Annotated in this window: 52 protein-coding genes and 1 tRNA gene (2 of these 53 running past the window's edge); 25 read left to right on the top strand and 28 right to left on the bottom strand. The window is 68.4% G+C overall.

Annotated features, from left to right (window positions below; all coding sequences use genetic code 11):
• Together WA675_RS24160 and WA675_RS24155 are read left to right on the top strand one after the other, a co-directional pair.
• Positions 1–853, top strand: partial view of a PQQ-dependent sugar dehydrogenase gene (locus WA675_RS24160; protein ID WP_336087427.1) — the 3' portion only. 245 nt of this gene lie to the left of the window's left edge; only the last 853 of its 1,098 coding nucleotides appear in the window; its start codon lies off the left edge, out of view; it ends in the stop codon at positions 851–853.
• A 44-nt stretch (positions 854–897) separates the two neighbouring features.
• A complete protein-coding gene (locus tag WA675_RS24155) occupies positions 898–1,539 on the top strand; it encodes a hypothetical protein (protein WP_336087424.1) in 642 nt (213 codons plus the stop codon).
• Here the strand turns inward: WA675_RS24155 and WA675_RS24150 are convergent.
• Complete coding sequence (locus tag WA675_RS24150; RefSeq protein ID WP_336087421.1) at positions 1,536–2,996, bottom strand: DoxX family protein; 1,461 nt, start codon at positions 2,994–2,996, stop codon at positions 1,536–1,538. The genes WA675_RS24155 and WA675_RS24150 overlap by 4 nt on opposite strands.
• 220 nt (positions 2,997–3,216) lie before the next feature.
• A complete protein-coding gene (gene gdhA / locus WA675_RS24145; protein WP_336087419.1) occupies positions 3,217–4,566 on the bottom strand; it encodes an NADP-specific glutamate dehydrogenase in 1,350 nt (449 codons plus the stop codon).
• A 454-nt stretch (positions 4,567–5,020) separates the two neighbouring features.
• Here gdhA and WA675_RS24140 point away from each other — a divergent pair, with 454 nt between their 5' ends.
• Positions 5,021–5,752 carry a CPBP family intramembrane glutamic endopeptidase gene (locus WA675_RS24140; protein ID WP_336087417.1) on the top strand — a complete coding sequence of 244 codons (732 nt, stop codon included), beginning with the start codon at positions 5,021–5,023 and terminating at the stop codon, positions 5,750–5,752.
• A 580-nt stretch (positions 5,753–6,332) separates the two neighbouring features.
• On the top strand, positions 6,333–8,102 hold the full coding sequence (locus WA675_RS24135; RefSeq protein ID WP_336087415.1) for an FAD-binding dehydrogenase: 1,770 nt from the start codon (positions 6,333–6,335) through the stop codon (positions 8,100–8,102).
• Between the two features lie 50 nt (positions 8,103–8,152).
• Here the strand turns inward: WA675_RS24135 and WA675_RS24130 are convergent, their stop codons facing one another.
• Both WA675_RS24130 and WA675_RS24125 read right to left on the bottom strand, forming a co-directional pair.
• Positions 8,153–8,827: a TetR/AcrR family transcriptional regulator gene (locus tag WA675_RS24130; RefSeq protein ID WP_336087413.1), complete on the bottom strand. Its 675-nt coding sequence runs from the start codon at positions 8,825–8,827 to the stop codon at positions 8,153–8,155.
• A 70-nt stretch (positions 8,828–8,897) separates the two neighbouring features.
• Positions 8,898–9,899 carry a DUF3068 domain-containing protein gene (locus WA675_RS24125; RefSeq protein ID WP_336087411.1) on the bottom strand — a complete coding sequence of 334 codons (1,002 nt, stop codon included), beginning with the start codon at positions 9,897–9,899 and terminating at the stop codon, positions 8,898–8,900.
• 188 nt (positions 9,900–10,087) lie between these two features.
• Between WA675_RS24125 and WA675_RS24120 the strand changes: the two genes are divergently transcribed.
• Both WA675_RS24120 and WA675_RS24115 read left to right on the top strand, forming a co-directional pair.
• A complete protein-coding gene (locus WA675_RS24120; protein WP_336087409.1) occupies positions 10,088–11,818 on the top strand; it encodes a GMC family oxidoreductase in 1,731 nt (576 codons plus the stop codon).
• A gap of 25 nt (positions 11,819–11,843) precedes the next feature.
• Positions 11,844–12,452, top strand: coding sequence for a TetR/AcrR family transcriptional regulator (locus WA675_RS24115; RefSeq protein ID WP_336087407.1), 609 nt, complete (start codon positions 11,844–11,846; stop codon positions 12,450–12,452).
• Positions 12,453–12,474: 22 nt separating this feature from the next.
• On the opposite strand, the gene WA675_RS24110 is transcribed toward WA675_RS24115, so the two are convergent.
• Positions 12,475–13,125, bottom strand: coding sequence for a TetR/AcrR family transcriptional regulator (locus WA675_RS24110; protein WP_336087405.1), 651 nt, complete (start codon positions 13,123–13,125; stop codon positions 12,475–12,477).
• Between the two features lie 140 nt (positions 13,126–13,265).
• Here WA675_RS24110 and WA675_RS24105 point away from each other — a divergent pair, with 140 nt between their 5' ends.
• Genes WA675_RS24105 through WA675_RS24080 form a run of 6 tightly spaced genes read left to right on the top strand, consistent with a single transcriptional unit; the run spans position 13,266 to position 18,458 of the window.
• On the top strand, positions 13,266–14,477 hold the full coding sequence (locus WA675_RS24105; protein WP_336087403.1) for a lipid-transfer protein: 1,212 nt from the start codon (positions 13,266–13,268) through the stop codon (positions 14,475–14,477).
• A 20-nt stretch (positions 14,478–14,497) separates the two neighbouring features.
• Positions 14,498–14,938 (top strand): type II toxin-antitoxin system Rv0910 family toxin, encoded by a 441-nt coding sequence (locus tag WA675_RS24100; RefSeq protein WP_336087401.1) that lies wholly within the window; start codon positions 14,498–14,500, stop codon positions 14,936–14,938.
• A gap of 6 nt (positions 14,939–14,944) precedes the next feature.
• Positions 14,945–15,802 carry a MaoC/PaaZ C-terminal domain-containing protein gene (locus WA675_RS24095; protein ID WP_336087399.1) on the top strand — a complete coding sequence of 286 codons (858 nt, stop codon included), beginning with the start codon at positions 14,945–14,947 and terminating at the stop codon, positions 15,800–15,802.
• A 43-nt stretch (positions 15,803–15,845) separates the two neighbouring features.
• Positions 15,846–16,724 (top strand): SDR family oxidoreductase, encoded by an 879-nt coding sequence (locus tag WA675_RS24090; protein WP_336087397.1) that lies wholly within the window; start codon positions 15,846–15,848, stop codon positions 16,722–16,724.
• A gap of 19 nt (positions 16,725–16,743) precedes the next feature.
• Positions 16,744–17,991, top strand: coding sequence for an acyl-CoA dehydrogenase family protein (locus WA675_RS24085; RefSeq protein WP_336087395.1), 1,248 nt, complete (start codon positions 16,744–16,746; stop codon positions 17,989–17,991).
• A complete protein-coding gene (locus WA675_RS24080; RefSeq protein WP_336087393.1) occupies positions 17,988–18,458 on the top strand; it encodes a YiiD C-terminal domain-containing protein in 471 nt (156 codons plus the stop codon). Before WA675_RS24085 ends, WA675_RS24080 begins: the two co-directional genes overlap by 4 nt.
• Before the next feature lie 57 nt (positions 18,459–18,515).
• Here WA675_RS24080 and WA675_RS24075 read toward each other — a convergent pair whose 3' ends face one another.
• On the bottom strand, positions 18,516–19,829 hold the full coding sequence (locus WA675_RS24075) for a DUF2236 domain-containing protein (protein WP_336087391.1): 1,314 nt from the start codon (positions 19,827–19,829) through the stop codon (positions 18,516–18,518).
• 100 nt (positions 19,830–19,929) lie between these two features.
• On the opposite strand from WA675_RS24075, the gene WA675_RS24070 reads away from it, so the two are divergent.
• Complete coding sequence (locus tag WA675_RS24070; RefSeq protein WP_336087389.1) at positions 19,930–20,838, top strand: LysR family transcriptional regulator; 909 nt, start codon at positions 19,930–19,932, stop codon at positions 20,836–20,838.
• A 10-nt stretch (positions 20,839–20,848) separates the two neighbouring features.
• Here WA675_RS24070 and WA675_RS24065 read toward each other — a convergent pair whose 3' ends face one another.
• Both WA675_RS24065 and WA675_RS24060 read right to left on the bottom strand, forming a co-directional pair.
• Complete coding sequence (locus WA675_RS24065; RefSeq protein ID WP_336087387.1) at positions 20,849–21,001, bottom strand: hypothetical protein; 153 nt, start codon at positions 20,999–21,001, stop codon at positions 20,849–20,851.
• Positions 21,002–21,031: 30 nt separating this feature from the next.
• Positions 21,032–22,075, bottom strand: a complete 1,044-nt coding sequence (locus WA675_RS24060; protein ID WP_442945709.1) for an alpha/beta hydrolase — start codon at positions 22,073–22,075, stop codon at positions 21,032–21,034.
• A gap of 369 nt (positions 22,076–22,444) precedes the next feature.
• On the opposite strand from WA675_RS24060, the gene WA675_RS24055 reads away from it, so the two are divergent.
• Positions 22,445–23,467: an AraC family transcriptional regulator gene (locus WA675_RS24055; RefSeq protein WP_336087385.1), complete on the top strand. Its 1,023-nt coding sequence runs from the start codon at positions 22,445–22,447 to the stop codon at positions 23,465–23,467.
• A gap of 62 nt (positions 23,468–23,529) precedes the next feature.
• On the opposite strand, the gene WA675_RS24050 is transcribed toward WA675_RS24055, so the two are convergent.
• The 3 genes from WA675_RS24050 to WA675_RS24040 form a co-directional block, all read right to left on the bottom strand.
• Complete coding sequence (locus WA675_RS24050; protein WP_336087383.1) at positions 23,530–24,513, bottom strand: NAD-dependent epimerase/dehydratase family protein; 984 nt, start codon at positions 24,511–24,513, stop codon at positions 23,530–23,532.
• Positions 24,510–25,877, bottom strand: a complete 1,368-nt coding sequence (locus WA675_RS24045) for a flavin-containing monooxygenase (protein ID WP_336087380.1) — start codon at positions 25,875–25,877, stop codon at positions 24,510–24,512. The genes WA675_RS24050 and WA675_RS24045 overlap by 4 nt, the downstream gene beginning before the upstream one ends.
• 106 nt (positions 25,878–25,983) lie before the next feature.
• Positions 25,984–27,948 carry a YhgE/Pip family protein gene (locus WA675_RS24040; protein ID WP_336087378.1) on the bottom strand — a complete coding sequence of 655 codons (1,965 nt, stop codon included), beginning with the start codon at positions 27,946–27,948 and terminating at the stop codon, positions 25,984–25,986.
• 275 nt (positions 27,949–28,223) lie between these two features.
• On the opposite strand from WA675_RS24040, the gene WA675_RS24035 reads away from it, so the two are divergent.
• Positions 28,224–29,627, top strand: coding sequence for a serine hydrolase domain-containing protein (locus tag WA675_RS24035; protein ID WP_336087376.1), 1,404 nt, complete (start codon positions 28,224–28,226; stop codon positions 29,625–29,627).
• A 52-nt stretch (positions 29,628–29,679) separates the two neighbouring features.
• Complete coding sequence (locus WA675_RS24030; protein ID WP_336087374.1) at positions 29,680–30,945, top strand: YncE family protein; 1,266 nt, start codon at positions 29,680–29,682, stop codon at positions 30,943–30,945.
• 96 nt (positions 30,946–31,041) lie between these two features.
• Here the strand turns inward: WA675_RS24030 and WA675_RS24025 are convergent, their stop codons facing one another.
• Together WA675_RS24025 and WA675_RS24020 are read right to left on the bottom strand one after the other, a co-directional pair.
• Positions 31,042–32,133, bottom strand: a complete 1,092-nt coding sequence (locus tag WA675_RS24025; protein WP_336087372.1) for an MCE family protein — start codon at positions 32,131–32,133, stop codon at positions 31,042–31,044.
• A 141-nt stretch (positions 32,134–32,274) separates the two neighbouring features.
• Positions 32,275–33,198, bottom strand: a complete 924-nt coding sequence (locus WA675_RS24020) for an SDR family NAD(P)-dependent oxidoreductase (RefSeq protein ID WP_336087370.1) — start codon at positions 33,196–33,198, stop codon at positions 32,275–32,277.
• A 144-nt stretch (positions 33,199–33,342) separates the two neighbouring features.
• Between WA675_RS24020 and WA675_RS24015 the strand changes: the two genes are divergently transcribed.
• From WA675_RS24015 to WA675_RS24005, 3 genes are all read left to right on the top strand, one after another.
• On the top strand, positions 33,343–34,134 hold the full coding sequence (locus WA675_RS24015) for a crotonase/enoyl-CoA hydratase family protein (RefSeq protein WP_336087368.1): 792 nt from the start codon (positions 33,343–33,345) through the stop codon (positions 34,132–34,134).
• 1 nt (position 34,135) lies between these two features.
• Positions 34,136–35,053 (top strand): SDR family NAD(P)-dependent oxidoreductase, encoded by a 918-nt coding sequence (locus tag WA675_RS24010; RefSeq protein ID WP_336087365.1) that lies wholly within the window; start codon positions 34,136–34,138, stop codon positions 35,051–35,053.
• A gap of 81 nt (positions 35,054–35,134) precedes the next feature.
• Entirely contained in the window at positions 35,135–35,821 is a 687-nt protein-coding gene (locus WA675_RS24005; protein ID WP_336087363.1) for a TetR/AcrR family transcriptional regulator, read from the top strand.
• Between the two features lie 14 nt (positions 35,822–35,835).
• Here WA675_RS24005 and WA675_RS24000 read toward each other — a convergent pair whose 3' ends face one another.
• From WA675_RS24000 to WA675_RS23990, 3 genes are all read right to left on the bottom strand, one after another.
• Positions 35,836–36,972, bottom strand: coding sequence for a thiolase family protein (locus WA675_RS24000; protein WP_336087361.1), 1,137 nt, complete (start codon positions 36,970–36,972; stop codon positions 35,836–35,838).
• The gene (locus tag WA675_RS23995) at positions 36,969–37,382 is read right to left on the bottom strand and encodes a hypothetical protein (RefSeq protein ID WP_336087359.1); all 414 of its coding nucleotides are present in this window, start codon (positions 37,380–37,382) and stop codon (positions 36,969–36,971) included. The genes WA675_RS24000 and WA675_RS23995 overlap by 4 nt, the downstream gene beginning before the upstream one ends.
• A 135-nt stretch (positions 37,383–37,517) precedes the next feature.
• Positions 37,518–38,330 carry an oxidoreductase gene (locus WA675_RS23990; protein WP_336087357.1) on the bottom strand — a complete coding sequence of 271 codons (813 nt, stop codon included), beginning with the start codon at positions 38,328–38,330 and terminating at the stop codon, positions 37,518–37,520.
• Between the two features lie 222 nt (positions 38,331–38,552).
• On the opposite strand from WA675_RS23990, the gene WA675_RS23985 reads away from it, so the two are divergent.
• Positions 38,553–40,100, top strand: coding sequence for a class I adenylate-forming enzyme family protein (locus WA675_RS23985; protein ID WP_336087354.1), 1,548 nt, complete (start codon positions 38,553–38,555; stop codon positions 40,098–40,100).
• A 174-nt stretch (positions 40,101–40,274) separates the two neighbouring features.
• Positions 40,275–41,402 carry an NADH:flavin oxidoreductase gene (locus tag WA675_RS23980; protein WP_336087352.1) on the top strand — a complete coding sequence of 376 codons (1,128 nt, stop codon included), beginning with the start codon at positions 40,275–40,277 and terminating at the stop codon, positions 41,400–41,402.
• Positions 41,403–41,505: 103 nt separating this feature from the next.
• On the opposite strand, the gene WA675_RS23975 is transcribed toward WA675_RS23980, so the two are convergent.
• The 4 genes from WA675_RS23975 to WA675_RS23960 all read right to left on the bottom strand — a co-directional run bounded on the left by WA675_RS23975 (position 41,506) and on the right by WA675_RS23960 (position 46,707).
• On the bottom strand, positions 41,506–42,627 hold the full coding sequence (locus WA675_RS23975) for an NAD(P)H-dependent flavin oxidoreductase (RefSeq protein ID WP_336087350.1): 1,122 nt from the start codon (positions 42,625–42,627) through the stop codon (positions 41,506–41,508).
• A 70-nt stretch (positions 42,628–42,697) separates the two neighbouring features.
• The gene (locus tag WA675_RS23970; RefSeq protein WP_336087348.1) at positions 42,698–45,034 is read right to left on the bottom strand and encodes a CaiB/BaiF CoA-transferase family protein; all 2,337 of its coding nucleotides are present in this window, start codon (positions 45,032–45,034) and stop codon (positions 42,698–42,700) included.
• Between the two features lie 52 nt (positions 45,035–45,086).
• Positions 45,087–45,509: a Zn-ribbon domain-containing OB-fold protein gene (locus WA675_RS23965; RefSeq protein WP_336087346.1), complete on the bottom strand. Its 423-nt coding sequence runs from the start codon at positions 45,507–45,509 to the stop codon at positions 45,087–45,089.
• A gap of 22 nt (positions 45,510–45,531) precedes the next feature.
• Positions 45,532–46,707, bottom strand: coding sequence for a thiolase family protein (locus tag WA675_RS23960; RefSeq protein ID WP_336087505.1), 1,176 nt, complete (start codon positions 46,705–46,707; stop codon positions 45,532–45,534).
• A 222-nt stretch (positions 46,708–46,929) separates the two neighbouring features.
• Between WA675_RS23960 and WA675_RS23955 the strand changes: the two genes are divergently transcribed.
• Complete coding sequence (locus tag WA675_RS23955) at positions 46,930–47,724, top strand: enoyl-CoA hydratase/isomerase family protein (RefSeq protein ID WP_336087344.1); 795 nt, start codon at positions 46,930–46,932, stop codon at positions 47,722–47,724.
• A 9-nt stretch (positions 47,725–47,733) separates the two neighbouring features.
• Here the strand turns inward: WA675_RS23955 and WA675_RS23950 are convergent, their stop codons facing one another.
• The 3 genes from WA675_RS23950 to WA675_RS23940 form a co-directional block, all read right to left on the bottom strand.
• On the bottom strand, positions 47,734–48,624 hold the full coding sequence (locus WA675_RS23950) for a DUF5995 family protein (protein WP_336087343.1): 891 nt from the start codon (positions 48,622–48,624) through the stop codon (positions 47,734–47,736).
• A 43-nt stretch (positions 48,625–48,667) separates the two neighbouring features.
• Positions 48,668–49,387 carry a hypothetical protein gene (locus WA675_RS23945; protein WP_336087341.1) on the bottom strand — a complete coding sequence of 240 codons (720 nt, stop codon included), beginning with the start codon at positions 49,385–49,387 and terminating at the stop codon, positions 48,668–48,670.
• Between the two features lie 243 nt (positions 49,388–49,630).
• Positions 49,631–50,842 carry an MFS transporter gene (locus tag WA675_RS23940; protein ID WP_336087339.1) on the bottom strand — a complete coding sequence of 404 codons (1,212 nt, stop codon included), beginning with the start codon at positions 50,840–50,842 and terminating at the stop codon, positions 49,631–49,633.
• A gap of 364 nt (positions 50,843–51,206) precedes the next feature.
• Here WA675_RS23940 and WA675_RS23935 point away from each other — a divergent pair, with 364 nt between their 5' ends.
• Both WA675_RS23935 and WA675_RS23930 read left to right on the top strand, forming a co-directional pair.
• Positions 51,207–52,490 carry an oxygenase MpaB family protein gene (locus tag WA675_RS23935; protein WP_336087337.1) on the top strand — a complete coding sequence of 428 codons (1,284 nt, stop codon included), beginning with the start codon at positions 51,207–51,209 and terminating at the stop codon, positions 52,488–52,490.
• Positions 52,491–52,507: 17 nt separating this feature from the next.
• Positions 52,508–53,272, top strand: coding sequence for a hypothetical protein (locus WA675_RS23930; protein WP_336087335.1), 765 nt, complete (start codon positions 52,508–52,510; stop codon positions 53,270–53,272).
• Between the two features lie 49 nt (positions 53,273–53,321).
• Here WA675_RS23930 and WA675_RS23925 read toward each other — a convergent pair whose 3' ends face one another.
• From WA675_RS23925 to WA675_RS23915, 3 genes are all read right to left on the bottom strand, one after another.
• Positions 53,322–53,948: a TetR/AcrR family transcriptional regulator gene (locus tag WA675_RS23925; protein WP_336087333.1), complete on the bottom strand. Its 627-nt coding sequence runs from the start codon at positions 53,946–53,948 to the stop codon at positions 53,322–53,324.
• Positions 53,949–54,211: 263 nt separating this feature from the next.
• Positions 54,212–54,288, bottom strand: a tRNA-Pro gene (locus WA675_RS23920).
• Between the two features lie 114 nt (positions 54,289–54,402).
• Positions 54,403–55,194, bottom strand: a complete 792-nt coding sequence (locus WA675_RS23915; RefSeq protein ID WP_336087331.1) for a GNAT family N-acetyltransferase — start codon at positions 55,192–55,194, stop codon at positions 54,403–54,405.
• Between the two features lie 44 nt (positions 55,195–55,238).
• Here WA675_RS23915 and WA675_RS23910 point away from each other — a divergent pair, with 44 nt between their 5' ends.
• Complete coding sequence (locus tag WA675_RS23910) at positions 55,239–55,427, top strand: hypothetical protein (protein ID WP_336087329.1); 189 nt, start codon at positions 55,239–55,241, stop codon at positions 55,425–55,427.
• Here the strand turns inward: WA675_RS23910 and WA675_RS23905 are convergent.
• Positions 55,424–56,875: a hypothetical protein gene (locus tag WA675_RS23905; protein WP_336087327.1), complete on the bottom strand. Its 1,452-nt coding sequence runs from the start codon at positions 56,873–56,875 to the stop codon at positions 55,424–55,426. The genes WA675_RS23910 and WA675_RS23905 overlap by 4 nt on opposite strands.
• Positions 56,868–57,164 carry the end of a hypothetical protein gene (locus tag WA675_RS23900; protein WP_336087325.1) on the bottom strand. The gene runs 714 nt beyond the window's last position, so the window shows 297 of its 1,011 coding nt (coding positions 715–1,011); its start codon lies beyond the right edge, outside the window; its stop codon occupies positions 56,868–56,870. Before WA675_RS23900 ends, WA675_RS23905 begins: the two co-directional genes overlap by 8 nt.

The following is a 57,164-nucleotide window of genomic DNA, read 5'->3' as shown; positions in this document are numbered from 1 at the left end:
CGGGCGGATTCTGCGGGTGCTGCCCGGGCGGGCGCCCGAACTCGTCCACGAACTGCCCGAGGTGGTCGCGCGCGGTGAGGGCGGTCTGCTCGGCCTGGCCGTCGCCCCCGGCGAATCCGCCGACGTCTACGCGTATCTCACCGCCGCCGAGGACAACCGGATCGTGCGGTTCCGTCCCGGCGGGCCGAATGAGGTGGTCTTCGCCGGAATCGCGAAGGCGGGCAACCACAACGGCGGCCGGATCGCCTTCGGCCCCGACGGCATGCTCTACGTGGGCACCGGCGACGCGGGGGACAGTGCCCTGGCGCAGGACCCGGCGAGCCCCAACGGCAAGATCCTGCGCCTGACCCCCGACGGCGACCCCGCACCCGGCAACCCGACCCCCGGCTCGCCCGTGCTGAGCCTGGGCCACCGCAATGTCCAGGGCCTCGCCTGGGACGGCGCGGGCCGCCTCTACGCCGCCGAATTCGGCCAGAACCGCCTCGACGAACTCAATCTCATCGAACCCGGCCGCAACTACGGCTGGCCCGCCGTCGAGGGCACCGGCGGCGCCGATCGCGGCTTCGCTGAGCCCTTGCTCACCTGGCCGACCTCGGCCGCGTCACCCTCCGGCATCGCCATCGCGGGCGACACCCTCTACCTCGCCGCCCTGCGCGGCGAACGCCTGTGGACCACCACCCTGGCCGACGGCACCGCGGCCGAACCGCGGGCCCACTTCACCGGCACCTACGGCAGGCTCCGCACCGTCACGGTGGCGCCCGACGGCGCCCTGTGGCTCACCACCTCCAATACCGACGGCCGCGGTGACCTGCGCTCCGGCGACGACCGCCTCCTGCGCTTCCCGGCACGCTGAGCGAGCTCCCCGGGCGTGTCGGTGCGCGCCGCTACTGTGCGGACATGGTCGATTCGGATTCGGCGGTGCGCCGACTGACCCGCGAGGCGGGAAACCTCCTGCAGCCCTACGGTTTCCACGGCGGTGACGGCCGCTGGGTCCATCTCGGCGAGGCCGGTGTCGCCACCATCCGCCGCACCCGCGTCCAGCGCACCTGGACCGACGGCCAGCAGGTCCTGCGCTTCGGCCTCGAACTCACCGCCACCCCGCGGGCCTGGTGGGAATTCCGCACCTGGCGCGACACCCGCCACGGACTCCCCGCCACCCCGCTCGACCTGGCCACCGGCCCCGGCCTCCTCGACACCCACGGCCTGCCCGCCGACTGCGCCACCCCCTGGACCCTGCGCGTCGACCCCACCCGCCCCGGCCGCCACGCCCACCCCGCCGACCTGGCCACCCTCCGCGCCGACCTCCCCCGCCGCCTCCACACCTACGCCCGCCGAGCCCTGCGCCTCCTCGACCCCCTCCACCACGCCCACGAACTCCACGCCACCCACCCCGAAGCGTGGGAACCCTTCCTCGTCCTCCTCGCCACCCAGGGCCCCACCCCCGAACTGGACGTCCATCTCGCCGCCGCGACCGACATCGTCGACGTGCTCGCCTACCTCGACGAGCGCTGTCCGCCGCGCGTTCCGGTCGTGCGCTAGTCGTCGTCGGTCTCGATCCAGTGGAATCGGTGATCGCGCAGGGGCAGGCTGTTCAGGTCCACGCGATCGAGGGTGAGTGTCACCGGGTAGCCGTCGACGGTGCCGTCGAGGTGCAGGCGGTCGGTGCCGTCGTGGCGGTAGGTGAAGGTGGCGAGCAGGGCGGAACGGGACAGTTCGAGGTGACGGGTCTCGGGGTCGATGGTGGCGTGGACGTCGACGAGGGTGTCGTCCATCCGCTGGTAGGTGGCCCAGGCGGGCTCGTCGAAAACCAGTCGGCGCCAACGGGTCCGGTCGGTGGTCAGCGGCGGGATGTCGATGCCGTCGCGGGTGAACTCCGTGACGGTCCAGATGCCGTGGACCGGTGACGCCGGGGGGTGCTGCTCGCGCCAGTAGTCGATGCTCAGGGGGAGGAACGCGGTGGACATCCAGACGCCGAGCAGGATCTGCGCGGTGGCCGCGATGCGCCGGGATCGGCGGGTGTGGAAGGGGTACGGGGCCGTGGAGGCGCCGGTGGGACGGTCTAGGAACAGGACATCCGCCAGCCGCCGCGCTTCCGGTGCCAGCAGGACCAGCGACATCAGCAGCAGATGCCCGGACAGGGTGCGCACGTGGACGCCGAAACACAGGTCCAGCACGAACACCATCGACATGTTCACCGCCACCAGCAGCGCACCGGCCATCCGGGTCCGCGGAACGAACAGCAGAATCCCCGCCAGCACCTCGGCCGCGCCGAGCATCACCTGGTAGGGCGGCGAGACGCCCACCTGATACCAGAGCACATCCAGCGGGGTGAAATCCCCGTACGGCGTGATCAGCGTGCTCAACGGCGGCGTGGGCATCTGGGTCGGAATCAGTTTCGCCAGACCGTAATTCATCATCGCCCCGGCGACACACAGCCGGATGAACAGGAAGAACCAGCCCGCGAGCTGCCGATACTCGCGCCGCCGGGCGAGCAGTGTCCACACCGCGGTCCCCACCAGACCGATCACCAGCAGGCAGAACAGCAGCACCCAGTAGATGAGCTGGTCCCGGCCGCCGGTGCGCACCAGCGGAACCTCGTCGGCGCCGAACACCCGCTGCCCCACCCACCGCAGCCAGGGTCGCAGCAGCTGCAGCTGCCAGGTCGACGGGTCCGGCAGCCAGGACCAGGTGGGCACCAGCCACCCCGCCAGATCGGTGAGCAACTGGGGATACAGCAGGCAGTACAGCCCGAAATACAGGAAACAGAACCGGAAAGCGATGCGGGTGAACGGATTCCACTGCGCGGGTGCGGTCTGGTCGGCGGCGTCACCGGGCGACGCGCCGGATCGGTGGACTTCGGAGATGTCGTCGTGATCGACCGCGATGCGGTGGTGGGACGCTCGGAGACGGCGACCTCCACATCCTCTGCGTCGGCTACCGGCACCGCCACGGCCACGGCTGACCGTGCTGTGATCGCGGTGCCGCGACCCCGACACCGGAGCCAGGCCCGCGGAACTGCGATCCCTGACCGTGCACCGGCGGCACGGCCGAGGGGCCGTAGCGCAGGCGCCCACCGCGGCTCTGCTCTCCGGAATCCGCCCTCGAACTGCTGCCACGGCAGCATTCGGCCGGTCGGATCCAGCGCGCGGCCGTCGCCGCCGCGCTCCTCAGCGGGCCCGCGCGTCGCGGCGTACTGCGGGCCCGGCGACGGACCGCTCAGATGACGCCCAGAGCCAGCATCGCGTCCGCGACCTGGATGAAGCCGCCGATATTGGCGCCTGCCACATAGTTGCCCGGCACGCCGTATTCGTCGGCGGTGGCCAGGCACCGGTCGTGGATGCCGCGCATGATCTCGGCCAGCCGCTCCTCGGTGTGCTCGAAGCTCCACGAATCGCGCGAGGCGTTCTGCTGCATCTCCAGCGCGCTGGTGGCCACCCCGCCCGCGTTGGCGGCCTTACCCGGCGCGAAGACCACCCCCGCCGCGCCGAACACCCGCACCGCCTCCGGCGTGCACGGCATATTGGCGCCCTCGGCGACGATCTGGCAGCCGTTGGCGACGAGCTTGCCCGCGGCGGCGCCGTCGAGTTCGTTCTGGGTCGCGCACGGCAGCGCGATATCGCAGGGCACCTCCCACAGCGACCCGTCCGGCACGAACCGCGCGGTCCCCGGCCGGGCCGCGGCGTACTCGGCGATCCGCCCGCGCCGGACCTCCTTGATCTCCTTGAGCACCTCGAGGTCGATGCCCTGTTCCTCGACCACGTATCCGCTCGAATCCGAGCACGCCACCACGGTGCCGCCGAGCTCCTGCACCTTCTCGATCGCGTATACGGCCACATTGCCCGAGCCCGACACCACCACCCGGCGGCCCTCCAGCGACCGGCCGGTCGCGGCCAGGATCTCCTTGACGAAGAACACCACCCCGTACCCGGTGGCCTCCCGGCGCACCTGCGACCCGCCCCAGGTCAGTCCCTTGCCGGTGAGGACACCGGACTCGTAGCGGTTGGTGATGCGCTTGTACTGGCCGAACAGGTAACCGATTTCGCGCCCGCCCACACCGGTGTCCCCGGCCGGGACGTCGGTGTGCTCGCCGAGATGCCGGTAGAGCTCGGTCATGAACGCCTGACAGAACCGCATCACCTCACCCTCGGAGCGGCCCTTCGGATCGAAATCCGAGCCGCCCTTCCCGCCGCCGATGGGCAGCCCGGTCAGCGAGTTCTTGAAGATCTGCTCGAACCCCAGGAACTTCACGATGCCCAGATACACCGAGGGATGGAACCGCAGCCCACCCTTGTACGGCCCGAGCGCGGAGTTGAACTCCACCCGGAACCCCCGATTGATCTGCACCGCCCCGGAATCGTCGACCCACGGCACCCGGAAGATGATCTGCCGCTCCGGCTCGCACAACCGGCGGATGACCGCCGCGTCGGCGTACTGCGGATGCTTGGCGACCACGGGCGCGAGACTGTCGAGCACCTCGTGCACCGCCTGGTGGAACTCGGTCTCGCCGGGGTTGCGCCGCAACACCTCGTCGTAGATGTCGCTCAGCTTCGCGTCCAGGACAGCCACCCGTGGACTCCTTGTCTCGTCGTCAGCCGCGGCCACCGTCACCGGCCGCACCTCACACGCTAGCCGCACCGGCTGTGAGGTCGAGCTCACACGGGGGCTTCGCGATCCCGCCGCGCACTCGCGGCAACACCCACTCGGCCGCCGACCTGCCCCGCCACGACCCGGATACATGACATCGCAGAACCCTCGTGCGGCGGCGATGTCGTGCCAGCCGGTGCCGGGCACAGGGGCTCGGCGTCGCCGGGCGGGGAGTCGGTGGGTGGCGTGGCGCGGGCGTCGGTAGGGGACTTCTCAGGGTGAATTTCCGGGTCTTTCCAGGATCCGGAGACCGAAACCGGATTGCTACGGTCCGTGCGTGAACCGTGCTCGTCGCAGTCCTTCCGGATCTCCGGTCACCGATGTCGCGTGGTTCTTCGCGATCGCCATCGCGCTGTGCTACGCGCTGTCGGTTCCGATGGTCTTCCGGCTCGTCTCCCCGGACTTCGACAACCTGATCGTTCCGATCCTGCAGCTGACCCCTTTGCTCGCCGCGATCATCATGTGGCTCGCCCGACGCCCCGGAACATTCCGGGCGACATTCGCCACCGGGTGGCGCGGCACACCCCGGTGGGCGGGTATCGGCATCGGCCTCATCACCGCGATCGCCGCCATCCAGGCGGTCATCGCTGTCGCAGCGGGGATCTGGCCGCTGAACCCGCTCGACCAGATCCTCGCGGCGGCGATCTGGATCGTTCCGGTCTTCTTCCTGCAGTCGGTCTTCGCGATCGGCGAGGAGTTCGGCTGGCGCGGCTGGCTGGCGACGCGCGCCGCGTCCTGGGGATTCTGGCCGCTGGCCCTGGTCAGCGGCGCGGTCTGGATCGTCTGGCACCTGCCGGTGCTCGCCGTCATCGGAGATCGCCCACCGTGGGACATCGTCATCTATTTCGCGGGCATGCTCCCGTGGGCGCCACTGCTCCTCGCCCTCCGCTGGCGCTCCGGAAGTGTCTGGCCCGCCGTCTTGACGCACGGAGCGATCAACAGCTTCCGGGTCTTCGTGCTGCAATCCGTCCCCGACGCGACAGATCATCTGCTCATCGAAGTGATCGGCTGGATCCTGACGCTCGCCGCAGCGCTGTGGCTGATGCGCGCGAGCCCGGTACCGGTCACCCAGGGATCCACCGCAGCTCACAGCCTGTCGCCCAGGTAGTCAGTCGCCGCTGCTGCCGCCGCAACCGCTGCTGCTGCCGCTACTGCTACTGCTACCGCCACTACCGCCGCCGCAACCCCCGCCGCAACCGCCACTACTGCTGTTCCCGCCACCGCGACCACCGGCGTTCCAGGCGCGTCGCCGGTAGGCGAGGCTCCGTTGATAGTCGAGGCCTCGTTGGTAGGCGGCTCTCTGTCGGCGCAGTGCTCGCTTGTGGGCGGCCATCTGGAACTGCCTCAGCCGCTGTTCAGGAGTTTGCCGTCGCTCGAGTTCGAACGCCGCCCACAACAGCAGGACGGCCACGGGCAAACTCACGAGACCCAGGAACGAGACTCCGCCGCATACACCGACCAAGACGATCAGCACCGCACCGGCCAACAGAAGGTTACGCATGGCCGGTACCATTGATACCCCCCGGATCGGCTGGGTGATGACGCCGATCCTACCGAAAGACGGCAATGAGGCACAGCGGGTTTCGTATGCCCGAAGCGGGCGAACTGATGCGTTCTTGTCCGGCTTTCCCCCCGATCGGACCGGAAGACCCCTACCGGTATCAGCGTTCGGCGGCTGGAATGCGGGGATGTCTTTCGAGAACAGTATTTCCCTCTCCCGCCGTGGCCTGTTCGCGCTCGGGGGTGCCGTCGCCGCATCCACCGCCGTGGGCGTGCCCAACGCATGGGCCGGGGCCGATGCGGATGTCATTGTCATCGGAGCGGGGCTGGCCGGGCTGGTCGCGACGTCCGAACTGGTCGCCGCCGGTCGACGGGTTCTGTTGCTCGATCAGGAACCGGAAGCCAGTGTGGGTGGGCAGGCGCACTGGTCGCTCGGTGGGCTGTTCTTCATCGACTCGATCGAACAGCGGGCGGCGGGGATCAAGGATTCGCTCGACTTGGCCCGGGGCGACTGGTTCCGCACCGCTGGTTGGGACCGGGGGCCCGACGACGCGCTCGGCGAGGATTATTGGGGCAAGCGGTGGGCAGAGGCCTATCTGGAATTCGCCGCCGGTGAGAAGCAAGCCTGGTTGCGGAGCCTCGGTGTGAACTGGGTGCCGGTGGTCGGCTGGGCCGAACGCGGTCAGGCCGACAACGGCATCGGGAATTCTGTGCCGCGATTCCACGTGACTCTCGGGACCGGTCCCGGTGTCGTCGAGCCGTTCGAGCGATTGGTCCGGGCGGCGGCCGGTCGTGGTGTCACCTTCAAGTTCCGTCATCGAGTCGACGAACTGGTCGTCACCAATGGCGCGGTCACCGGCGTGCGTGGCACGATCCTCGAGCCCAGCGCCGCGGTGCGGGGCACGCCCAGCTCGCGGGTCGCGGCCGGTGAGTTCGAGTTCTCCGCGGCCCAGGTGATCATCACCTCCGGCGGCATCGGTGGCAACCACGCACTCGTGCGGCGCTATTGGCCGCAGCGCCTGGGCAATCCGCCGACGCGCATGATCACCGGCGTCCCGGAACACGTCGACGGACGGATGCTCGACATCAGTGCGGCCGCCGGTGCGCGTCTGGTGAACCGCGACCGCATGTGGCACTACACCGAGGGCCTCGCCAATCACTCCCCGATCTGGCCGGGGCACGGGATTCGCGTGCTCGCCGCACCGTCCTCGATGTGGTTCGACGCCGAGGGCCACCGTTTCCCGCAGCCGGGCATCCCGAGCATCGACACCTTGGGGACACTGGAGCTGATCATGCGGACCGGCTACGACTACTCGTGGTTCGTCCTTAACAAGCGCATCGCCGGGAAGGAATTCGTCCTGTCCGGTTCCGAACAGAATCCCGAACTCACCCGCAAAGATCTCGCCGGATATCTGGCGATGCAGGCGGTTACCGACGTCCCGCCGCCCGTGCAGGCGTTCCTCGACCGCGGCGAGGACATCGTCGTCGCCGACAATCTGCCCGAACTTGTCGCCGGGATGAACCGGCTGGTGGGCAGCGACCGGATCCCGTTCGACCGGCTGCGCGACCAGATCGTCCACCGCGACAGCGAGATCGATGATCCCGCCAGCACCGACCCGGGAATCGTGGCCGTTCGCCGATCCTACGACTACATCGGTGACAAGCTCGTCCGCACCACCGAGCCGCACCACATTCTCGACCCCGCGGCCGGTCCGCTGATCGCGATCCGCATGAACATCGTCACCCGCAAGAGCCTGGGCGGCCTGAACACCGACCTGTCGGGTCGTGTCATCGGTCACGACGGAACGCCGATCCACGGCCTGTACGCCGCGGGCGAGGCAGCCGGATTCGGTGGTGGCGGTATCCATGGCTATCGTGCGCTGGAAGGGACCTTCCTCGGCGGCTGTCTGTTCTCCGGCCGGGCCGCCGGGCGCGCCGCAGCCCGCGAGAGTGCGTGAGACAGCAGCGAATCGGAATCCGCACGCACTGACGACGTGTTCTCCGGCGGCTACCCCGGTGGCGTTTCGGTCGATCCGCCGGACGGCGCGGTGTGGGAGATACCGGCGATGACAGTGTCGACCAACGTATCCAGGTAGGCCTTCGCCTTGGCCTTCGCCCTGGGGCGGAGCGCGACCGGCGTCACCGCCGCGTGCATCATGGTGGCGCCGAAGAGCATATCCATCATGACGGTGGGGTCGGCGCCGGTGGGAAGCTCGCCGCGGCGCACCGCGTTGTGGACGAGGCGGCGAGCGGCCAGGACCACCAGATTGGCCCCGCCCTCGCCGTCCTCCCGTCCGCCTTCCTTGCGCAGCGATATCTCGGGCCGGGCGGCGCGGTCGACGATCCTGCGCAGGTAGGCCACGCCGACCTCGGTGTCGAGCATGTCGAGCATCTGTCCGGCGAGGCGGCGCAGGTCCGATCGGAGGTCGCCGGTGTCGACGTCGGTGTCGAGAACTATCCGTGCGTCGAGTGCGTCGCGGAGCAGCTCGATCTTGTCGGGCCAGCGGATGTACAGCGACGCCTTGCCGACGCGTGCTTCGCGGGCGACCGCGCCCATGCTGAGGGTGTCGAGTCCGCCGCGGGCGTAGAGCGTGATCGCGGCATCGAAGACACGGTTCTCGAATTCGGGATCGCGGGGACGGCCGCGCTGCGGTGTTGATGACACGGCGGGTTCGGGGGACATCTCGGCTCCTGGGCCTTGCGTACGCGAGGACGGTCGTGCCAGGATAGCCGCGCTGATTACCGACCGGCCGTCATCGCCGAACGGGGCCCTCGGGCGCCGATCCGCTCCGGTTCCGGAGGGCGGCCACGCCGATGCCCAGCATTGTGGCTGCCAGCAGCCACCCCAGCCACGGGCTCCGGTGCAGACCCCACTGGATCATGGCCCTGGCTCGCCGGGCGTCGTCGAATTGCGCGGTGCGGGTCGCCTCCGACCATCCGGCGTCGACGTCGATCAGCGTCACCCGGGTCTCGCTGTCCGGCGCCGCCGCGACATATTGGCGCGCGGTCTGGCGGGCGTCGACGATCATCCCGGTCAACGGCTCCACCCGGAACTCCCGGGTGGCGTGGTAGTACCGGCTCACCTCGCGCGTGTCGCCTTTGCTGCCCCCGAAGTACTCCGCGGGCAAGGAGAGCGGCTCGCCGATGCGCACCTGAGGTGTCTCGGAGCGGAAACGGTAGACCTCGATGCCCTCGACCGTGTCGACGCCCTGGAATTCCATGCTGTAGCTGTTGTGCGCGGTGTGGTCGAAGAAGCGGTAGGTGTGCGTCTTGGTCCCGAACGGGAACTTGAAGCTCAGGCCGTCGATGGTGTGGGTGGTCGCCGGGGCGTCGTGTTTGCTGAAGATCTTGGCGTCCCGGCCCGGTACCGGATAGCCGGTGCGGCGGTCGACCGTGATCTGGGTGACCGCCGCGGTGATGGTCGAGTCGGTGGGGCTGTCGATGTCCGCCCGGCTCATCCGGTGTGCGGTCTGGATCGTCATGATGGTGTCGTCGCTGGGCTCGATCACGCTGATCATCTGCGTTGCCCGGACCGGCACCCGATGGGTGGCGAGGGTGCGGTCCCGCACCAGGGTGGCGACATCGACCATCGTCGCGAAACCTGTTGCCTCCGACACGGACCCGGCGGTCAGCGGCACCTTCAGCACGCGAGGTTCGACGAAGGTCGGGATCGCGATCGCGCCCGCTGCCAGGGCCCCGGCCAAACCTAGTGCCGCGATGCCGACGATGCGCCGACGGGGTGGTGACTGTGCCATGTCGTACCTACTTCGATGTAGCTCGATAACCGCTGTGGGTGGAGGCCGGAGAGCGCCTGCCGGAACTGTGGCGTGGCGCACATTCGGTACTGTATGTTAATTGCTTGCGAACAAGCAAGTAAATGCCGGATGCTGCTACTTGGATGGCGGGCGCTCACCGGGCGCGCATCGGGCAGAGAGGGATGTCGATGGGGTTCGATTACGACGTGATCGTCGTCGGTTCGGGATTCGGGGGGAGCGTGAGCGCGCTGCGCTTGACCGAAAAGGGCTACCGCGTCGGGGTATTCGAGGCGGGGCGCCGGTTCGCCGACCACGAGTTCCCGCAGACCTCATGGCGGATTCGCCGATATCTGTGGGCGCCGGCGCTGGGCTGTTACGGGATCCAGCGGGCGACGCTGCTGAAGAATACGTTCGTGCTGGCCGGTGCGGGGGTCGGTGGCGGATCGCTGGTCTACGCCAACACGTTGTACGAGCCGCCGGACTCCTTCTACCGCGACCCGCAGTGGGGTCACCTCACCGATTGGAAAGCCGAGCTCGCGCCCCACTACGACCAGGCCAAGCGGATGCTGGGGGTCACCGAGAACCCGGAGACGACGCCCGCGGACCGTGTCGTCGCGGACGTCGCGCGGGATATGGGCATCGCGGACACCTATCGGCGGACCCCGGTGGGTGTGTTCTTCGGCGGGCCACGGCGGCCGGGCACCGAGGTCGCGGATCCGTTCTTCGGCGGCGTCGGTCCCGCCCGGCGCGCGTGCACACAGTGCGGCGAGTGCATGACCGGTTGTCGACACAATGCCAAGAACACTCTGGTGAAGAACTACCTGTTCCTGGCCGAACGGGCCGGTGCGACAGTCCACCCGATGACCACCGTGACCGACGTGCGCCCGCGGCCCACCGGCGGGTACACGGTGACTGCGGTGCGCACCGGCCGGTCTCTTCGCCGGAACCGCAGGCACTTCACCGCGGAACAGGTGATCTTCTCGGCCGCGGCATTGGGGACGCAGCGGCTGCTGCACCGGCTGCGCGATCGCGGCTCGCTGCCGAACCTCTCGCCCCGTCTCGGGTATCTCTCCCGGACCAACTCCGAAGAGCTGCTGGCGGTGCGGAGCCGGGACGCGTCGACCGACTTCACCAGGGGCGTGGCGATCACCTCGTCCATCCACCCGGATCCGCACACGCACATCGAGCCGGTGCGATACGGCAAGGGCAGCAACGCCATGTCCGCGGCGACCACCGTGATGGTCAGCGGCGACGGACCGAGGCGGCGCGGCTGGGTGCGGGAGCTTCGACGCCACCGCCGGGACCTGATCCGGGTGCACAATCCGCGGCGCTGGTCGGAACAGACTCTGGGCCTGCTCGTGATGCAGTCGACGGACAACTCGCTGACGACCTACACCAAGCGCGGGGTGTTCGGCAGGCGGATGACCACCAGAATGGGGGAGGGGCAACCGAATCCGCACTGGATCCCGGCCGGTCACGAGGTAGCACGGCGGGTCGCCGCCAAGATCGGCGGGATCGCCACCGCGGCCACCAGCAGCAGTGTGTTCGATATCCCGATGACCGGGCATTTCATCGGCGGCTGCGCCATCGGCGCGACCGCGGCGACCGGGGTGATCGACCCGTACCACCGGGTGCACGGCTATGCCGGTCTGCATATCGTCGACGGGTCGGCCATCTCGGCGAACCTGGGGGTGAATCCGTCGCTGACCATCACCGCGCTGGCGGAACGGGCGATGTCGTTGTGGCCCAACCGCGGTGCGCCCGACCAGCGCCCGGCTCCCGGCGACCCGTACCGGCGGCTGCCGCCCGTCGCGCCCGCGCGTCCTGTCGTCCCGCCGAGTGCGCCCGGGGCTCTTCGGCTTCCGATCGTCGAGGTCAGGACGGCACGTGAGCACCGAGGCGGAGTCTCCGATCGTTGACGGCGCGGGCGCGGACGGACCCGGTGTGACCACGCGACGCAGGTACCGCGGGGAATCCGCCGAGCGACGGCGGGCTCGTCGCCATGCCGCGTTGCTCGACGCGGCGCTCGAGATTGTCGGCACCTCGGGTGTCGAGAAGGCGACGATCGGCGGTCTCTGCGCACTGGCGGGACTGAACTCCCGCTACTTCTACGAGCATTTCACCGGTCGGGCGGACGTGCTGGCGGCGCTGGTGGATCGCCTCGTCCGGGAAGTGTTCACGGCGGGCGATGCCGCCTTCGCCGAGAACGGGGGTGACCCGCGCGCCGCGGTGGCCGCGGCGGTCGGGGTCCTGCTCGACGACCCGCGCAAGGCGCGGGCCATCGCGATCGCCCGTGCCGCGCCGGGTGACACCGGCGGGCGGGCCACGATCGGGAATCTGCTCGGCGGACTGGGAGTTTCGTTCCGCGCGGCCAACTGTGGGGCGGGGGTGACCGGGGTGCGGCTGGCCTTCTGTGTCGACGGCGCGATCGGGGCACTGACCAGCTGGTCGCACGGCACGCTGCCGCTGAGCCGGGAACAGCTCATCGACCAGGTCGCCGAGATGATCGAGCGGGCGGGATGCCTGTCGCTGAAGCCGCCGCCCTGTCGATAGGAGTCCGGGCGCGGCGCTCGCGTCAGCGGGTGCCCGGCGGGGGGAGTCCCGGATCCTGTTGCCCGACGATCGATCGCACGCAGTGCTCGACGAACTCGTCGCGGGACACCTGGAGCGAGCCCGACAGCCAGGCCGTGAACAGGGCGCCCAGCATGCCGGTCACGCCGATCGCGGTCATCGCCCGGTACTGCGGAGCGCTGTACTTGCCGGACATGGCGGTACCGACCAATCGGGTGAACGTCGGCATGACCGCCATCGACTGGGTCGCCAGGATCGACTCCGCGAACGGCTCGACCAGCAGGAGCCTGCCCTTGCGTGGGTCGCGGCCGGTGTAGTCGACCAATGCTTCGACCGACCGTCGCGCCACCTCCCAGCGGTCCTCCTGGCCCGCGCCCGCGGCGGCGGAAATCGCGTCGTGGGCCTCGACCGCGACCTCCTGATACAGCTCGGCGAGCAGCGCGTCCCGGTTGCCGAAGCTCTCGTAGAAGTATCGATCGGTCAGGCCCGCGCGTTTGCAGACCGCGCGCACGGTGACCGCTGCCGCGCCCGCGCCGCCGATCAGATCGAGCGCGGCGTCCATCAGGGCGTATCGCCGCGCCTGCTGACGCTCCTCCTTGGTGGCGCCGAGCCACAGGCGCGACGTCTTGTTCGTCGGGGCTGGAGTGTCTGGCATGGGACGACTCTAGCCCGGCATTACGAGTGGTCCAGGTCACATTTCGTCGTATTGACGACATCTGTCCTCGAGTTTAAATTGAGGACAGACGTCATCAATTGCTGACGGGCGTCATCAGTATCTCGAGCAAGGGGATCCACATGGCGAACAAGGTCTTCGTCGTCGGCGTCGGAATGACGAACTTCGAGAAGCCGGGGCGGCGGAAGAACGACGACGGCAGCGACTGGGACTACCCCGATATGGCGCGGGAGTCGGGGACGAAAGCCCTTGCCGACGCGGGTATTTCCTACGATCGCGTCCAGGCCGCGTACGTCGGCTACGTCTACGGCGAGTCCTGCTCGGGCCAGCGAGCGGCCTATGAGCTGGGGATGACCGGTATCCCGGTGGTCAATGTCAACAACAACTGCTCGACCGGTTCCACCGCCCTCTACCTGGCCGCCGAAGCGATCCGCGGTGGCCGGATCGACGTGGCGCTCGCGCTGGGTTTCGAGAAGATGCAGCCGGGGTCGCTGCCCGCGACCTTCGGTGATCGGGAACAGCCGGGCCTGCAGTTCATCAACGGGCTGCTGGAGCTGGGCAAGTACGAGCCGCGATTCCCACCCGCTCCGTGGATGTTCGCGTGTGCCGGGCTCGAACACATGGAGCGCTTCGGCACCACGCTCGAACATTTCGCCAAGATCGGCTACAAGAACCACAAGCACTCGGTGAACAACCCGTACTCGCAGTTCCGGGACGAGTACACCCTCGACGAGATCATGAACTCGCCGATGATCGCCGAACCGGTCACGAAGCTGCAGTGCTCGCCGACCTCCGACGGTTCCGGCGCGGCCGTGCTCGCCTCGGAGGCCTTCGTCGACAAGCACGGGCTCGCCGCCCAGGCGGTGGAGATCGTCGGACAGGCACTGGTCACCGACTTCGGCTCCACCTTCGACGGCACGGCGCGCAACATCATCGGCTACGACATGAACGTCGCCGCGGCCGCGAAGGTGTACGACGAATCCGGGCTGGGCCCGGCGGACTTCCAGGTCATCGAGCTGCACGACTGCTTCTCGGCCAACGAGCTGCTGCTCTACGAGGCGCTCGGGCTGTGCGCGGAGGGCGGCGCGGCCGAACTCATCGACGGCAACCAGACCACCTACGGCGGCAAGTGGGTGGTCAATCCCTCCGGCGGCCTGATCTCCAAGGGGCATCCGCTCGGTGCGACCGGGCTGGCTCAATGCTCCGAGCTGACCTGGCAACTGCGCGGCACCGCGGACAAGCGCCAGGTACCCGGCGTGACCGCGGCCCTGCAACACAACATCGGCATCGGTGGCGCCGCGGTCGTCACCGCCTACCAGCGCGCCGATCGCTGACCCCACAGAAAGGAATCACCATGGGACACATCGAATACTCGAAGGATCTGCAGGCGGCGCCCGAGGCGCTCTACACCGTCGTCTCCGACCCGAACACGTGGGGCGACTGGTTCACCATCCACGAGCGCTGGCTGGAGGAGCCGCCGACCGCGGTCACCGTCGGGTCGAAGCTCGTCGCCAAGATCGTCATGCTCGGCATGGCGAACAAGATGGAGTGGAGCGTCGAGGAACTCGACGCGCCGAACAGCCTGGTGCTCTCCGGCGCCGGGATGGCCGGGGTGAAGGTGCGCTTCTCCTTCGACATCACCGAGAACACCAGCGGGGGAACCACGTTCAAGGTCGCGGGTGACTTCGAGGGCGCCCTCATCAAGGGCGCGCTGGGCAAGGCGGTGGAAAAGGACACCGGCAAGCACCTGGAGAAGTCGCTCGACCAGCTCGACGCGCTGGCCTCGGCGGCCTGAGACATCGTGCCGGAATACGAATTCGACGACTCCGGTCTGGATACCTGGACCGACGACGAGCTCTTCGACGTCACCCGGGAACGGATGGCCGAGTACGCGGCCGCGACCAACGACCCGATCGCCGCGCACCGCAGCGGCGCGATCGCGTCACCGGTGTTCAATATCGTGCCGGTGTTCGACGCCATGATGACCCCCGCGCTGGACGTCCTGCCGATCGAGGCGATCCCCCGGATCGTGCACGGCGAGCACGACTTCCACTTCCACCGCCCGGTGCGGCCGGGGGAACAGGTGCTCGCTCGCGCCAAGGCGATCGGCTACGCCGGACAGGACAACGGGACCTCGTGCACGCTCGTGCTCGAGGCGCGCACCCTGGACGGCGAGCTACTGAACGAGCAGTACGTGACCTGCTTCGTGCGGGGCATCAATGCGGGCAAGACCATCGGAGCCGCCGCGCCGGGCCACAAATTCGACGAGGCCCTGCGCGACGCCGAACCGGTGGCGGTGGTGTGTCAGCACGTCGATCAGGACCAGACGTTCCGCTATACCGGGCCATCGGGGGATCCGAACCCGATCCACCTGGACGAAGAGCTCGCCCAGGAGCTCGGTTTGCCGGGCATCATCGTGCACGGGCTGTGCACGATGGCTTTCGCCTCCTGGGCGGTGCTCACCGAGGTCGCGGCGTCGGATGTGGCGCGACTGCGACGGTTCGCGGTGCGGTTCGCCAAGCCGGTGCTGCCCGGTCAGGACCTCGTCACCACCATCTGGCGGCGCGAATCGGGCACCGGGGCCACCACCTATCAGTTCGAGACCACCGCGAACGGTGAGGTCGTCATCAAGGACGGACTGGCCGTCGTCGCCGGGTGAATCACGCCGCGCACATTCTTCGCTAGCAAGGGAGCTGCACATCATGGGAGCACTGGAGGGAAAGGTCGCGATCGTCACCGGTGGCGGTCGAGGCATCGGCCGCGAGCACGCGCTGCTGTTCGCCGCGGAGGGCGCCACCGTCGTGGTGAACGACCTCGGCGGTGGGGTCGGCGGTGACGGCGCGGATCGCGGTCCGGCGCAACAGGTCGTCGACGAGATCGTCGCCGCGGGTGGCCGCGCCGCCGCCAACACCGATGACATCGCCACCTGGAAGGGGGCGAAGAGCATTGTCGATCAGGCTGTTTCGGAGTTCGGTGGGCTCGACATCGTGATCAACAACGCGGGCATCCTGCGCGACGGCTTCATCCCGTCGCTGTCGGAGCCGGACTGGGACGCGGTGATCGCCGTGCACCTCAAGGGACACTTCTCGGTGTTGCGGCACGCCGCGGAATACTGGAAGGCGAGGTCCAAAGCGGGCGATCAGCCCAACGCCGCCGTGGTCAACACCGCCTCCGGCTCCGGCGTCACCGTGCCCAACGCCGGTCAGGCCAACTACGGCGCCGCCAAGGCGGCGATCGCCGCGCTCACGCTGGTGGCCGCCGACGAACTGGAGCGCTACGGCGTCCGGGTGAACGCGATCGCGCCCATCGCGCGCACCCGGCTTACCTTGCAGACGCCCGGCATGGGCGCGATTCTCGCCGCCGAGGTGGAAGACGGCGAATTCGACTACTTCGCGCCCGCCAATATCGCGCCGCTGGTCGCCTACCTGGCCTCCGACGCCGCCCGCGAGGCCAAGATCACCGGAAAGGTGTACGCGGTGCAGGGCGGTGCGATCTCGGAGCTGGCGGGCTGGCACGACGTGAAGACGATCGAGACCGAGGGGCCGTGGCTGATCGACGACATCGCCGCGCGGCTGCCCTGACCGGCGAGGAGAGCACCTGATGTACAAATGGTCCGAGACGGACGAGCTCATCGAAGAGGCGGTCCGGGAGTGGGTGCGGGAGAACGTCCGCCCGCACGTGGCCGCGCTCGAGGCGGGCACCATGAAGCCCTACCCGATCGTGCGAAAGCTGTTCGCCGACTTCGGCATCGACGAACTCGGCCGGGAAGCGATCGAGAAGATACTCACCGGGCAGCAGCGCAAGCCCGACGCGCGCGTGGACAATCCTGGCAAGAGGGGGAGGTCAGGGTCGCCCCTGGCCGGTCAGGAATCCCTGGCGGTCATTCTCACCAAGGAGCTGTGCGCGGTGAGCATGGGCGTTTTCGCCACGTTCGCCGTGAGCCTCGGGCTCGGTGCCGCCACCATCATGTCGCGCGGAACACCGGCGCAGCGGAAGCGGTGGGTCCCCGATCTGGTCACCTTCGACAAGGTCGCGGCCTGGGCGCTGACCGAGCCGGACTCCGGCTCCGACGCGTTCGGCGGGATGCGGACCACGGTGCGCCGGGACGGCGACGACTACCTGCTCAACGGCCAGAAGACCTTCATCACCAACGGTCCCGACGCTGATGTCATCGTCGTCTACGCCAAGCTCGACGACGGCGACACCACCGTGCACCGACGGGACCGCAAGGTGCTCACCTTCGTCCTCGACCGGGGAATGGCTGGACTGACCCAAGCGGCGCCGTTCGAGAAGATGGGGATGAACTCCTCGCCCACCGGTGAGTTGTTCTTCAGCGATGTCCGGGTGTCGCGGGATCGGCTGCTGGGGGAGACCGAGGAGCATGGCGGTGGTGACGGGCGGGCCAGTGCCCGTGCGGGTTTCGCGATCGAACGGATGGGTGTGGCGGCCATGGCGCTCGGGGTGATCGAGGAGTGCCTGCGGGTCTGTGTCGACTACGCGAAGAATCGCACCCTGTGGGGCAACCCGATCGGCGATTTCCAGCTCATCCAGCTCAAGCTGGCGAAGATGGAGATCGCGCGGCAGCACGTGCGGAACATCGTGTTCCGCGGCATCGAACTCGCCCAGGCGGGCACGATGCCCACGCTGGCCGAGGCGTCGGCGGCGAAATGGTACGCCTCCGAAGCGGCGACCGAGGTCGCCATGGAGGCCGTCCAATTGCTCGGTGGCAACGGCTACATGCGTGAGTATCATGTCGAACAACTCGCGCGCGACGCGAAGTCGCTGATGGTCTACGCGGGTAGTAACGAGATCCAGATCACCCACGTGGCGAAAGGCCTGCTCGGATGACCGACGACACCGACGATATGCCGCCCTATGTCGACATCATCAACGGCGCACTGGAGTTCACCATCCCGGCGGCGCACAAGCTCGGCATCACCGCGGTCGAGGTGCGCCCCGGGTTCGCGGTCACCGCGGCCCCGATCCACGGCAACAGTAACCATTTCGGTGTCATGTACGCCGGTGTGCTGTTCACTGTCGCGGAGATGCTGGGTGGGGCGATCGCCATCGCCTCGTTCGACAACTCGCTGTACTACCCACTGGTGAAGAAGCTCGAGATCGACTTCAGAAAGCCCGCCGATTCCGACGTCCGCGCCGAAGCGAGTCTGGACGACGCCGAGATCGCCCGGATCAGCGCCACCGCCGACACGCACGGCAAGTGTGACTTCACGCTGGCGGCGACGGTGACGGCCGCCGACGGCACGGTGGTGGCCGTGACGACCGGCTCGTACCAGCTACGCGCACACGGCAAATAGGCAACCAGCACACAGGGCTGACCCCCCGTCCGTTCCGGACGGGGGGTCAGCCATCTGTTATCGGGTCGGGTACTCGCTGTCGTCGGTGGTGAATTCCGCGTGGCCGTAGACGGCCAGCCGCTTTCTGACCATGCGCGTCGTGTAGCGGTCGAGGGGGTCACGCAGCCGTGACGAGTTGCCCGCGAGTTGAACCACGGCGAAGCGCCCGAGGATGAACGGGGCTGTCAGCATGATCCGCGCGACATCGCCGAGGCCGAAGTGCACGCTCATGGCGGCGGCCGCCTTTCGGTCGCCGCCGCAGAATCCCAGGAAGAACGCGCGGCTCCAGCTCCGCTCGACCGCGTCGGCGGCGCGGTCGAACAGCGATCGGCTGGGGCGCAGGTAGGCGTCCATCGTCGATCGCACGAGTTCCCCGCAGGTCGCGTCGTCGAACCCTTGGCGCAGGGTCGCCGCGCGGCCGTGGAACACCTCGAGAACGCCGGTCACCGTGGTCGGCAGCAGTTCCTCCGGCAGCCCGAGCAGGAAGCAACGGTAGCGGCTGAACTCGAGCAGGGCGCGCTCGCGCTGATTGAACTCGGTCCGGCCGCGGCGGGCGGCGACGGTGGCCAGGAGATACATATTGACCAGGCCCGCGGGCATCTGATCGATCTGGGGAACCGGGACGCCGTAGATCGCCGGGTCCCAGCGCTCCGATCTGGCCAGGGCGTTGTACCGGACCATCGAATGCATCAACCGGACCATCGCGGCGGCCTCGAAGCCCTCGCCGTGGCGCTCGAGCGCGCCACGCACCGTGGTGACCGCGAAGAAGTTCGCCGTCTCGTGGACCCGGCGGGCCGCCCGGCGCCCGGACAGCGCCCCGGTCAGTGCCATCGGCAGCGCCGCATAGGTATTGAGGAAGGTCGCGAGGAAAGCGCCGCGGGTGAGGAACGGGGCAAGGAACGCCGCGGAGACCCGCGCGTGCCGAGCGCCCTGCTCGACCAGTTCCCGGTCGACCCACGGCGGCGTCGCCTCCATGGACTCGATGAACGCCTTCAGCTCCGGCGGGGCGTCCTCGACGGTCTCGACCCCGGACGCGCACGCCTGGCGCAGCATCCGGATCAGTCCGTGGACCCCGTAGCGGCTCACCAGCGCCGCGTACGGATCGGCGACCGCGTCGCCGAGCATCGTCGCCGTACGGATCAGCTCGATGACCCGCTCGTTGCGCAGGACCGTGGCGCGCTCGGCGACCCAGGTCGGCAGGGCCGACGGGACCGCGGGGTCGTCGGTGAACCGATAGGGCGTTTCGCCGAACTCGATCGAGCCGTAGAGGCTGGGCTGCAGGTCGCGTTGGCGGTGGACTCGCTGGGCCAGCTCTGGGTAGTGGAGCGTCATCGTGCACCTAACTTTCACTATGTTAGTAGCTAGGGTGACAGGTTGTAAGTTATGCTGTCAACGGGTAAGTAACAGGTTGTAAATAATTGGCTGGGGGGTCATGGACATCGACTTCACCCGTCTCAAATATTTCGTCGCGGTGGCCGACGAATTGCACTTCAAGCGAGCCGCCGACCGCCTGATGATCACCGCTCCGCCCTTGAGCAGGCAGATCATGCTCCTGGAGCGAGAGGTCGGTGGAGCCCTGTTCGAGCGCGGATACCACGAGGTCCGGCTGACGCCACTGGGCGCGCATCTGCTCGACCGAGCTCGCGCGATCGTCCAGAAGGGCGCCGAATTCCGGGTCGCGGCGCAGGCGTTCACCGCCGAAGAGACGAACCTGCGGGTCGGCGTCACGGCGTACGCTCCCTCGGATTTCCTCGAACGCTTCCAGACCGTGGTCGGTGAGCTGTCGGTGCCGATCTCCTGTGACATCACCGGCTCCGCCGCCGACGTCACGACGAAATTGATGGCCGGTGAGCTGGATGTGGGGCTGGTGCAGTTCGCCGGTATCGATACGCGGCTGCGCAGCCACGTCGTCGCCGAATATCAGGGCGGCATCGCCGTCCGCGCGGACGACCCGTTGGCGGCCAAGGACAGCATCCGGATCACCGAGCTGCGGGATCGCGAGGTGGTCGTCGACCTCGCCCGACCCAACCCTACGGCGCTGGCCGGTCTGACGCGTTCGCTTCAGCGGGCAGGCATCGATCGGATCGTGCGGGTGGCCACCCACGGCGGCGAGATCGAGGTCGCTCAGCAGGTGTTCCACCGCAGGCTCGTGGCGATACTCACCTACGCGCCGGATTCCTTCCTCGGAAGATTGTTCGCCCCACCGCAGTTCAAGCTTGTCCCGATCGATACCGACCGGTGGCGGCCCATGTCGGTCGCCCTGGCCTGGACCGCCGACGGGGCCCGCCGACGGCCCGCCGTCGAGCGCGCGATCGAGGAGATCGTCGCGAAGCTCGGGTAGGGACCTCGCCTCACCCGGCGGCGGGCGGTCCCGGCTCCCGCGGAGCGTCGGCCCGGTCGCCCGGCTCCGTGCCCGAGGCGGGCAGGCGGGGAGCGGGTGCCGCCGCGTCGTCTCGGCGGGCGGGGGTGATGCCCATCCTCCTGGCCCACTCGGCCACCGTCACTGAGGACACCATCTCGGCGGTTCCGGGGCCTCAGCCGATGTGGGCGGACAGGTCGGGCAGCATCTTGACGACCTGGGCCTCCCAATACGGCCAGCTGTGGATGCCCGCCGCGGGGAAGTCATAGGCGACGTTCGTCGCGCCCAAGGAGTTCATCCGCGCTTGGAAGGTGCGCGAGCTCGCCCAGGCCAGGACTTCCAGTCCCGACCCGACGACCCGGTCCACGGAGAACTGTTCCGTCGTCGGAACGCCGGTGGCGGAGGAGACCCACACCCTGGTGTTGTTCGCGATGAGCCGCGGCGCGAAGGCGAACGGGTCCATCCGCGACCACTTCCGGGAGAGCGGCGAGGCGATCATGCAGTCCAGGTTGTACCCACCCGCGTCCAGCATCGCGGCGCCGATGGCCTTGCGCATCCCGGGCGAGGACGGCGTGAGATACCCCGACATCGTTCCGGCGAAGCTGAACTGGTCCGGGTGATGCGCGGCCAAGGTCAGCGCCGCGCTGCCGCCCATCGAGAGGCCGAAGACGCCGTTGCGCACCGGACTGAATCCGAGCCGGTCCCGCAGGGCATCGCGCAGGTCACGGGTGAGGAAGGTTTCCCACGCGTACCGGTAGGACTTGCCCGGCCCGTTCGCGAAGATCTTCGACCCGCCCATGCCCGCGGCGTCGGCCAGCGCGTCGCCGGTGCTGCCGACGAAGGTCGACGCGCGCTCCCAGTCCGCGTAGAAGCTGGACTGGCCACCCACCGGCATGACCACATTGATGTTCTGCTCGGTCAGCATCCGGGCCGTGTCGGTCTCGATCTCCCAGCCGTTGAGATCCTCCCGGGCACGCATGCCGTCCAGCGCGTAGACGACGCGGCCGGTATTGCCGTCGGCTGCCCGGAAGATCCGGGACTTCACCGGTCCCATGCTCGACTCGACCCAGAAGTCGATCCCGGCGGGATCGAACGCGGCCTCGGCGCGCGCGCCGAAGGTGCTCGTGAGTGTCGACATCGACAGGGTGGCGAGCACTGTCAGAACCAGCAGCGACCGCCGCAACACGGCCACGGCGGCCGGGCCCGAAGGGAGGGGCATGAACAGTCCATTTCTGTGTGAATCCAGTGGAACGTCGAAAACGCTACGACAACTGGCGGCGACCTTTATCATGCCGACGGGCTGGGGGGTGGAATAGGTCGAAAGTCGTCCGGAATACCGGGTGTCGGCATGGTGACCGGGGGGAATCGACAGTGCCTGGACGTTCCGGTGGTGCGCGAGTGCGGCCCGGATTCGGGACGGGTGCCGAGCCGCGACTATTATTCGGGCATTGCCCGTATTCGGGCCGCGCGCGAACTTCCCGCCGGTCCGGCGGCGGCCGCGCCGGATACAGTGTCGCGGCGCGCGACCGGGCCGGTGCCGCCCGGATTCCGGCCGCCCGCGACGATCTCGAAAGGGAATGCGATGGATATGAGATTGGATTCCCCGACCATCCCGCCCGCGGTGCTGACGGGAGTGGTCGAGATCGGCCAACGGGAAGGGTGTGACACGGCCGCCTGGTTCGTCGGCACCGGCCTGGAGGTGACGCAGCTGCTCACCGCCGCGACGATGAAGGTGTCCTTTCGGCAGGCGGTCGACGTCCTGCGCCGGGCCCTGGACGACATGCCGGATCGCTCCCTGGGGATGCAGGTCGGTGGCCGCGACATGCTGTTGTCGATGGGGATGCTCGGCGTGGCCATGCGGTCGTGCGCCTCGGTGGCCGAGGCGATGGCGCTGGGGCTCGAACTGCACGAAGCCTCGGGCAGCCTGATGGACCTCGAGGTCGAGAACCTGGATCAGGATGTCGCGCTGAGAATGCGGGAACGATACCCGGAACCGCGGCTGCTCCGATTCCTGTGCGAGGAGGCGCTGGCGAGCACCGTGGTGTTCCTGCGGTCGGTGTTCGGCCGTGAATGGTCGCCTCTCCGCATCGAACTCGCGTATCCGCCACCGGTCTATGTGAAGCAGTACTACAGCTTCTTCCGCTGTCCGATCGTCTTCTCCGCCAGTGCCAACCGGCTGGTGGTGCCCGCGGCCGAGCTGGCGCTGCCGTTCCCGACGCGGAGCGAGTCGACCCGCGCCATCGCCGTCGACGCCTGTCGCCGGCTGCTCGATATCGGGCGCGGCGGACCGACCATCACGACCGCGGTGGAAACCGTGCTGGAACGGGACCTGCGCACCGGTGTGACGATGGCGGAGGTGGCGGGGCATCTGCACGTCACCGAACGCACCCTGCGCAGGCAACTCACCACGGAGGGCGCGAGTTTCAGCGATATCCGGGACCGGGTGCGGGAACGTCGCGCACGCTTCCTGCTCCGCGAATCCGACCTGGCGATCGGCAATATCGCCCAGGAAGTCGGCTACAGCGACATCCGCGAGTTCCGCCGTGCCTACATCCGCTGGACAGGTCACCCGCCGAGTGAGACCCGGCGGCGGGGCGGGGCCCCGGAATAGGCGTACGCACACCACGCCCGGCCTGCCGGGACAGGCAAGCCGGGCGGCGGCGGGAGGCCGGTTCACACCGGCATGTGCTCCTCGTACCACTGTGCGGCATCGATGATCGCCGTGGCGATATCGCCGGGGTCGTAGCCGAGGTCCTTGGTCGCCTTGGCGCTGGAGGCCGCCTGCGGCAGCGACAGATACCTGGCCAGGCCGGAATCCACCTCGGGTGCCTTCCGGGTCACCAGCCCGGTGAGATCGCCGGCGGCGGCCGCCGCCGAGAGCACCTGCCGGGGCAGGCGCAGCGGCATCTTCTTCGCACCGACCAACTTCGCGATCCGGGTGAAGACGTCGTGGTAGCTGCTGTTGAAGCCGGCCAGAATGTAGCTCTCGCCGGTGCCTCCCGATTCCAGCGCTCTGACCATGCCGCTGGCCACCGATCGGACATCGCACCAGGAGGTGGTGCCGGGCGGGCAGGGATAGCGCTCGCCCTGCTGCATGGCCCGGATCACCCGGCCGATCTGCAGGGTGAAGTCGAACGGGCCGATCATGAAACCCGGATACACGACGACCAGGTCGAGTCCGCGCTCCAAGCGGCGCCGCACGGCCACCTCACCGGCGAGTTTGGTGTCGGCGTAGTGGTATCCGATACCGGTGAACAGATGGCTGCCGCCGTTCTCGTCGACCGGGCTGCCATCGGGGAAGTAGCCGAGGACGTCGGTGGTGCTGGTGTGCAGGAAGCGCCGCACCCCGGCCTCGAGCGCCGCATCGGCGAGCAGCGCGGGGACGACCGCGTTGACCAGGCGGCGCCGCTCGGCCAGGCCCGACCAGGTGGACGTGTCACCGGCGACGTGCAGGACCCAGTCCTGACCGTCGACCAGGCGGCGCGCCGCACCGGGATCGGTGAGGTCGGCCAGATCGATCGTGATCGGCAGACCGTCGAGCCAGCGCGTCGGTGACCCGGGCATCCCGGTGGCCGTGACCTCGTGCCCGGCCGTGAGAAGTTCCCTGACCAGGTTGGCGCCGACGAATCCGGTCGCGCCGGTGACCAAGCACCTCATGCCTTCACCGCCGCCATCGCGGCGCGCCGGACCTCAGCGAAGATGCCGGGCGTGAGGTTCTGCCAGCCGAGCCGCTCCCGCACCGTACGCAGGTAGGCGTGGTAGGCGTGCGCGTCCACGTAGGCCCGGTGCCGGGCGGAGGCGAGGAACTTGATGCCGCCGTTGAGCTTCGGGCGGTCGGTGCGGATGAGGTCGTCGAACACGGCGGCGCGATCGGGCGCGTGATCCTGATCGTGCAGGTACTGCGCGACGATATTGCTGATGTGATCGAACAGTGTGTAGGCGCTCGAATTGATCTCGATATAACCCAGACCGAACAGGTTCCGGTGCTCCCGGTTGAATACCGACAGATACAGATCGGGGCGGCCGTCGGCCCAGTCGAAGTATTTGTCGGCGTACGGGATTTCCCAGTCGTAACCGGTGGCGTAGAGGACCACGTCGATTTCTTCGCGACTGCCGTCGGTGAAGACCACGGTATTGCCCTCGAAGCGGGCGATATCGGGCCGGATCGCGACGTCACCGTGCTGGAGATAATGCACCAGCTGACTGTTGAGCAGCGGGTGGGATTCGAAGAGTTTGTGATCGGGTTTCGGCAGGCCGTATTTGGTCAGGTCGCCTTGGACCAGGCGCAGCAGGGCGCGGAAGAAGGGCCGCTCGAATCGCAGGGGTAGCTGCGGTCCGTCGTTGGCCAGTTCATCGGTGGGGATACCGAACAGATGTTTCGGAATGAGGTGATAGCCCCGGCGGATGCTGACGAACGCCGCGTCGGCGTTCGCCGCCGCGTCACAAGCGATATCGGCGCCGGAGTTGCCGAGGCCGACGATGAGTACGCGCTTCCCGCGGAACTCGAGCGCGCTGCGGAACGAGGAGGAGTGCCGGATCTCGCCGGTGAACGTCCCGGGATGCTGGGGCATGCGCGGTGCCCAGGTCACCCCGGTCGCGCAGATCACGGCCTTGTAGGCGTGTTCGGTGCCGTCGTCGAGGGTGACCCGCCATCCGGTGCCGACCTGCTCGACATCGGCGACCGCGCGGTCGAACTGGATGGCGGGCCGCAGGCCGAACGCGTCGGCGAACGAGCGCGTGTAGGCGAGAATCTGGCGGTTGCCCGGATAGTCGGGATAGGTGTCCGGCATCGGGAAGTCGAAGAATCCCGAGGTCTTCCGGGACGAAATGAAGTGCGCGGACTCGTACATCGGTGTCCCCGGATTGTCCAGGTCCCAGATCCCGCCCACATCGGAATGCCGTTCGAACTGGTCGTACGGAATGCCGAGCCGTTTCAGGGCCCGGGCGGCGGACAGTCCGGCCGGACCCGCGCCGATGATACAGACACGGTCCGGTGCCGGAGCTGCTTCTTTCGTGGCCATTGAACCCTCCGTTCATTGTGAATACCGAAGAAATTCAACCGGTTGTCACCCTGATCGGTGAGGGGGCAATCGGAATGCATGGGGGTAGAACCGGACATTTATGAATTCAGCCGGCCGACGGCACCAATGCGGAATCGTCGGCGACGGCAGCGGTCCGCCGACGATGGAGGTAGACAGCGGCGGCGAAGGCGAGGGCGGCCATGGCGGTGAGGACCGCGGTGGAGGTCCAGAACATGTGATCGTAGAGCCCGATGTCACCGCGGAGGATCATTCGGCGGGCATAGGTCATCGGGGCGATCGGTTCGAACGGCCGGAACAACACGGGGATGGTGCCCGCCGGATAGACGCCGCCGAAGACGAAGATCTGGAACATGAAGCAGCTGAACGCGGTGATGCTTCCCGCCACGGTGCCGAAGGCGGTGACGAACAGCTGGGAGATGATCGCGGCGGCGGCGCCGACGACGCCGATCAGCACGAGCATGGCGGGCCAGCTCTGCGGCGACCAGCCGACGGTCGCGCCGAAGACACCGGCCAGGACCGCGGCGACGACACCGCAGCTGATGCCGATCCAGGTCCGGCGCAGCAGCGCCACGGCGGACTCCCGCCATTCCGCGTCGCGCCGGGTCGGGGCCGCCGGGCTGACCAGCATCCACACGACCACCGCGGCCAGGAAGGCCGTCAGGAGCACCAGCAGCGGACCACTGCCCGCCGCGAGCTTCTTGTTCGTGCGGTCGCCGTCGACCACGAGCTGCGCGGGTTCCTGATTGTGGACGTCGAGCAGGACCGGTTGGCTGAACATGTCGGCGGAAGCGTCGACGTTCTGGATGTGGGGGGCTTCGGCCGAACCGGTCCGCAGTCCGGTGTCGAGCTGGCGGGCACCGTCGTCGAGTTGGCGTGTGCCGTCACGGATCTGGTCGGAGCCGGTGGCCAGCTGGCCGAGTCCGGTGGCCAGTTCCGACATGCCGTTGTCGAGCTCGATGGTGCCCGCGCTGAGCTGGGCGCTGCCGTCGGCCAGGGCGAGCACACCGGCCCGGTAGTCGGCGTCGGGCTCGGTGAGCTGGCGGGCGATTTCCTGGGTTCCCTGGTGGAGTTCGGTGAGCTGGGCGGTGAGCCCGGCCGGGTTGGTGCCGCGGAACTGGTCGAGCAGTTCCTTCACCCGGGCGGCCGGACCGGTGAGGGTCCCGTCGGGGTTGGCGAGGCTGTCGAGCAGGGGAGTCAGCTCGGTGGCGAAGCGGTCGGCGGTGCCGAGGGCGTCGAGGATCGGCGTCGTGATCTGGCCGACGCCGTCGCGCAGTTGCACCGCACCGGCGCCGAGCTCATCGGTGCCGGCGAGGAGCTCGGTCGTTCCGGTGGCGAGCTGGTGCGCGCCGGTGCGGAGCTGTCCGGTACCCGCGGTCAGTTCGGCGGCCCCGGCCACGGCCGAGCCGAGGCCGGTGGCCAGCTCGCCCGCCCCGGCGGCCAGTTCGGCGGTGCCCGCGGTGAGCTGGCTCGCTCCGGTACTCGCCTCGCCGAGGCCGGTGCCGAGACTGTTCAGGCCGACGAGGACCTGCTGGGCGTACTCCTTGCCGATCGAGGCGCTGATCTGCTGCTGGGCGCGGAGCAGGACCATATCGGCGATGGTGCTGCCGAGAACGCCGTTGAAGTCGTTGTGGTAGACCATGATCCGTCCCGGTGACGGTTCCGGATCGGTGACGCTCTGGATGGCCGCGGTGAAACCGGCCGGAATGACGACGGAGAAGGTGTAGCGGCTCTGCCGGAGCCCTTCGACGGCCTCGGTGCTGGAGACCCGATGGAACTGCAGCTGGCCATCGGAGGTCAGATCGTCGAGGATCGCCGTGCCCAGGTTCTCCGCGCCGTCACCGGTGGTGATCCCCTGATCGTCGCTCGCCACCGCCACCGGAATCCGATCGAGATAGGTGGACGGGTCCCAGAGAATCCACATATATACCGCGGACAGCAAAGTGGGCACGACCAGAAGAAGGACCAGTGCGACCCGGCCGAAGCGATATTCGCCGAGCCGTCTGCGCGTCGGCCCGATCGTTCTCGGAATTGATCGCGCAGTATTAGACATGGAGTTCCTCCGGGAGCAGGGCGAGATCTGTAGCCCGCGTATCCGGTTATCGGCACAGACGGGGCATTCAGCCGTTCCGCAAGAAGATAAGGCCAGGTGACGGGCTATGCGACGGGATCGGTCAGAGTGACCGCATTAGCCCCCTTCATTGTCCGGAACTGCCCCCGTGTCCGTTTTTCGGTGTGTCCCGCCGTCGGCTACCGGGTGAACGGAAAAAATACGCATTTGACCAGTGCGTTACACAACTCGATCGGGAAGGCGCTATTCTTCCCCGCATGTTCAGATTCCCCGGCCGTTTCAGCCATTCCATCATGGCACTGTCGGCAATTTCTTTCCTGGTAGTCGGCGGGGCCGGCCCCGCCCGGGCAGACGACTCCGGACCCGGGCAGATCGACGCGGTCGTGGGCGCGACCGAGTTCCTCGCGGCGGTGCAGGGCGGGAAGCTGCTCGGCGTGCCGCCGCTGCCCGCCCTGGCCGCGGGCGCGGCGGCCGACTACACCTCGCCGGAGTACTGGTCCAACTATGTGCGGGAAGTGCTGTCCAACAACAGCATTCTCGTACCGTTGCCGGTCGACGTGATCAAGCCCGACGTCGTCCTGCCGCACGCCCCGGTCGCCGCGGGCCCGGACACCTCGCCCCTGCCCGCCGCGCCGGTCGACCTGCGCTCGGTGACCTACCCGTGGGCGGGGACGACCAAGACGGTGGAGCAGTACCTGCACGGCACCGGAACCGACGCGGTCGCGTTCGTCCACAACGGCGCCGTGGTGGGCGAGTACTTCGCCAACGGCTGGTCCGGCGAGACCGCGCACAACGGCTGGTCGATGACGAAGTCCTTCGTCTCGACCCTCGTCGGCATCGCCGTCGATCAGCATCTGCTCGCCTCGGTCGCCGACCCGGTCGACAAGTACATCCCGGAGCTCGCTGGTAGCGCCTGGCAGGGTGTCACCATCGAGAATCTGCTCACGATGCGCTCGGGCGTGCACTGGGACGAGCACACCGAGGACCTCGGCGAGAACACCCAGGTCCTGGAGTGGATCGACCTCGCGCTGGACTACTACACCGACGGACGATCCGGGCAGACACGCAACGAGTTCCTGCGGTCCCTGCCGCGAGCCGAACCGCAGGGTGTGCACTTCAACTACAACAGCGCCAACACTCAGGTGCTCGCGTGGCTGCTCGAGACCGTGTACCAGCGGCCGTTCAACACGGTTCTCTCCGAGCAGCTGTGGCAGCCGGCCGGTATGGAAGCCGACGCCGACATCATGACCGACCGGACCGGCGCGGCCGTCGCCTCGCAGGCGCTCTTCGCGCGCCCCCGGGACTTCGCCCGGCTGGGTGAGCTCATGCGCAACCACGGCCGCACGCCTGCGGGTAAGCAGGTCGTGTCCGCGGAGTGGGTGGCGGCCGCGACGACCGGGATGCACCCGGCCGAAGACGCCGGTGACACCGAGCCGGGTGGCTACGGCTACCAGTGGTGGAACGGTGTGACTCCGGAAGGGTTCCAGGCCAACGGTTTTCAGGGGCAGTACATCACCGTCAGCCCCTCGTCGTGTCTGACCGGGCTGCGGTTGGCGCACACCCTCCAGGTCAGTACCGAGCTGGAGTTCGGGGGTCAGGGCAAGCAGGAGTGGCATGCGCTGTACCGGGCGGTCCTCGATCGGCTGGGTGGCTGTCGCTGATCCGATGACCTCCGCACCTCGAATGCCGCTCTCTCTCGAAGGAAGACCTCAGATGTACGTCACCAAGAAGGCTCCGCGCCGCCGCGTATGGCGTGCGGCGACCACCACCGTCATGGCGACCGCGTTGTGCGCGGTGTTCGCCGTGGAGATGAACGAGGCGTCGGCCTCCCCTGGCCTGCAAGAGATCATGCTGGTCGGCAACAACTGGGAAGGCACCGCCGACGTCATCCGGTCGACCGGTGACTTCGGCAAGGTCGGCCGGATCGATCTCATCCCGGACAAGGACGAGCGCCTGCGCGAAATCCAGCGGGACCCGCTGCGGCTGGCTTTCTTCTATGGCATTCGCGCGATGGTCGGGGAAGGCCACGACCAGTACGTCGACGACATGTACACCACGCCCGACGGCACGGCGATCGTGGTCTCGCGGCCGAGCTTCGCCGATGTCGTCTCGATCGACACCGCCACCGGCGCGGTCAACTGGCGGTTCCCGGTCTCGGGCTACCGGTCGGATCACATGGCCGTGTCACCGGATGGCCGACGCGTCGCGGTCTCGGCGTCCATCAGCGACACCGTGCATGTACTCGATATCGAAACCGGAGCGGAGCTGGGCAGTTTCGCCACCGGGGCCAAGCCGCACGAGAACGTCTTCACGGCGAACGGCCAGATCTGGAACATGGCCATCGGCGATGTGAACACGCCGCTGGACAGCCCGGCACTGGACGCCACCAAGGGTGACCGCAAGATCACCGTCGTCGACGCCGAGACCTACGAACTGATCAAGGTCATCGATATGCGCGAGCGCCTGGACGCGTTCGGCCGCGCGGACCTGTCGGATTCGGTGCGTCCGGTCGCCTTCAGCCCCGACGAGTCGAAGCTGTACTTCCAGGTCTCCTTCTTCAACGGTTTCCTCGAATACGACGTCGCCAGCGACCGGATCCTGCGGGTGAAGGAGCTGCCGAAGAACCCCGAGACCAGCGAGGACCGCACGACCTACGTCAACGACTCCCGCCACCACGGGATGTCGATGCAGCCCTCCGGCGGCAAACTGTGTATCGCGGGCACGATGGACGAGTACGCGACGATCGTCGACATCGCCACCTTGCGGGAAGGGCCGCTGGTGCCCGCGGCCAAACCATACTGGGCCACGGTCAGCGGTGACGGCAAGGCGTGCGTCATCTCCGAGAGCAACGCCGACGTGGTGACAGCGATCGACTTCGCCACCGGGAACAAGATCACGTCCATCCCGGTGGGCGACCATCCCCAGCGTGTGCGGATCGGTGTGCTGCCCGCGCACTGGCAGTCGCCGTCGGCGCGGTAGATCTCCCGCGCGGTGGGTTCGGGGCCCCACCGATCGGGTAGTGAAGGCCGCTTTCTCTCGTGGCAACGGCGGCACGAGAGAAAGCGGCCTTCTTCGTCAGCGGTGCCCCTCGACCCGGCCCTTGACGATCTGGAGTACCTGCAGGAAGGAGCCGACGAAGTCCTTGACGTCGGCGGAGTTCGGTACCCGGCTGTTCGTGTGATCGGTCAAGCTGCCGAGCTCGAGCGAGGTGATGGTCATATAGGTCGCGAGGCTCTTGCCCTCCGTGCTCGCGTGGATGGGTCCCACCAGCTGCTGTAGCTGGTCGAGCGTGAAGGCCATCTGATCGCCGCTGGTCGCCAGCGCGTTGCTGAGCAGATCGACGGTGTCGAGCAGATCGGCCAGCTCGGGACCGGTGGTCGCGGCGAAATCACCGATGGCGGCGGTCGCGGTCGCGGTCCGGGCGAGCAGATCACCGATGGCCGCGTTGTTCTCGGCGAGCGCGCCCATCGCGCTGGGCAGCGAATCGGCGACCTGCCCCAATTCGTTCCGTCGCGTTTCCAGAGTCGCTGTCACGCTGTTGAATTCGGTCAGGGTCGCGTCGATCTTGGAGCTGTTCGCATTGAGCTCGGACACGATGCCGGTCAGCAGCGTGAGCGTGTGCGCGAGCTCGCCGCCGTGGCCGTTGACGATACTGCTGAGCTGTGTGCCGATCTTGCTCAGATCGGCGAGTCCGTTGTTCGTCAACAGTGACACCGTGATCAGCAGTTCCTCGACGGTGGCGCCCGCCGATGTATCGGCGCGGGTGATGACATCGCCGTCGCCGAGCACACCGGCGCCGACCGGCCGCTGCGGTGCGGCCAGCGCGACGAAGACGTCACCCAGCGGCGTCGCCTGTCGCAGCTCCGCCGAGGAACCGTGGGGGAGCGAGATGTCCTGGCTGATCTCCAGGTCCACGATCGCCTCGTAGTTCCGCACCCGGATACCGGTGACGACACCGACGTCGGTGCCGCCGATCTTCACCTTGGCCCCGTCGGGCAGATTGAGGGCATTGTCGAAGGTCGCGTGCACGGTGTACGTCGGGCCGCCGGGCGCGGGATCGGGGAGTGGAAGGTCTTCGACGGTGACACCGCACCCGACACCGGACCACGCGATGACCGCGGCCCCGAATAGCAGTGTGGGACGGGCCTTTATCGATCTGATCGTCATCGGCGCCTCTCTGGAGCGACGTTGCTGCCGTGGCGGGGTCATGGTTTGCCGACTGACACGCTGGCATCGGCCCGCCCTGGCGGTAAACGACCGATCGGCACATCTACGGGTGTCCGAACCGGACACGTGCCCCCCGACCGGCTACTCGACGGCTCGGTGTCCGCCGGTCTCACCACGGGCGCTGGGGGAGTCGGCCGACGACTCGTAGGCGCGGCGGTGCCGTCGCTGCGTGGCCCCGGCGAGCGCGGTGGAGACGAGTTCGACGGGCAGCAGCCACGGTGGCGCGAGCACCCGGGAGCGTTCGATCACGGCTTTGGCCACGATCTGCGCCCCCTGCTCGGCGGTGAGTCCGCGCCGGTCCCGCATTCCCGGAGTCGGCGCGCTCATCCGGGTGTGCAGCAACGCCATGTACAGCGAGCTCGTGGTGACGCCGTCGGTACTCAATTCGGGTGCGACACTGCGGAACCAGGTGTCGAAGGCGCCCTTGGAGGCTTGGTAGGCACCCCACCGGGGAGCGGGTGCCATGCGGACACCCACCGTCGAGATATTGACGAGGTGTCCGCGCCCGGCCGCGCGCATCGCGGGCAGCAGTTCCAGCAGCAGGCAGACCGGGCCGAGATAGTTGACGCCGATCGTGCGGGTGAAGTCCTGTGGCCGCTCGTACTGCAGGTGCAGTGATCGGCGGATCGACTTACCCGCGTTGCTGACGATGATGTCGAGCGCGCCGTGTTCCTCGGTGATGCGCCGCCCCAGCGCGCCCGCCTGGACCGGATCGGTCAGGTCGCATCGGTAGACGAGCGCCGAACCGCCGTCGCCCCTGATCGCCTCGGCCACCTCGTGGAGCCGGTCCTCGGAGCGGGCAACCAGGACGACGGTCGCTCCGTGACGCGCGAAAAGGCGCGCGGTCGCTTCGCCGAGGCCGTAGGACGCACCGGTGATCAGCACCTTCTTTCCCGAGACGGCCCGGTGCAGCAGCCGGAGGTCGCGGCTTCGTGGTGGGTTGACCGCCTGATCCGCGAGGGCGTCGAGCAGGCGGGCGACGGAGTGCTGTCGGCGACGTGACATGGCGGCACCTCTCTGTGGCCGCGCTCGGCGGCAGGGGCTTGCTTGTTATTTAGCAAGTAACATACAGTGCGGGAGAGGCACGACGCGGGCCCTGTCCCGCGGCCGAGCGCTGCGCGAACCGTCATCGGTGATTGGAGAGAACCTGTGTCAGAATCGGGAAGCGGGAGCGGGGCGGGTCCGGTCCTGACCGAAGTCGTCGACGATCGGGTGCTGCTCATCCGGATCAACCGGCCGCACCGGCGCAACGCCTTCGACGGTGCCACCGCGGCGGCACTCGAAGCCGTGATCGATGCCTACGAAGCCGACGACGCGCTGAGGTGCGCCGTCCTCACCGGCTCCGACATCGTCTTCTCGGCCGGTCAGGACCTCATCGCGGCGGCCGAGGGCGATTTCGGCGTCTCGCCGGGGCGCGGCGCGTTCGGGATGATGGGCCGCCCGCCGCTCAAGCCGATCATCGCCGCCGTCGAGGGGCACGCGCTCGCCGGTGGGCTCGAGCTGTGCCTGGCCTGCGATCTGATCGTGTCCTCGCGCACGGCGACGATGGGACTGCCCGAGGTCGCGCGGGCGCTGGTGGCCGTCGGTGGCGGGTGTTTCCGGCTGCCCCGGCGTATCCCGTACCACCTCGCGATGGAACTCATTCTCACCGGAAAGGCTTGGCCCGCTTCGCGTTTCGCCGAGCTCGGCCTGGTCAACCGGCTCACCGAGCCGGGCGGCGCGGTAGCGGGCGCGCTCGAGCTCGCCCGGGAGGTCGTGGCCGCCGCGCCACTCGCGGTGCGGGCGAGCAAGCAGATCGTCACCGGCTCGCGGGACTGGACCGAGGACCAGGCGTGGCGCGAGCAGCAGGAATTCATGGGCCCGGTGCGTGCGTCGGAGGATCTGCGGGAGGGCCTGCGTGCCTTCGCCGAGAAGCGGCCGCCGGTATGGAAGGGACGTTGAGATGCTGATCGAACCCACTTTGCGCAGTAGCCTGCTCGCCGGGCAGGTCGCGATCGTGACCGGCGGATCGCGCGGCATCGGCGGGGCGACCGCGGCGATGCTGGCGGCCAATGGTGCCCAGGTGGTGATCGCCGAGGTCGACAAGGCCAAGGCGGACGAGGCGGTGGCCGACATCGACGCCGCCTGCGGTGCGGGCACGGCCTCGGCGTTCGTCGCCGATCTCGTCGCCCCGGACGCCTGCGATGAGCTCGTCGCCTTTGCCCGCGAGCGCTACGGCTCCGTCGATATCGTCGTCAACAACGCGGGATACGCGTGGGACGGCGGGGTGCACGCGATGACGGACGAGCAGTTCCAGGCCATGCTCGACATCCATCTGGTGGTGCCCTTCCGGCTGGCTCGCGCGTGCGCGCCGGTGTTCCGGGCCGCGGCGAAGTCCGATGCCGCCGCCGGGGTGGTCCGCCACCGCAAGACGGTCATGGTCTCGTCGATGGCCGCGACCCTGGGGCTCGCCGGTGCGGCCAACTACGCCGCGGCGAAAGCGGGTGTGCTCGGCCTGGTGCGAACCCTGGCCCAGGAGTGGGGTGGCATGCATGTCAATGTCAACGCGGTCACCTTCGGCATCGTCCAGACCCGGTTCGGTCTGCCGCGGTCCGAGCGTGAGGTGATCCATACCGGGGGACGGGCCATCCAGGTCGGCATGTCGGAGAAACAAGCCCAGCGCCTCGGGATCGAGGTGGACCCCGACGTCGCGCCGACCGATGCCGAGATCTACGCGGCCAAGCCGATGCCGTTCGTCTCCCTCGGGCGCACCGGCACGATCGGCGAGGCGGCGGACGCCATCTTCTGGCTGTGCTCGCCGCTGTCGAATTATGTGACCGGACAGGTCATTCCGGTCAACGGCGGATCACGGGTCGGCTGAGTCGCGTACACTGCGCCGGGCGGGCAGTGACCCGCCCGGCGCCTTGTCGAGTGCTCAGCAAGTAAGTGATAGAGTTTCCGCATGCCCGGCAGCCGAGGAGAATCCAGCACGACGTCGTCGCCGGTGGCCGGGTCCGGCCGCACCGCACCGCGCCGCACACAGCAGGAACGGACCGCGCAGGCCGAACGGGCACTGCTCGACGCGGCCGCCGAGCTGATCGCCCAGCGAGGCGTCGACCGTACCTCGCTGGCGGAGGTGGGAGTGCGGGCAGGCTACAGCCGCGGTCTGGTCAATCACCATTTCGGCAGCAAAGCCGCCCTGCTCGAGCGGTTGGCACGAGACACCCAGGAGCGGTTCGCCGCGACCGTCACCGCGCGGATCACCGAATCGCACGAGGACGCGGTGGACACCCTGACCCGCATGGTGCACGACTATCTCACCGCCCTGGTGGACTACCAGGCGGCCGCGCGGGCCTTCTTCGTCATGTGGTCCGGGGCGATCCCCGGCGAGTCGGCGCTGCGTTCGAGCTTCGCCGCCAACGACGAACTGTTCCGGCAGGGCGTCGAGGTCATCCTCCGCGACGGGCAGCAGTCCCACACCGTCGACGCCGACCTCGACCCCGCCGCGGCCGCGCTGGTGATCGTCGGCATGCTGCGCGGGATGGGCGCGCAATACCTCATCGGGCCGGAGGATTTCGACCTACCCGCGGCCATCGCGGCGGGCGAGCGGTTCGTCCGGCGCGGCGTGGCACCGGACGAACGTCGATAGCTTCGTGTCGGGCCTCAGGCCCGAGCCAGGACGTGGACCGCGCATACCGCGCCTATTCCGACCATGTGGGCCAGGCCGATTCGCGGATCCGGGTGCTGACGTGGGCCCGCCTCGCCGCGCAGTTGCGTGGTGAGCTCCACGATCTGCCCCACGCCGGTCGGTCCGATCGGATGACCCATGGACAGCAGCCCACCGGAACTGTTCACCGCGACCCGTCCACCGATCCCGAATTCGCCGCCGGAGAGCGCGTCGGCGGCCTGGCCCGGCTTGCACAGGCCCATGGCCTCGACATACAGCAGCTCCTCGACGGTGAACGCGTCGTGCAACTCGACCAGGTCGACCTGCTCCGGAGTGACGCCGGCCCGGCCCAGCGCCTCGGTCGTGGTGGCGGCCGTCAACGCGTAGTCGAAATTCTCGGTGCCGTAGACGGTCTCGGACCGCAGCGCCGAGGACAGGATCCGGACCGCGCGGTCTCGCGACAGGCCGAGCTCGTCCATGGCGCGGTCGGACACGATGATCGCCGCGGCGGCACCTTCCCCGAGTGGGCAGCACTGCGATCGGGTGAGGATGCCGCTGATCCGGGGCGGGGTCATGACCTGCGCCAGCGTGCGGGCCTCACGTCGTTGCGCGTTCGGATTCAGTGACGCGTGGTAGCTGTTCTTGACCGCGACCTGGGCGATCTGCTCGGGTGTCGCGCCGGACTCGTACATATAGCGCGAAGCCAGCAGGGCGAAGTGGGTCACCGGGAGCATGCGGCGGCCGAGCAGATCTTCGATCCCGGCGGCCCGCGCGGGCAGGCTGAGATTCAGCGGCTTGTCCACGCCGACGGCGATCGCCACATCGTGGATGCCCGCCGCCACATCGAGGTACGCCTGACGGAACGCGGTGGACCCCGAGGCCGACGCGTTCTCCACCTGCGCCATCGGAATTCCGGTCGCGCCCAGATGCCGGTACATCAACCGGGACAGGCCCATCGCGGTGGTGGCGGTGCCGGTGTAGGCGGTCTGCACCTGGTCCCAGGTCAATCCGGCATCGGCGAGTGCCGCCCGGATCGCGGTCACTCCCAGTTCGGTATACGGTGTCGCGCCCGGCTTCTGGTACGGGTGCAGGCCGACGCCGACCACCCAGGCTGTCCGCAGTCCGCCGGTCATGAGCGCACCTCGTCGGCAGCGGCTTTCGTGAAGGCGGGTTCGACGACCTGGCGACCCTGTTCGTCCGTGCGGGCGACGCTCCAGCGCGCCCACACGTGATCGCCGATCGCGAGTGGCGGCGACTCGGGATGGGCGACCGCCCGGATCAACGGGCCGTCGTCGAGGATCACTTCGACCGCAGTGAACGGTGCGTCTCCCTGGGGGTTCACGGCGACCTCCGCCGTGGCGAAGACCGTCCCAGCCGCGGTGAGCGCGAGTGGTGTCAGCTGATCCTGGGTGGCACCGCAGCGCTCGCAGCCGATCGCGATCGGCGGGAAGTACACCAGGTGGCAGCCGTCGCAGCGCACGCCGTTCAGGATCGGATGGGGTACGAGCGGGTCATACAAACGGGGGTGCAGCGCGACGCGCACGAAGTTCTCCCTAGTGCTTGGTGAGCATTCAGCAGGCTGATGCTGATACGGCCTCGTATCGAGGGGGCCGATCCGGCGGCCGAGGCCATTGCCGCCGAATCGGTTTCCGTGGGCCGCGACGCGGGCGCCGGGTGTTCAGCCCTGTGCGAGTTCGGCGACCTCGGACCAGTCGCGCCAGGTGTCGATCCGCTCGGCGTACACCATGGGCACGTAGTGCGCGGGGGATGTTCCGAAGAACGTGCGCAGTGGGGGATGCTCGGCGTCGACGATGCGGAGCAGCGCCTCGCCTGCCGAGCGCGGGTCGCCCGGCGCGGCGTTGGCGCGCCCGTGCGCGATGTCGCGGACCTCGTCGTAGGCGGGCAGGGGGGCTGCCCGGACGGCCGAGTCTCCCGACCAGTCGGTGGCGAAGCCGCCCGGCTCCACCAGGGTGACGTGGATCCCGAACGGGGCGACCTCTTTGGCGAGGGACTCGGACAGTCCTTCGAGCGCCCACTTCGAGGCGTGGTAGCCGCCGAGGCCCGGCAAGGCCACGATCCCGGCCACCGACGACATCTGGACGATGTGGCCCGCGCGCTGGGTACGCAGGATCGGCAGGACCGCCTGGGTCACCCACAGGGCGCCGAAGAGATTGGTTTCGAATTGATCCCGGATCTGCGCCTCGGACAGTTCCTCGACGGCGCCGAAGAGTCCATATCCGGCATTGTTCACGACGATATCGAGGCGGCCGAATGCTTCGTGGGCGTGCGCGACCGCGGTGTGGACGGCCGCGCGGTCGGTGACGTCGAGTGTCAAGGGCAGCACGGCGTTTCCGTACTCGGTGACGAGTGGCTCGAGTGCCGCGGCCGAGCGCGCGGTGGCCGCGACGCGGTCGCCCCGGGACAGCGCGGCCTCAGCGAATCGGCGGCCGAAGCCGCGGGAGGTGCCGGTGATGAACCAGACCTTGCTCAACGGGGGGCTCCTTCACGTAAATAAGTTGCTTGCTAGCTCGCAAGTAAATAGCCTACAGTACGCAGTGTGCGCCCGACCACAGTCCGGCGCACCTCCGGTGAACATCTACCGCGGGTTCATGGCCGGGACACGGGACGAGAACCTCACCTCGATCGCCAGCAGTCCTGACCACCCGCGGTGTATCCGTGCGCCCGAGTTCCCGGCGCGCTGAGAGGGATGACGATGACCCTGACCGAACCCGACCACGGATCGCCCGAGTACTGGGCGGCGCGCGATCCACAGCGGCCCGCTGTGCGCAGTGGTCCGAACACGCTGACCTATGGCGAGTGGAACGACGCCGCCAATCGTGTCGCGGAGGGGTTGGCGCGGCACGGGCTGGCCTCCGGTGACCGCATCGGCATGCGATTCCGGCTCGGCATCGAGTGGTTCGTCATCCAGCGCGCCTTGCAAAAGCTGGGCGTGACCCAGGTGGCGGTGAACTGGCGGCTGACCCCGGACGAAGCCGTGTACATCCTGCGCGACAGCGGCGCGAAGGGCCTGGCCTGCGACGACACCGATGTTCGCGACTGGCACCGCACCGGCGTCGGCATAGTGGTGACCGTGGGCCAGGACGAGAACGCACCCGGCATCCGCTACGAGGACCTGGTGCGGACCACCGGCGCCGCCGAACGATTCGGCGCGGCGCGACCGTCCATGGTGCTTTACACCTCCGGCACGACCGGGCGTCCGCGTGGGGTGCCTCCGCTCGACCTCACCGCGGTGGCCGACCTCGACCGGCTCCAGCGCTATGTGAACTCGCTCAGGGACATTCCGCCGCTCCCGGAGCGGGTGGTCTCCCTGTTGACCCTGCCCATCCACCACGGCGCGGGACCCGATGCCGTGACCAGAGCGTGCCTGCACGGCGGCACGGTGATCACGTTGGACCCCTTCGACGCCACCGAGGCGGCCCGCCTGGTGGACCGGTACCGGATCCAGGCGTGGGCAACGGTACCCACCATGCTGCTGCGCCTGCAGAATCTGCCCGCCGAGGACCTCGCGCGCTACGACCTGTCCTCGATCGAGCAGATCGGCGTCGGCGCGGCACCGGTCCCGCAGACACTGAAGACCTGGGTCGTGGACACCTTCGGTCCGCAGGTCCTGTGGGAGCACTACGGTGCCAGCGAAGCGGGCATGATCAGCTACACCGCGCCCGAATTCCAGCTGATGAAGCCGGGCACCAGCGGATGTCCCTACGAGGGGGTCGAGATCGCCATCGTCGGCGAGGACTGGCGGCCGCTGCCCGCCGGGGAGACCGGCGAGATCGCCGTCAGCACACCGATCGTGTTGCGTCACTACCTCGGCGAGCGAGAACTCGGCGACGATGTCATCCGGGACGGCTTCTACCGCACCGGCGACGTCGGCTACCTCGACGACGACGGGTTCCTGTTCATCACCGATCGCATCAAGGACATGATCGTCGCCGGTGGTGTCAATATCTATCCCGCCGAGATAGAGAAGGCGCTCATCGAGCACCCCGGGGTCATCGACGCGGCGGTGGTGGGAATTCCCGACGCGGATTTCGGGGAGAAGCCGCTCGCGTACGTCATCGGCACACCGGAGCAACCGCCGACCGAGGCCGACCTCCTGAACCACCTCGACGGCCGCCTGGCCGGATACAAGCGCCCACGCCAGTTCGTCTTCGTCGACGAACTGCCCCGTAACCCGATCGGCAAGGTACTCAAGAACGAACTGCGCCGGACACACTGGGAAGGACGTGACCGCGCCGTCTGACGGACCGGATCGGATCTGTGCCTTCGGAGCCAGGGGTGGGAGGGAGGTCGTCGATGGGGCTGTTCCGGACAGCCTCGCCTCTCTCGGCCCGATCGCAGTCATCCGGTGTCTAGGTTGGGATCGCCACTTGCCGGGTGGCGATCGAATCGTCATGTTGCCGCGAGGAGTTAGCCAGTGACCGTCACCACCGCCGATGTCGCCCGCACGGTCGATGTCTTGTCCCGGCCCATCACGCTCAACGGACTGACCGTGCCGAACCGGATCGTGATGGCGCCGATGACGCGGATGTTCTCGCCTGGTGGCATTCCGGGGGAGAAGGTGCGGTCCTACTACGCGCGCCGCGCGGCGGCCGGGGTGGGTCTGATCGTGACCGAGGGGACCTACGTCGGGCACGATTCGGCCGGGTCGAGCGACCGGGTGCCGCGCTTTCACGGCGCGGAGCAGCTGGCGGGCTGGGCGCAGGTCGCCGCGGACGTGCACGCGGCCGGCGGCACGATCGTGCCGCAGCTGTGGCACATCGGCATGGTGCGCAATCAGGGTGAGCCGCCCTTTCCCGACGCGCCGGCCATGGGTCCGTCCGGTATCGGTGTGGACGGCACCGCGGGGGTGGGCAAGGCGATGTCGCGGACCGATCTCGATGAGGTGATCGCCGCCTTCGCCCGCGCGGCCGCGGACGCGGAGCGGATCGGCTTCGACGGTGTCGAATTGCACGGCGCGCACGGCTATCTGCTCGACCAGTTCCTCTGGGCGGGCAGCAACCGCCGCGACGACGCGTACGGCGGCGACCCCGTGGCCCGGACCCGGTTCTCGGCCGAGATCGTGGCGGCGGTGCGCGCGGCGGTGTCACCGGAGTTCCCGGTGATCTTCCGGTACTCGCAGTGGAAGCAGCAGGACTACGGCGCGCGCCTGGCCGAGACCCCGGGAGAACTCGAGGCGATTCTGGCCCCGCTCGCCGCCGCCGGTGTCGACGTCTTCCACGCCTCCACCCGCCGCTACTGGCTGCCGGAGTTCGGCGATTCGGACCTGAACCTGGCGGGCTGGACGAAGAAGCTGACCGGCCTGCCCACGATCACTGTCGGTTCGGTCGGTCTGGACGGTGACTTTCTGCGGGCGTTCGCCGGCGAAGGTGCCGAGCTCGGCAGCATCGACAATCTCCTCGATCGCATGGAACGCGACGAGTTCGACATGGTCGCCATCGGCCGTGCCCTGCTTCAGGACCCGGAATGGGCGGCGAAGGTTCTCGCGGGCCGCACCGATGAACTGAAGCCCTACGACGCGGCCGCGCTGAAAACACTGAGCTGAGCTTCCGCTCCGTACGCCCGCCGATCCGGTGGACGTGTTGATCGCTGCCTGCCACGGTCGTCAGGCAGCGATCGTCGTGTCCGCAAGGGGTTTCGATGCGATGTCAAATATCCCGCATCGCCGCGGTGATTCGTTCGGCGGCGTCGGCGAAATCCGTCGCCATCTCGTACACCACGTCCGCCGCGGGGCGGACCCGGTTCATGAGGCCGACACCCTGGCCGACCCAATAGGTGGCCAGGTCCTGGGCGCCTGGGTCACCCTTCTCGGCCAGCCGGTCGACGTGCCGGAGCGTGGCCTCGCTCAGCAGGCCCTGCAGCGGCATGGGCAGGGTGTCGGGTGCGGCGGGCGTGTCCCAGGCGTCGGTCCAGGCCGAGCGGAGCTGGCGGGAGTACTTGCCGGTGCGCGCCTTCGATCGCACGGTGTCCCGTGACGTCGCGGCCAGCATCTTCTGGACCGTGTACGGCGCGGTCTCGGCCTCTTCCGTTGTCAGCCAGACCGATCCGGTCCACGCACCTTGGGCGCCGAGCGCGACGGCGGCGGCCATCTGCCTGCCGGTGACGATTCCGCCCGCGGCGAGGACCGGGACGGGACGGATCGGCGCGATGGCTTCGATCACCTCGGGTACCAGGACCATCGTGGTCACCTCACCACAGTGCCCGCCCGCCTCCGTGCCCTGTGCGACGAGGATGTCCACCCCGGCCAGGACCTGCTTGACAGCGTGCTCCTTGGCGCCGATGAGCGCGGCGACCGGGATCCCCGTCTCCTTGGCGGCGTCGATCATGTATTGCGGTGGCACACCGAGCGCGTTGGCGATGAGTTTGATGGGGTGCCGCAGTGCCACGGCGAGGAATTGCTGACCGAGGCCGTCCGCAGCCAAGGGCCTGCGCGTGCGGCCCGGTGCGCTCGTCACACCGTGTTCGGCGAGCAGCTGAGTGACGAAGTCCCTGTGCCGCACCGGAATCCGGTCGCGCAGCTCCTCGTCCGAGAGCTGCTGGCCTTGCCCTTCATAGGTGGCGGGCGCCAGGATGTCCACGCCGTAGGGCTTGCCGTCGATGTGATCATCGATCCAGGCGAGCTCCTGCTCGAGCCCGTCGGGTGTGAAGCCCGCCGCGCCGAGGACGCCGAATCCGCCTGCCTTGCTGACGGCCACGACGACATCACGGCAGTGCGTGAAGGCGAAAAGCGGGATCTGGATGTCGAGTTGTTCGCAGAGGGGAGTGCTCACCGGGTGCTCGATTCGTGAGTGGGAACGGTGGTGTGTTCGGGGTCGGACCGGCTCGGCCGGAGACAGGCGGTCATGGTGGATCGGACTGGGCGAACGTTCTGATGGGGACCCAGGGATCCGGTTCGGCGACGGCCCCCTGCTCGATCAGCTCGTCGATCTCGAGGTCGGTGAGGCCGAGGACGCGCGAGCAGACGGCGCGGGTGTGTTGTCCCTGTGCCGGAGCGGGGATCACCTCGGCGTCGGCGATGGACTCGGAGCCGAACTGCCGCCGCTCGGCGACGATCGGCTGCCGCACAGTGGGCTGGTGCAGGGCGGTGAAGAGCCTGCGCTGCCGGAAGGCCGGATCGTCGGCGAAATCGGAGATCCGCCGCATCGGGCCGACACAGACACCGGCTTCCCGCAGGACCCGGAAGACCTCGTCGGTGGTCCGCGTCCGCGTCCACGCGCTGATCACGGCATCGAGTTCGGCGCGCCTCGCCCGGCGATCCTCGGCGCCGGGAAGGTCCGGGAGCGGAACGACCGACCGCAGCTTGGCGTAGTCGGCCGCGTCACCGGTGGTGATCACACACCACTCGTCCGGTCCCGCACAGCGATACACGCCGCTGGGCACATCGGCCCCGATCCGGTTGCCGTGCGGACGCACCGATCCGGGCCGTACTCCTTCGGCGGCGACGTCGACGGCGAGCGCGGTGAGGATGATCTCGGACTGGGCGCAGGTGATGTCGGCGCCGCGGCCGGTCCGGCGCCTGCCGATGAGCGCGGCCAGCGCCGCCGTCGCCACGATCCGGCCCGCGACGTGATCGGGATAGACCGTGAGCCCGTCGGCGGCCTCGCCCGGAGTGTCCGGGTACTGCCACAGCGAACTCAGCCCGGACAGGGCACGAACCAGCGGACCGTAGCCCATCCACGAGCTCCACGGTCCGTTGTCGCCGACGGCGTTCGATCGTGCCGAGACCAGGCCGGGGTTGATCCGCGAGACCTGGTCCACACCGAACCCGAGCTTGTCCAGGGTCCCCGGTTTGAAATTGCTCAGCAGCAGATCGGCCGTGCCCAGCAGGTCGGTGAACAGTCGCGAACCGGCGTCACAGCGCAGATCGATGTCGACGCTCTGCTTGTTGCGATTCCCCCAGGCGAAGGCAGGCACGATCTCCCCGGTGAACGGTGCTCGGCTGCCGTCGGGATGACTGTGGTTCTCGATCTTGATGACCTCGGCGCCGTAATCGGCGAACATGCGCCCCGTTTCGGCACCGGCGATGATGATGCCCATGTCGACGACCCGCAGCCCGGCCAGCGGCCGGGAACGCGGTGCGCGGGGGCGACTTCCGGCCGGAGCGGGCACTGTCGGCGGGACCGTGCCGAAGACGGCCTCGGTGTGTTCGCCGGGCTTGGGCGCGGGACTGCGGATTCCGGCGCGGCGACCGTCGATATCGACATAGCCGGTCGGAACCGGAACGCGCAGACCGGGGGAGACCTCGAGCTCGGTGTAGGTATCGCGTTCGCGGAAGTGCTCGGCGTTCGGCACGTCGCCGAGCGCGAGGACCGGCGCGACCGGAATTCCTCTGCGTTGTGCTTCCTCCGCGAGGTCCAGAGCCGTCCGATCGGCGAACAGCCGCGCGATGAGCGGGGCCAGCCGGGCGTGCGCGGCCTGCCGCTCGACGGTCCGCTCGTAGCGGCGATCGGCGAAGGCGGCCGGTTCGCCGAGCCAGCGCCACAGCGCCTGCCACTGCGCGGGCGAGAGGATCGTCAGGCGTACCTGCCCGTCCGCGCAGTCGAAGACCGGGTAGTACGAGCCGGCATCCGGTCTGCCCGTGGGGAATTCGTACCAGGGCCGTCCGTACCCGGCGGTCGGCCCCGCGCCGAAGGCCGGGTCGAAGACCTGCGTCGCCGTGTCGAGGAGCGAGATGTCGAGATGGTCACCCGTCCCGGTTTCCAGACGCTGCCAGTGCGCGACCAGAATCGACCAGGACACCTGCGCGGCGATCGCGTTGTCCAGGATGTGCGCGGGTGGCAGGAGCGGAGGTTTGCCGACAATGCCCGAGCGGCACAGGATCCCGGCCATGGCGGCCCGGGTCCACTCGTCGCCGCGGTAGGCGTGATACGGCCCGGTGAGACCGAAGTCGGTGACCGAGACCACCACGAGCCGGGGCAGCCGCGACCGGATCTCGGTGAGCTCGAGAGCGTCGAGCGCGGCCTTGCTCTCCCCGGTCACCCACACATCCGCGGTGGCGAGCAGCCGCAGGAGATCGTCGCGGCCTGCCGCCGTCGCGGTGTCGAGCGTGACACTCCGTTTGTTCGCGTCGTAGATGGCACCGGCGAAGTCGGGTTCGTCCGGCGGGGCGGGGTCGTCGTCGTGGCGGGTCACCAGGATGACCTCGGCGCCCAGATCGGCGAGGTACCGGGTGCTCATTCTGACTCGGGTTCCGAGCGTATCGACGATACGCATCGACCGGAGGGGAAGTTCACTCATCCGGTGTGGTCCTTCGCTGTTCGTCGGGGGTGAAGACCGGCACGGCTTCGGGTGCCGGCGCGGCGGGGTCGGTGACGGCCGGGCGGTCGAACCGGACCCGCAGCGGCAGCCCGGCGGCCAGACGCTCCGGTGCGCAGCCGACGACGCGGGCGCGCAGCCACGGTCCTTCGCGCAGTTCGACGATGCCTGCCACGGTCTCGGTATCGGCGGCCCGGCGGATCGCCCAGCACACGAGGGTCGCGCGGCCGTCGGCCCGCTGCCAGACCAGGTCGGTCGATGCGCAGGTGGGGCACACGGTCACCGGGGGTGCTGCGAGGTGACGGCAACCTTCGCAGCGCCGCAGGAGCAGTTCTCCTCGTGCGGTGCCGTCGAAGAACAACGCTGACGCGCGGTCACGGGAAATGGGGGTCGTCATGCCGGTCTCCTGGCGAACGTTGTCATCGACGTGGGTCGGTCGGGCTCAGGACGAGCGTCGAATGATGGTCCAGCACACCGCCGTTGCCGCTGACGACGATCAGTTCGTTGCGCACAGCCTGCCGTTCGCCGCCCGCGCCGCGCGCCTGGATGACGGCTTCCGACAGCGGGGTCATGCCCCACATGTAATAGGACGACAGCTGCCCGCCTCCGGTATTGATCGCCAGCGGGCCGCCGGGTTCGAGGACACCGCTGGTGACGAAGGCGCCGCCCTCGCCCTTCGCGCAGAACCCGTAGTCCTCGAGCGTGAGCAGGACGGTGAAGGTGTAGCAGTCGTAGATCTCGGCGATGTCGACGTCCGCCACGGTCACGCCCGCCATCTTCAGCGCGGCGGGCCCGGACTGTGCGGCCCCGCTCACGAGCCCGAAGGTGCTGTCGCGTGATTCGGGATATCCGGGATGGCTCTGGGCGAATCCCCGGATGTGCACGGCGGGTTGTGCCAGGTCGGCCGCACGATCGGCGGCGGTGACGATCACGGCGACCGCGCCATTGCTGACCAGGCAGCAGTCGAGCAGGTGCAGGGGTTCGGCGATCCAGCGTGACGCTTGATGATCGGCCAGGGTGATCGGGGTCCGCTTCTGCGCCAGCGGATTCAGGACCGCCCGATCCCGTTGGGCCACCGCGATGGCGCCCAGCTGCTCGGAGGTGGTGCCGTACCGCTGCATGTGCCGCTGGGTCGCCGCGGCATAGGAGGTGGTCACGTCGCGGAAACCGGCGGCGACGGTGAGGCCGTCGAAGCCGACCGGTGCGCGTCGTCCCGCGTAGGCGCTCGCGCTGCCCGCACCGGGAAGCAGGGGGGCATCGGCGAAAACGCAGGCCACCGTCGTCGCCAGCCCGTTGTCGATGGCCATCGCGGCGTAACCGACCATCGACGCCGCCGAGGATCCGTAGGCCTGGAATACCGACAGCAGGGTCAGATCCCGCAAGCCCAACCGGCGTGCCAGCCGCGGGTCCACACCCCCGGACAGGCCCGGGTTGATGAGCAGCCCGTCGAGATCGGCGAGATCCAGTCCCGCGTCCCGGGTCGCGCGCAGCACCGCGTCCGCCGCGAAGTCTTCGCTGGTCCGGTCGTAGATCTTGCCCATCTCGGTCAGTCCGAGCCCGGCGATCGCGGCCGGGCGCCGCAGGCCGGCGCTCATCGGGCTGATATCTGCCGTCACGGTGGCTCCCTGCCGTCACATTAGTTACAGACCGAAAGGGTCTGAAAGTGGGTTGCAGCATGGCATGGTGTGCGATGGTGGCGCAAGCCCCAGCCGACCTCGCGATCGCAACATACTTGCTAAGCAACCAGTTAAATACTAGCATTCCCGACGTGCGGCAGGTCACATGCCGCAGGGAGTGAGAATCGATGGCTACCTGTGATGACTGACCCGAAACCGACGCGACTGGAGTACGCGCACACCCCGGCGGGCGCGCGAACAGCGATCCTCACCATCGCGAATCCGCCCCTGAATCTGTTCGATGCCCGGCTCATGCGGACCATGGCGGCCGACCTGGCCGACCTGTCGGGCCAGGCACCTCGCGCACTGCTCCTCCGCGCGGAAGGCCGCGTCGTCTCGGGTGGCGTGGACGTGCACATCTTCGACGGCCTGGGCGTCGAGGAAGGCGCCGCGCTCTGGAAAGACCTCTTCGCCGGCATCATCCACCCGCTGGAGCAGATGCCGTGTCCGGTGATCTTCGCCGCGCACGGACTCACCCTCACCGCGGCGTTCGAGATCGCCCTGGCGTGCGACATCATCCTGGCCGCTCCGCGGGCGGAGTTCGGTCTGGTGGAAACCGTTGTTGGCCTGACTCCGTCCATGGGGGGACCACAGCGGCTGGCCGAACGCGCCGGATCCGGCCGGGCACGGGAACTCGTCATGACCGCCGGTCTCTACGACGCGACCACCATGGCGGACTGGGGAGTGGTCAACGCTGTTCACGCCGATGTCGAGGCCGCGGCCCGCTCGTTGCTGGATCGACTGGCCGACGGACCGACGCGCGCACACGCGGCGACCAAACAGCTGATCGGCGCGTGGCGTCATGGTGGTGTGGCCGAGGCGGATTCGATCACCCCGGCCGTCTCCGGCCGACTGTTCGATACCGCGGACATGAAGAACGGCGTCCAGAGCTTTCTCACCGCCGGTCCCGGCAAGGCCACCTACCGCGGAGACTAGTCGGCAGTCCTACAACGCTCCGGCACGTGCCAGGACTTCGAATGTCGCGTCGGCGGTGCGCCACACGAGGTCGATCTCGGTGCGGATGGCTGGCTCCAGTGCCGGATTCTGCAGCGCGAGGCCGTTACTGAAGATGACGGCATTGGCGCCGAGATCGGCCGTGATGAGGAGTTGCCTGCTGGCCACGCCCGCGCCGAATGCCCGATCGAGACCCTCGCCGAGGAAGTAGAACCGCCACAGCGGCCCGAGATCGGCGTCGTAGACCGCTTCGGTGCGGTCGACGATGACATCGCCGCTCGATGCGATGGCGGCGACGATGTCGAAATAGTCCTCGGCGTCCTCCGGCCCGGCGCCGACCGCGGCGACCGAGTCCGCGAGATCGACGACCAGGTGAGCGTTGTAACCGGCCATGGCGACCCGTGCGCGGGAGGCGCCGCAGTCGGCGGCCAGGGCGAAATAGTGGGCCCAGTGCGGGTCCGGGGTGCCGCCGGAGAATTCCGCGTGCACGTTGTCGAGGAAGCGGCGCAGCAGGTCGTAGCTGATGGCGTGGGCGAACTCCGGATCCCGGAACCGGTTGGGGTCCCGCTGCATCGGCATCACGGCACTGTGCTCGACCGCGTCGAGCCCGAGGGCGAATACTCCACGCATGTCAAGGTGCCGGACGAGGATGTCGGTGATGCGGTGGTGGCGGACGACCGCGTCCTCGAGCCGGGCGAGGCTGTCCCCGCGCAGTTCTCGTCCGGGTTCCGAGAGGTCGGTGATCTCGGTGATCTCGCTCGAGGTCAAGGACGTTCCGCACGCGGCAGCGGGAGCCTCGGCCGTGGCGGCGCCCGCGGCCACGGCGGGACTCACCAGGAGGAGAAGGGTCAGGACAGCGGTGGTGACAGACGCCGGAAACACGCTGACTCCTTCGTGAAATAGGGCTCAGAACATGCTGATTCGATCACACTTCCGCGTAGGAACGCAGCACGGCGGTGTGACGCCGAAGGCGGTGGACGAGTATCGCCGCCGCGAAAGCCAGGGTCGCCGTCATGGCGAGCACGAGGAGCGATATCCAGAACATCCGGTCGTAGCGGCCGCTGTCACAGCGAACCACCGCGTGACGCGCATAGGTCATCGGAGCGACGCTCTCGAACGGGCGGAACACCCGTGGGGTGCCGGAATAGCAGGCGCCGCCGAAGGCGAAGAGCTGGAACATGAAGAACCCGAAGGACGTGATACTTCCCGCGACGCTGCCGAACGCGATCACGAACAGTTGGGAGACGATTCCGGTGACCGCGCCGAGGAAGGCCAGCACGCTCACCATGGCAAGCCAGTTCTCGGGCGACCACCCGGCATGCCAGCCGTAAACGCCTGCCGAGACCGCGGCGACGATGCCCGCGGCGATGCCTGCCCACGTCCGTCGCAGGAGGAGGGCGGCGGTGTTTCGAAGACCGTTGCCGGAAGGCGCCGAGCCGGTCGGATCGATGAGCATCCAGACGACCACGGTGGCCAGGAAGGCCGCGATGATCACCAGCAGCGGCCCACTTCCCGTGGTCGAATCCGCGTAGGCGACCGAGACAGTGGTGCGGTGGAGATGTTCCGTCCGATCCGGGAGACTCCCCAGGTCTGTGGCGGTGAGCGAGCCGTACGGCGGTAACAGCGTTTGCGCGGGAAATGACATGGCGTCCTCCGGGGCAGGTGTCGGTTCTATAGCCCCCGCGGACGGCCGCTGGGTCGAGCGAGCGCATCCGGCCGTTCCCCGTGAAATTACTGGTTCGTAAACCGTTGATTGCCGTAGCGGCACAGAATGGCCGGATCAGCCCCTTCGATGTCCGTGTTGCCCCCGCCGACGCAGTGGCCGCGTCTAGATGATGGGGGATACCGGACGTCGGCCTGACCCGGTCGGCTCGGTCGCGGAGGGTCGCTAGTGTGCGGCGGCTCGGACGCCGGGGCGCGTGGGGAAGAAACCCGCCACGGCGAGCAGTACCGCCGCGAAAACCAGCGGTACCGCGAACCCCATTCGCAGGGTCGTTCCCGCTGCCACGGCCCCCACCACGATGCCGCCGATCAGCGTGCCCGCGTAGTTGAAGATATTGAGGCGGGCGACAGCCGTGTCGAGATTCCGGCCTGCGGTGCGATGCCCGACTTCGCTGAAGCACAGTGGTGCGATGATCGGCAAGCCGATGCCCGTGATCAGAAAGCCGGTGATGGCCACCGCCGGGTTGGGCGCGGCGACCACGATGGCCAGGCCCGCGGCCCCGATCACCGCCGCTCCGCGCGCCGCTGTTCGCGGGCCGACGCGACGCACCAGGGAGTCACCGGCGAGCCTGCTGAGCAGGGCGGCGACCTGGTACGCCGCCAGCGCCAGGGCGGCGACGGCAGGGGAGGACAGCAGTTCGTCGGTGAGATACAGCGCCGACCAATTCCCCACGGCGAGATCGATGCCGAACGCGAGAGCCAGGGCAATGCCGAGCGCGAGCAGCGCCTTGCCCGGAATCGGCGCGACCTCGGAGTCCTCGGCCGGGCACGGCGTGCTGTCCGGGGTGCCCACGAAGCCGGGTCCGATGACCAGCGTCATCGCGGCGACCGTGGCCGCGGCGGCCGCGATCGTCCAGGCAAGCGGTACCGTGCCGGCTTCGCACACGGAGACGAACAGGGCACCGGCGATCGCTCCCGCGCTCCACGCGGCATAGAACGAGGACAGGATGAAGCGGTTGTAGCCGTGCTGGACCACCACGGCCTGCATGTTCGCTCCCGCGTCGACCATGCCGACAGCGACGCCGTAGACCACCAGCATCGCGATGAGCCAGGTGGCATCAGGCGCGAACGCGATCCCCATGCCCGTCACCGCGATCAGCGCCAACCCGCAACGCAAGGCAGGCGCGCTGGACCAGCGCACCGCCAGCCGTTCGGCGATCACGCTTCCGCCACCGGCTACGAGGGAAATCGCCGCCACAACCAGGACCAGGGTCGTGTCGGTGAGTCCGAACTGTGTTTTCTGGTGGGGCAGTTCGGTGAGGATGACCGCCAGGAAGAACCCTTGCAGGGCAAAGGCGGTGGAACTGGCGTAGCGTCCCCGTCGCCATGGCGTGACTCGGGCCTCGATGGGGTTTTTCGCTGGATCGTTGGTCAGCATTCGGAAATCAGCCTGTCGGGGGAGAAATGGGTGATCGGCACTGGCCATGAAAGAAGCTTCTGGATTCGGAAATCGGTCGCTTCCGTGTCGATCTCGTTAAATCCCATTCGAGAGCGTGTGGACGCGTAGCGCGTCGTCGGGCAATGTCCGAATACGCCCCATTCATGTCCGGAAAAGACCTTTCGGACACCGCCGCTTCCTGCGCGCGGCCGACGCGGGGCTGCTCGGCACGATGCTGGGGGACTCGCAGGCCGCGGCGGCGCCCGGTGACGTTTCCATACATTCAGGTATGGAAAACTATCCATCAAGGTATGGTCGGATCGATCGCAGTCAGCGAGTGGATGTTCACGTCAGGAGTCCGGCAGTGGTCGAATCCGTCGAAGGTCAGGTCGCGTCCGCCGGTCCGCCGGTGAAGTGCCCCAAGGCCTTTCGCTATTGGGAGGCCCGTGGCACGCCGCTCGTGCGACGAGTCGAGCGCGTCTTCGCGACGGTGACCGGGCAGCGGCTGTTCCCCACCGACGAGCAGGCGATCGCCCTGTGCGAGGACCTGTTCAGCGGTGACCCGGTCGCCGAGCGTTTCGTCGCCGAGGTCATGCACGGCGAGATCGGGCCGAAGGCCGGGCGGCGGCTGCTGGAGACGGCGCTGACCGAGGGCATCGACGCGGTGCCGGACGCACCGGAATCCCTGCGCGCGCTGTTCGCCGAGTTCGAGACGGTCCCCGACTGGGTGGTCCCCGACCTCGTCGAACAGGGCGCGGCGATCTGGCGCCGCTGGGGCACCATGCTGTTCAGCTTCGCCGGCGCCGAAACCCTGGAGATGTACACCGAGGCCGCGGTCGCGACGCCGCTGTCCCTGGCCGGTGGCTACGCGGGCGACAGTGCGCTGCGCCGGTTCCTGGAGACTTGCCGGTTCTGGATGGACGTCTCCGCCCGCGATGCCCTGCTCACCCCCGGCTCGGCCGGGCGGGCCACCGCGCTCGAGGTCCGGGTCATGCACGTCTCGGTGCGCGCGAAGGTCGCGGGCCATCCTGAATGGGACATCGAACGCTGGGGCCTGCCGATCAGTCAGACCTACCAGATGCTGACCTTGCTCGCAGGGAGCGTGACCCCCGGCCTCGGTCTGTGGGCACTGGGCTATCAGACGACACCGTCGGAAATCCGTGCGCTGCTGCACTTCCAGAAGTACATGGGCCATCTGCTCGGCGTGCGGTTGCGCTGGTATCCCGACACCGTCCTCGACGGCCTGCGGGTGCTGGCGATGACCATCGCCTCGCGTTCCTACGACGCGGGCAGGCACGGGACCGAACTGATCGAGTCCTACCCGGCGGCCTTCGCGCCCCGCGACGGACATCGCGGCCTGATCAGACTGCGCGAGCAATACAACTTCCGGATCAACTCGGTCTACTCCGCGATGTACATGGCGCCCGGCACCCGCAGGCACTACACCATGCCGTCGGCGTTCCCGTGGATTCTCATCCCGGTCCTGCGCTTCCCGCTGATCACCGTGCTGGAACTCGTCCGCCGGTGCTGCCCACCGTTCGCGCGCGTGCACGAGAAGGTGATGCTGGCCCATCGCGAGAACTGGTACCGCGCCCAGATGCGAGGTCGCGAAGCGGCCTTCGACGCCAGCGGCGCCCTGCGCCGATGAACCCACCGAAAGCAGCCATGACCACCGCGGACATCGTCGAAGTATGGAACGGGCCCGGCCGCAGCGACGGCGAACTGACACCGGTCGAGCCGCGCCACAACGGTTTACACGCCTCGCTGAGCAAGCTCGCCTTCGAACACTGGTATTTCGACGCGCACCTCGACACCGGTCACATCGTCATCGGGTTCCTCACCAAACGCAGGCCGGAGGACCTGCCGCTGGCGCGGCCGTGGGTGGAGATGATCGTCTACGCCCCCGACGGCACCCGCCGCCAGGTATCGCGCCGGTACCCGCAGTCGGCGGCCTCCTTCGCCACCGAGACCTGCGATGTGCGCGTCGGGAACAACACCGCGCGCACCGAGTTCCGCGACGACGGCCTGCCGACCCACCACCTCCGGATGGCCGAGGACGGCCTGGTCTTCGACCCGCTGATGCTGGCCCACCACACCGACATCGTGCTGTCCACCGGCGAGACATCGCTCACCGAAGGTCCCGCGCGCTTCGACGCCACGGCGGGCCGCGCCTATCCCGAATGGATCGAACTGCGGGTGCCGGACAAGCTCGAACTGCGCCTGGCCGTCGAACGCGTCATCCACGCCCACGACCTGCTCGACGACCTACCGGTGGTGCGCTCGCGCCTGGTCAAGCCGCTGGTGCACCGTCTGGTCGGGCACCCGGGCTACTTTCGGTTCGAGTCCGCCTTCGAGCTGACCGTGCACACCGATAGCGGCGTCGAGCGGCGCGGCGGGACGACACTGCACGAACTGGTCGCGCTGACATGACCGCGGGTCGCGCTCACCGGAGCCGAGCTCGTCGCGGTGCGCCGGTGGATCAGCGGGGCGGCTCGGCGCTGGTGATGAACCGGAAGAACTCCCGGCGCTGATCGGCCGTCGGCACCGGCAGGTTCTGATTGCCGTGCACGAATCCGATACCGGCGAAGCACATCAGACCGGCCCGCATCTCCGCCTGTTCGGCCGAGAGCCCCAGGTCGATCAGGGTCTTGGACAGCGTGTGGAAGATCCGCTGATCCAGCGCCTTCACCGCCTCGGCGACTTTGGCGTTGGTGCGCGCCCAGTCGCGGACCGCGAGTTCGACCTGCCACACCCGATCCCCGGTGAGCAGCGCGCCCATCCGGTCCAGCCGTTCCTGGACGGGCAGGTCGTCGAGATCGTGGAATCCGCGGGCGGCGTCGTTCTGATCGGCGCACCAGAACTGGGCGGTGGTCTCGAGCAGCTGGTCGATGCCGTCGAAATGCCAGTAGAAGCTGCCCTTGGTGACGCCGAGCTCGTCGCAGACCTTGGCGATGGTGATGGCGCCGACGCCGTCCCGCAGCAGTACTCCCAGCGTCGCGGCAGTCCAGTCCTCGACGCCGAGCCGACGTGCCGCACCGCGCGCCGCCGCCGCTTTGCGCTTGGACACCGGCGCGGCCGGCCGGGAATCCCCTGGCTTGTCGGTCATGCTCGCCGTCTCCTCTCGGCATCGCGGGCAGGCAGGCCATACTCGACCGTATAGTTGAAACTACCAAAAGGTATGGTCCTGGTCGGGTTCGGCCGGACTGAACGTGCCGGATCGCGATGGTCGGCAGCCAGGCGGGCTCGTGGTTGCGCAGGTAGCCGAACGCCGCATGAGCGTGCACGCAGCGGTCCCCAATTGGTCCCGAGCTCCGATTGGTCCAGTGACAGCAAAATCCCCTCCGACCGAGGTCAGAGGGGATTTTTGCATGGTCGGGCTGACAGGATTTGAACCTGCGACCACCTGACCCCCAGTCAGGTGCGCTACCAAGCTGCGCCACAGCCCGTTCTTGCCCCCGTTGCCGGGTGCTCGGAAAGATTACCGCACCGGTTGGCTTAGGTACTAATCGGCTGGTAGATGGTGGTTTCTGGGGTGTTCACAACGGCGTGCTGGCTTCGGTTCAGGGCGTGTCCGCGGTCGCCTGCCGGTGCTCGTACCAGATTGCCGGGATGATCGAACCGTTCGGCAAAGTCTGCGCACGCCGGTCCTTTTCCGTCGCACCGATCCGGGCGCAGATGCGCTGCACCGCGAGATTCGACTCGTTCGTACCGATCTCGATGGTGGCGAAACCTACGTCGTGGACAGCGTCGACCAACGCGGCCACCGCTTCGCTGGCGTAACCGGCGTGCCGGTGTCGGGGTCCGATCCACCAGCCGAGGGTTAGCGACGATGCGTCGTTGTCACTCGGGTGCACGGTCGCGGCACCGATGAGGGCGCCGTCCGACCGCGCTTCGAGTACGAGAAGCCCGGGCTCCGGGCGTCCCCGCTCGACGGACTTCACCATTGCCCGGGTCTGACGTCGCGTCCACCCGTTCGCTGTGAGCATCTCCGCATCGGTGGTGGCGGCGAGCGCGGCCGCGTCGTGTCGCGTCGGTCGGCGCAGCAGCAACCGTGCGGACTCGACCTCGGGCAGCACGCCGTACCGTGCCTTGATTTCCGTGTCGACGAGTTGGCTGATCCGCCACATCCACAGCCCGCAGGCGACACACGGAACGCCGATCATGAGCGCCACCGAGAACGTGATGACGAGTTCTGCCGAGAAGGAGTCCGAGCCGACCACGACCGCGAGCCCGACAATCACCGCCACGATCCCGACCGTCTTGATCCAACTCGCCAACCCGCGAACGGCGACCCGCCAGGGCGTTTGCTGAAGCGCCGCTCTGACATAGGCGATGCGCCACATGAGAAACATGAGTTGACCGTATTCGATGTGGTTGGGGCACGTGCACATTCGCGTTGCCCGTCGATCCGGACCCATGCCTGTTTCTCGGCACCGCGATCGGGCACCTGCTGGCGTACCTGCCCGCGACCGTGGCGGCGTACGACTGGCTCATCCAGCGCCTCGCCGGGACTCCCGCGCCAGCAATCGCGCTGCTCTGCCCGGAGACTCGTGGCTGCCACGGTGACAGTGTGGCGAGCTGCTAGTCGAGGAAGTAGGCGTCCACCTTCTCCTCCGAATCCAGGATCTCGTTCGCTGCTACACCGAGTTGGCGCGCCAGCTCGACCGATCCGGCGAACGCGACCTGCACGTCGGGGGAGAAGGCGCGTTCGAGCAGACCCAGGTACTCCGCCATGCTCGCGGTCAGCTGGTCCAGGATGGCCTGGTACTCGGCGGCGAGTTCCGCGTCGAGCGCGCGCTGTTCGTCGAGGTAGCGCTCGATCAGGGCCGCCTCGCGTTTCGTCAACGAGGAGGCGACCGCCTTGTACATGACGGTGCCGACCGCGGTGCCGAGGACGGCGCCGAGGATCGGGATCGGGATGGTCGCCTGGCCGACGAACGACGACAGGGCGCGGACCGCGGCTTCCACGGCGATGAGCTCGGCGGTCTGGATGAACTCGAGCTCGTCGATCTCGTCGCGGCGCAGCTTGTTCGCTTGTTCGGCGATGCTGAAGGAGGTGGTGACGATCGAGCCTGCGACGGCCGCGGAGGTGGCGGTGACATTGGTGAGCGCGTAGACGCTCAGGCCGCGGACGGCGCCCTTACCGATACCGAGGCCGGTGTCGCGCGCGATCTCGGTCCAGTCCTGCCCGCTGAACTCGCTGAGCCGCTTGCCTTCCCGGCGCTTGGTGATCACTGCCAGGACGAACGCGGTGCCGCCCGCGCCCGCGGCGGCGGTGAGGGCGACCGTGCCGCCTTCGCGCAGCGTCGGTCGGCTGCGCGCGTAGGCCTCGTCGCGCAGGGACTGGTTCGTGGCGCGGAGCGAGTCCTTCTCGGCTGTCATGGTCGCGGCGTAGGTGTCGCGCTGGACGTCGCTGTACTCGAGCGTGGAGGGTTCGAGGGCGGTGAAGCCGATCGAATCGTCTCGGCAGAACGTCTGCACCCGCTGCCACTCCCGGAACGACGGTCCGTCTCCGCTGCGCGACAGCTTGCTCGCCTCCTCCGGCGATACGTCGCGCAGCCGCTGGATCATCGCGTAGTGATCGCGGGGGATCTGGTATTTCCCGCCGTTGCGCACGTAGTCGGGATACTTCCGGAGGTGCTCGGTCACCGCGCCGAGGGAGAAGCGGGCGGCGACGAACTTCTGCTGGATTTCGACGCTGCCGCGCAGCAGGTCGACGGGTCCGTTGTCGTTCACCCACCGGTAGCCGGGTGCGTGGCCGAGGACCTGGTGCCGGGCATTGCCGATCCCGACCTCGGCGATCTCGGCGATGAAGCCGTGCATGCCGTGCTGTCCGCCGCGGTTGGCGGCGACCACCTCGAGATCGATCTTCCGGACGGCATCGTCGATGCTGGTGAGCGCGTCCTGGAGGCGTTCGTCCTGTCGGCCGAGCGCGTCGAGGAGGGTGTCGATCCGGAGCTGGTTGAGATAGTTCACCCAGGACGCGGTTGCCTGCTCCTGGATTCCGGTGACGTATGCCGCCGCGTCACGCACCGGCGGAGTCCTGGTCGACGCGCTTGCTCAGCATGGTCGCGCACGACTTCGTGTTGTTCACCAGCGTGCCGAGGGCCGACCGGTCGGCGGGGGAGAGCGCGTGGAAATCGGCGCGGTAGTGCGCGAGTGCGTCACCGTAGCTGGTGCGCAACCCCTCGCGCAGCGCGGTCGTGCGCTGCAAGAGGTCGTCGATCTCGGCGTCCATACCCCGGACGAGGGCGGTATTGCGCTTGATCGCGGACAGCGCTTCGTGTTTCGCCTCGCGGTTCTCGAACTTCTTCTTCGCGAA

This window comes from Nocardia sp. SSK8 (genome assembly GCF_037034205.1).
Lineage (GTDB): Bacteria > Actinomycetota > Actinomycetes > Mycobacteriales > Mycobacteriaceae > Nocardia.
This window is presented reverse-complemented; position numbering and strand designations above follow the sequence as displayed.

Excerpts from the sequence above, each read along its gene's own strand:
- WA675_RS24155 (WP_336087424.1), top strand. The coding sequence starts at position 898 with ATGGTCGATTCGGATTCGGCGGTGCGCCGACTGACCCGCGAGGCGGGA.
- WA675_RS24140 (WP_336087417.1), top strand. The coding sequence starts at position 5,021 with ATGGTCTTCCGGCTCGTCTCCCCGGACTTCGACAACCTGATCGTTCCG.
- WA675_RS24135 (WP_336087415.1), top strand. The coding sequence starts at position 6,333 with ATGTCTTTCGAGAACAGTATTTCCCTCTCCCGCCGTGGCCTGTTCGCG.
- WA675_RS24130 (WP_336087413.1), bottom strand. The coding sequence starts at position 8,827 with ATGTCCCCCGAACCCGCCGTGTCATCAACACCGCAGCGCGGCCGTCCC.
- WA675_RS24125 (WP_336087411.1), bottom strand. The coding sequence starts at position 9,899 with ATGGCACAGTCACCACCCCGTCGGCGCATCGTCGGCATCGCGGCACTA.
- WA675_RS24120 (WP_336087409.1), top strand. The coding sequence starts at position 10,088 with ATGGGGTTCGATTACGACGTGATCGTCGTCGGTTCGGGATTCGGGGGG.
- WA675_RS24110 (WP_336087405.1), bottom strand. The coding sequence starts at position 13,125 with ATGCCAGACACTCCAGCCCCGACGAACAAGACGTCGCGCCTGTGGCTC.
- WA675_RS24105 (WP_336087403.1), top strand. The coding sequence starts at position 13,266 with ATGGCGAACAAGGTCTTCGTCGTCGGCGTCGGAATGACGAACTTCGAG.
- WA675_RS24100 (WP_336087401.1), top strand. The coding sequence starts at position 14,498 with ATGGGACACATCGAATACTCGAAGGATCTGCAGGCGGCGCCCGAGGCG.
- WA675_RS24090 (WP_336087397.1), top strand. The coding sequence starts at position 15,846 with ATGGGAGCACTGGAGGGAAAGGTCGCGATCGTCACCGGTGGCGGTCGA.
- WA675_RS24085 (WP_336087395.1), top strand. The coding sequence starts at position 16,744 with ATGTACAAATGGTCCGAGACGGACGAGCTCATCGAAGAGGCGGTCCGG.
- WA675_RS24080 (WP_336087393.1), top strand. The coding sequence starts at position 17,988 with ATGACCGACGACACCGACGATATGCCGCCCTATGTCGACATCATCAAC.
- WA675_RS24075 (WP_336087391.1), bottom strand. The coding sequence starts at position 19,829 with ATGACGCTCCACTACCCAGAGCTGGCCCAGCGAGTCCACCGCCAACGC.
- WA675_RS24070 (WP_336087389.1), top strand. The coding sequence starts at position 19,930 with ATGGACATCGACTTCACCCGTCTCAAATATTTCGTCGCGGTGGCCGAC.
- WA675_RS24060 (WP_442945709.1), bottom strand. The coding sequence starts at position 22,075 with ATGCCCCTCCCTTCGGGCCCGGCCGCCGTGGCCGTGTTGCGGCGGTCG.
- WA675_RS24055 (WP_336087385.1), top strand. The coding sequence starts at position 22,445 with ATGAGATTGGATTCCCCGACCATCCCGCCCGCGGTGCTGACGGGAGTG.
- WA675_RS24050 (WP_336087383.1), bottom strand. The coding sequence starts at position 24,513 with ATGAGGTGCTTGGTCACCGGCGCGACCGGATTCGTCGGCGCCAACCTG.
- WA675_RS24045 (WP_336087380.1), bottom strand. The coding sequence starts at position 25,877 with ATGGCCACGAAAGAAGCAGCTCCGGCACCGGACCGTGTCTGTATCATC.
- WA675_RS24040 (WP_336087378.1), bottom strand. The coding sequence starts at position 27,948 with ATGTCTAATACTGCGCGATCAATTCCGAGAACGATCGGGCCGACGCGC.
- WA675_RS24035 (WP_336087376.1), top strand. The coding sequence starts at position 28,224 with ATGTTCAGATTCCCCGGCCGTTTCAGCCATTCCATCATGGCACTGTCG.
- WA675_RS24030 (WP_336087374.1), top strand. The coding sequence starts at position 29,680 with ATGTACGTCACCAAGAAGGCTCCGCGCCGCCGCGTATGGCGTGCGGCG.
- WA675_RS24025 (WP_336087372.1), bottom strand. The coding sequence starts at position 32,133 with ATGACGATCAGATCGATAAAGGCCCGTCCCACACTGCTATTCGGGGCC.
- WA675_RS24020 (WP_336087370.1), bottom strand. The coding sequence starts at position 33,198 with ATGTCACGTCGCCGACAGCACTCCGTCGCCCGCCTGCTCGACGCCCTC.
- WA675_RS24010 (WP_336087365.1), top strand. The coding sequence starts at position 34,136 with ATGCTGATCGAACCCACTTTGCGCAGTAGCCTGCTCGCCGGGCAGGTC.
- WA675_RS24005 (WP_336087363.1), top strand. The coding sequence starts at position 35,135 with ATGCCCGGCAGCCGAGGAGAATCCAGCACGACGTCGTCGCCGGTGGCC.
- WA675_RS24000 (WP_336087361.1), bottom strand. The coding sequence starts at position 36,972 with ATGACCGGCGGACTGCGGACAGCCTGGGTGGTCGGCGTCGGCCTGCAC.
- WA675_RS23985 (WP_336087354.1), top strand. The coding sequence starts at position 38,553 with ATGACCCTGACCGAACCCGACCACGGATCGCCCGAGTACTGGGCGGCG.
- WA675_RS23970 (WP_336087348.1), bottom strand. The coding sequence starts at position 45,034 with ATGAGCACCCGGTACCTCGCCGATCTGGGCGCCGAGGTCATCCTGGTG.
- WA675_RS23965 (WP_336087346.1), bottom strand. The coding sequence starts at position 45,509 with ATGACGACCCCCATTTCCCGTGACCGCGCGTCAGCGTTGTTCTTCGAC.
- WA675_RS23960 (WP_336087505.1), bottom strand. The coding sequence starts at position 46,707 with ATGAGCGCCGGCCTGCGGCGCCCGGCCGCGATCGCCGGGCTCGGACTG.
- WA675_RS23955 (WP_336087344.1), top strand. The coding sequence starts at position 46,930 with ATGACTGACCCGAAACCGACGCGACTGGAGTACGCGCACACCCCGGCG.
- WA675_RS23945 (WP_336087341.1), bottom strand. The coding sequence starts at position 49,387 with ATGTCATTTCCCGCGCAAACGCTGTTACCGCCGTACGGCTCGCTCACC.
- WA675_RS23940 (WP_336087339.1), bottom strand. The coding sequence starts at position 50,842 with ATGCTGACCAACGATCCAGCGAAAAACCCCATCGAGGCCCGAGTCACG.
- WA675_RS23930 (WP_336087335.1), top strand. The coding sequence starts at position 52,508 with ATGACCACCGCGGACATCGTCGAAGTATGGAACGGGCCCGGCCGCAGC.
- WA675_RS23925 (WP_336087333.1), bottom strand. The coding sequence starts at position 53,948 with ATGACCGACAAGCCAGGGGATTCCCGGCCGGCCGCGCCGGTGTCCAAG.
- WA675_RS23915 (WP_336087331.1), bottom strand. The coding sequence starts at position 55,194 with ATGTTTCTCATGTGGCGCATCGCCTATGTCAGAGCGGCGCTTCAGCAA.